Raw genomic sequence first — 55,886 nt, 5'->3', positions numbered from 1 at the left:
GCGCCCGGCGGCGGCTCGTACAGCGACAGGCCGCCGACGTGCATCGGATGCTCACGCGATTCGGCGAAAAGAAACATCGAGTCGGTGGGCATCATCATTTCCATCCGCCCATTAGACGCCTTGGGCGTGTCTATCGTGGGCGGATGGCGCTGTCCAACTGCCCGCGCCTGGTCACCGAGTCGCTCGGTGTCAACAGTGTGAAATTCGCTCATTGCCGGCCGATCGTCGCCGTGATTTTCCCTGGTAGCACCTCGCCCCAGCACAGCGGCCCCACGTCTGGACAGCCGAGCACCGCTTTTTGCCTGACTGGGACACCGCCGTATTTGCTGTAGGCTGTGCCGGACCGAGCGATTGTTTGACTCGTGCACCCGTGGGGTAAGTCTGCGGGGCTTGGCATGGAACCCGCCGTGTCACCGCGGGGGGGCCTTTGGGTCCAGGAAGGCATTGGATTCATGGGTCAGGAGCTGACGCCCCATTTCGGCAATGTGCAGGCACATTACGACTTGTCCGACGATTTTTTTCGCCTATTTCTCGATCCCACGCAGACCTACAGCTGCGCCTACTTCGAGCGCGACGACATGTCGCTGGAAGAGGCCCAGACCGCCAAGATCGACCTGGCGCTGGGCAAGCTGGGCCTGCAGCCGGGGATGACGCTGCTGGACGTCGGCTGCGGTTGGGGCGCCACCATGCGGCGCGCGATCGAGAAGTACGACGTGAACGTCGTCGGCCTGACGCTGTCGGAAAACCAGGCCGCGCACGTACAGCGCTCGTTCGACGAGATGGACAGCCCGCGCCGCAGGCGGGTGTACTTGAACGGCTGGGAGGCGTTCAGCGAACCGGTTGACCGGATCGTCTCGATCGGCGCGTTCGAGCACTTCGGTTTCGACCGCTACGACGACTTCTTCAAGATGGCTTACACCGTCCTGCCCGACGACGGCGTGATGCTGCTGCACACGATCACTGTGCTGTCGGGTGACGAGGTCGCCGAGCGGAAACTACCCATCTCGTTCTCGCATGTCCGCTTCGCCAAGTTCATCCTGACGGAGATCTTCCCGGGCGGCCGGCTACCACCGATCGGCATGGTGGAGCAGCACGCCTCGACGGGAGGTTTCCGACTGACTCGCCGCCAGTCGCTGCAGCTGCACTACGCCAGGACCCTGGATATGTGGGCCGAGGCGCTGCAGGCGCGTCGCGACGAAGCGATCGAGATCCAGTCCGAAGAGGTCTACGACCGGTACATGAAGTACCTGACGGGCTGCGCCGAGTCATTCCGCGACGGCTACATCGACGTCAACCAGTTCACCCTGGAGAAGTAGCTTCGATCACCCGACGGGCGCGACTCCCGCGTTCGACAGGGTGAAGCCGCGACCCGAGGTGACCGTGCAGGTGACCCCAGTGGACTCCGAGCGGCAGTTGAAGGGGCCGAGTGCCGCGTTTTGGCCGTAGGCGAGCGTCGGTGTGCCCTGTCCGGCGTTGCCCAGGCAGGACGTGCCCGTGCAGGGCTTGACGCTGCCGTTGGTGGACAACCGCACGGACTGCGGCGGCGATTCGGACTGGCAGTACGTTTCGTCGGCGATGCCGCTGCCGCGGTGATAGTTCATTTCGCAGCCGATGTTGTGCGACGGGAGATAGAACGAACACCAGGTCGGGGTGCAGACCGGGTTTTCCGCGGTGGCCTGCGGCACCGCCACCCAGCCGCCGGCGGCCATGACGTTGACGATCCCCAATGCTGCGACAAGTGCCCGACGCATAGCGCCCTCCCCAACCGTTGACCGCGACGACTTGACGCCAGTATCCGCCCAATGCCGTCCGCTATCAGACGTTTAGAGCAAGTCGGTGATTGTCTTCAACCCCGCGTCGTAGAGCACGCCGGGCAGCATGCCGCCGTCGCACTCGATGGTCGTCCCGTTGACGAAGTCCGCTTCTCCGCCGGCCAGGAAGACGCAGATGCGGCCGACCTCCGCGGGCTCGCCCGCACGATGCAACGGCACGGCGGCGAAGTATTTCTCGCCGGTCGGGTCGTCCTTCGGCAACACGAACGACCGGAAGTTCTCGGTCATCGTCGGCCCCAGCGCGACGCAGTTGACCCGAACCTTCGGTCCCCATTCCTGCGCGAGCGATCGGGTGAGATGGTTCAACCCGCTCTTGGCCGCGCCGTAGGAGACCAGCGTCGGCGAACCGGCGGGATGCCCGGCACCGCTGGAGATGTTGATGACGCAGCCGGTGCCGTCCTGGGTGCGCATCTGCCGATAGGCGCGGATCGCGAACCACAGCGGACTGATCAGGTTCATCTGCACGGCAAAGGCGTGAAACAGCGCCGTGCGCGCATACTCGTCGTCGTCGCGGGGCGCGCCCTGAATGCGCTGGACGAGCTCGGGAATGCTCTCCGCGTGCGGCGCCGGCACGGTGCCGCCGGCGTTGTTGACCAGGATGTCGATGCGGCCGTGGGTGGCCACGACGTCGTCGACGAACGAGTCGATCGAGCGGTAATCGCCTTGGTCGCAGACCTTTTGCGACGCACGGTCCGCCCAGGCGGCCTCGATGCCGGGCATGGCGTCCAGGGGCGAGCGTGAGCAGCCGACGACCGTGGCGCCGGCGCGCAGCAGTTCGTGGGCGATGCCGACGCCGACGCCGCGGCTGGTTCCGGTGACGATCGCGATCTTGCCGTCAAGGACGCTCATGGGTCGACCCTTCCCCGGGATGTTGACAGTGGCTGCCATTTGGTCATAGCGTGCCAGTACCGCCGAGCAGACGCAAAAGCCCCCGACACGCCGCGCGTGCGGGTGCTTTTGCGTCTGCTCGCCATCCTCGGGAGGTCAAAACATGAGTGAACCGTTGCGCGTCATCCAATGGGCGACCGGCGGCGTCGGCAAGGCCGCGATCGAGTGCGTGCAGAACCACCCGCGGCTGCAGCTGGCCGGCTGCTGGGTACATAGCGCAGACAAGAACGGCCGCGACGTCGGCGAGATACTCGGCACCACCCCGCTGGGCGTGACCGCGACCTCCAACATCGACGAGGTACTGGCGCTGGATGCCGACTGCGTCATGTACAGCCCGCTGATCCCCAACGACGACGAGGTGATTGCGATCTTGCGGTCCGGTAAGAACGTGGTGACCCCCGTCGGCTGGGTGTACCCGGACCTGACCAACCCGAGCGTGCGGGCCATCGCCGACGCCGCCGTCGAGGCCGGCGTGACCCTGCACGGGTCGGGCATCCACCCCGGCGGCATCACGGAACGATTCCCGCTGATGCTGTCGTCGCTGTCGTCGGCGGTCACTCACGTACGGGCCGAAGAGTTTTCCGACATCCGCACCTACAACGCCCCGGACGTCGTCCGGCACATCATGGGGTTCGGCGGCACCCCCGAGGCTGCCGTGCAGGGACCGATGGCCGCGTTGCTCGAAAACGGCTTCAAGATGTCGGTCCGAATGATCGCCGACCGCATGGGTTTTCGTATCGAACCCAACATCAGGACCATCCAGGAGATCGCGGTGGCGACGTCCGACATCGACTACGACCCATTCCCGATCACCGCGGGGACGGTGGCGGCGCGCCGGTTCCGCTGGCAGGCCCTGTCCGATGGGGAACCGGTCATCACGGCGGCGGTCAACTGGCTCATGGGCGAGGAGAACCTGGACCCGGGCTGGAGCTTCGGCGACGCCGGCGAACGCTTCGAAGTCGAGATCACCGGCGACCCGGATGTCAGCCTGACCTTCAAGGGCCTGCAACCCCTGACGATTGCCGAAGGGCTGAAACGGAATCCGGGCATCGTCGTCACCGCCAACCACTGCATCAACGCGATTCCGTACGTGTGCGCCGCCGAGCCCGGCATCAAGACCTACCTCGACCTGCCGTTGTTCGCCGGCACCGCGGCACCGTGACCGGCGTGCTCGACGACGTGTCGTTCTGCCACCTCGTCGTGGGCGTCACCGACATGGACCGCGCGCTGGCGTTCTACCGCGACACGCTTGGCATGGACATCGTCTTCGAAACCCTGATCTCCGGAGAGCCTTTCGACGCGGTGCTGCACGCGAAGCGCAAGCAGGAGGGCCGCGTGGTCGGCGGACTGCTGGGCGGGTTGATGGTCGAACTGCTGTCGCTCGGCGCGGCGCCGCCGGACCCGCGGCCGCGGCGCCCGGGTCCCACGGGAATCCACAACCTGTCGCTGTCGGTGCCCGACCTGGACGACGCGCATCGGCGGATCAGCGAAGCGGGGTACACACCCGACCAGGAACCATTCGAAATCGGCGGGGTGCGAATGTTTTTCGTCAAGGATCCGGACGGGACCGCGGTCGAGTTCATCGAGCTGCCCGGCGGTGTGCGCAGCACGTACGAGATGCACCGCGGCGTGCGGTTGCAACTGGGACCGGTCGAATGAGTTACTCACACCCCGACTCGATGCGCGGGCACGTCGCGATCGTCACCGGCGCCGCCCAGGGCGTAGGCAAGGGCATCGCCGCCGCGCTGTTGGAACGCGGCGGCTCCGTGCTGCTGGTCGACATCCTCGATGACAAGCTGCGTGACACGTGCGCCGAGCTTGGGGCGCTGGCCTCCTCCAACAGAGTGGCGTCGTTGGTCGCCGACCTGCGCGACCCGGACAACGCCCAGCGCATCGTCGCGTCCGCCGTCGACGCCTTCGGCACGGTGCACGGTTTGGTCAACAACGCCATTGCGACCAACGAGCCCAAGGCTTTTGTCGACATCACCCCCGCCGACCTGGCGCTCGGATACCACGTCGGTCCGAGGGCGAGCTTTCTCCTGATGCAGGCCGTGCACCCACTGATGGTCGAGGCGGGCGGCGGGTCGATCGTGAACCTCGGCTCGGGCACGGGCACCGGCGGCGAACCGAAGTGGGGCGGTTACGCCGCCGCGAAGGAAGCCATTCGCGGCCTGTCGAAGGTCGCGGCTTTGGAATGGGGCCGCGACAACATCCGCGTCAATGTCATCTGCCCGTTCGCCGAATCCGACGGCGTCAAGCTGTGGAAGCAGTTCGCCCCAGACGATTACGCGAAGGCGGTCCGCCGCGTGCCGATGAAGCGGATCGGCGACGTCCGCACCGACGTAGGCGCGCTTGTGGCGTTCCTACTCAGCACCGACGCGACGTTCATCACGGGGCAGACCATTCACATCGACGGCGGAATCGGCTGCTTCCGGTGAGCTTTCCGACACGGCCAGAGTCCCTGCGCGACAGGCAGCGCGCGCAGATCCGCGCCGACATCCGGCGCGCGGCCTTCCGGCTCTTCGCCGAACGCGGGTATGACGGGGTGACGACGGAGGAGATTGCCGCTGCCGCAGGGGTTTCCCCGCGCACGTTCTTTCGCCACGTGCCGACCAAGGACGAACTGCTGTTGGCGCCGGTACGCCATGGCGGAGCGGCGATTGTGGCGCTGCTGGAGCAGAGGCCGAGCGATGAGGCACCGGACGTCGCGCTGATCAACGCCATGACCACGCGCACGCGGTCCTTCGACGCGGCCGACACCGAAGAGTGGCGCGCCGCCCTCCTGGTGGCGCCCGGCCTGCTCGACAGGCTCACGTTGCATACCCCCGCCGACCGGGAGCGGGCCACCGGGCTGATCGCCGAACGCATGGGCACCGATCCCGACGTCGACATCCGCCCTGGGCTGCTTGTTCAAATCGCTTTCGCCGCAGCAGATTTCGGGTTCCAACGCTGGGTGCTGCAATCCGCCCGGCGACCGCGCGCGCTGGACAGCTACGTGACCGAGGCCCTCGAAGCCGTCAAGAGTCCGCACTGGAGGAGGTAGCAGGCCGTCAGGCTCCGGCGGCGAGGATCTCGTCGGCCGCACGGCGGCCAGAGGTGATCGCGCCGTCCATGTAGCCGCTCCACACCTGCGCGGTCTCCGCCCCGGCCCAGTGGATGCGGCCGACGGGGGCGGCCAACGCGCTGCCGTAGTACGTCAACGCACCGGCGGTCAGGCGGCCACCGTAGCACCCCCGGGTGAATTCCTCTGTGTTCCAGTCCTGTTCGAGAATGTCGAACGGCTCGGCGGCGCGCGGGCCGAAGTACTTCACCAGCGCGTCGACGACGAGCTTGTGACGTTGCTCGGTGGGCAACTGCGCCGCGTGACGGGCGTGGGCGCCGTCGAGGAATCCGACGAGCACACCGCAGGAGCCGTCGGGCGGGGAGTTGTCCATGACGACGCTGAACGCATCGTCCAGGCTGCTCGCGAACCCGCTGAGACCGTCCTCGCGCCAGAACGGGGTCTGGTATCCGACCTGGATCTTGATCACCGATCCGGCCGGGAACTGCTGGGTGAGGCCGTCGCGACCGGCGGGCAGGGGCGGCAGATACCGGATCCGGCCCGCGAGGGTCGGCGGGATCGCGACGATGACGTGGTCGGCCCGGACGGCACCCGTCTGGGCGGCGGCCGCATCCTCGTAGGCGACGGTGACGCCGTCCGCTTCCTGCGTGATCGTGCGGACCACCGCCCCGAGCTGCACCCGATCGCCGAGTCCCTCGGCCATCCGCTCCGAGATCCGGTGGGTCCCACCGACTACGCGGGTCTCCTGCGCGCCGCCGGTTACCGCCAGCATCGTCGCGAGACTGTTGCCGGAACGGACGTAGAACAGGAAGTGCAGGAAGGACAGCTCGGGGGTCTCCGCGCAGAACAGGGTGGGCACGATCAGCCGGTAGAACCGCAGCGCCAGGCTGTCCGTCGTGTTCGCGGCCAACCACCCGTCTAAGGTCTGCCGGTCCAGTTCGGCAGCGTTCTCGGCGTCCCAGGGCGCCGAGGTGGGCACGGTGGCGGCGAGCGTCTCGATCTCCACCAGCAGGCGTCCGATTTCGGCGAGGCTCTCCAGCGGCAGGCCGAACGTCTCGTCGGCATACCGGACCGCCTTCCCGTCGTAGAACGAGATCGCGTCCCCGGTGTCGTACGTGGGGAAGGTCTCTAGCCCGAGTTCGTCGATCAGCGCGAGCACCGCTTCCTGGCCCGGCCCCACCCACTGGCCGCCCAATTCGACCGGTACTCCGTTGCTCAGAAAACCGCCAAAGTTGCGGCCGCCGACCCGATCCCGGGCCTCGAGGACCCGTACGGCCTTGCCGGCCGCCGCGAGCTTGCGGGCCGCCGACAGCCCGGCCAGCCCGGCGCCGACCACGACCACATCCACGTCGGTCATTCGACCCCCTCTCGGAGTAATACAGTCGTATGACTTAGTTGACAGGTTAAGGCAGTGCCTCCCGGCGCACAAGGGTCAGTTCGAGGCGGGGCGTGCCAGAGTGACGATCATCTCGGCGATCGCTTCGAGATCGACCGTGGCGCGGCCGGTGTCGGGGTCGACCACCTGCTGCACGATCAGACCGTCGACGCTGGCCACAAGCACGCGGCCCAGCCGGTCGAACGGAACCGCGCAGGTCTCCCCCGCCCGGGTGGCCGCCTCCCGACACCAGTCGGCGACGACTTCGGTGTACCGCTCGTACTGCCAGCGCGGAAGATCCTCCAGACCGGGGGTCCGCAGCGCATGGGTGACGAGTTCCAACTGCACCAGCTGCAGGTGGCGATGGTCGACGACCAGCGTTTCCCAGAAGTTGCGGAGCCCGCATCGGATCGCGTGTTCCAGGCCGGCGTCGAGTTCGGCGGAATTCCTCAGCAGGTCAGCGATTTCCTGAACGACGTCTTCGATCACGGCGCGCAACAGGCCCTGCTTGGTCGGGAAGACGTGCTGCAGCGTCCCCAGGGGGATGCCGGCCTCGGTCGCCACCGTGCGCATCGATGTGCCGCCGACGCCGTCGCGCATGAGCACGGCACGCGCGGCAGCCACTGCCTGCTTGCTGCGTACAGCGGACTCGACGTACGGCATCGAACTCCCATCCCTGGATGGGGTAACGGTAGCCGGTGCCGATGCCTTCGAGATTGCTACACCCGTAGCAAATCGCTACGCATGTAGCAGGTCTGATCGAGTGCCTGCGCGCGACCTGCGAAACCGGACCGCAGAGATCCTCCGGCGCGTGGAAGCGGGCGAGGAGATCGAAGTGCTGAAGGGCAATCGGCAACCGTGTTAGCGGTGTCGCTCAGAAACGAGGTCGTCGCGAATAGCGTGAAGGCGACCACGAAGAACCAGTCGTATCGACGTTCACCCAGGGGAATCGACGCGCGTGACATGCGCCAACCCTAGCCAGCCTCCGTTGATCAGCGCGGCACGGGCCAGCGTCTGCTCTGCCATCTTCACGTGCGCGGCGTCGACGAGCACGCCGTTGACTCCCACCGCGCCACGGCCGTTGGCCTCGGCGTCCCGGTATGCGGCGATATTGCTTTCGGCACGGGCGATTTCGTCGTCTGTCGGAGCGTAGACGCCGTTCGCGACGGGAACCTGGCTCGGGTGGATCGCCCACTTGCCGGTGTAGCCCATCAGCGATGCGCGCCGGGCATCGCGCTCATACCCCGTGAGATCGCGGTAGTCGGGATAGGGCGCGTCGATCGCGTCGATGCCCGCGATGCGCGCCGCCACGATCACCTTGTTGCGCGCGTAATGCCAGAAATCACCAGGATATTCGCCCAGCGGCACAAAGTTGGTGTCCACCCGCGCGCCCTGCGACAGCGAGAAATCGCCCACCCCGAAGATCAGCGCGTCCAGGCGGTCGCTGGCCACCGCGATCTCCTCGGCGTTGGCCAGTCCCTCTACCTCCTCGATCAGCACCTCAAGCCGGATCCGTTTGCTCAGACCAAGTTTCGCCTCCAACTGGGTGAGCAGCACGTCCACCCACCAGACGTCACGGGCCCGGCGTGCTTTCGGGATAACGATCGTGTCGAGGTTCTCGCCGGCCTGGGTCACCACGTCGATGATGTCGTCATGGCACCACGGGGTGTCCAGTCCGTTGATGCGCACCGCGCGGGCTGTGCGGCCCCAGTCGATGTCGTTGAGCGCCGCGATCGCCTTGGCGCGCGACTCTTCCTTCAAGGCCACGGGAACCGCGTCCTCGAGGTCGAGGAACACGAGGTCCGCGCCACTGCTGGCGCCCTTTTCGAACATGTTGTCGTTGCACGCGGGCACGGCCAGTTCGGAACGGCGAAGCAATCCAGTCAACGGGAATTTCCTTCTCTCACAACACGCCACGCGTGCGCAGGTCGTCGATTTCGGCGCAGCTCAGCCCGAGCAGCTCGCCGTACACCTCGGTATTGTGCTCGCCCAGACGTGGCCCCAGACTGCCGACGGTCCCAGACGCCGACGAGAACCGCGGGACCGGCGCCTGCACCGTCATCGCCCCGAGCTCGTCGTCGTCGACGGAGACGAACACCTCGCGATGGGCAAGCTGCTCGTCGGCGACCAGGTCGGTGATGTCATAGACGGGCGCGGCGGCCACCTCGTGCGCCTCGAAAACCACCATTGCCTCCGAAAGCGTCTTTGTGGCAACCCAATCCGCGACCACCTCGTCGACCTCGCGGGCGCGTGCCAGGCGCCGCTGCGGATCGGAGAAGTCGGCGTCGGACAGCAGGTCACCACGGCCGATCGCCCGAAACACCCGCAGCGCCAGGGCCGGTGAGCTACCGGACATGGCCAGCCACCGACCGTCGGCGGTGCGATAGGTGTTGCGGGGTGCGGAAATGTCCCACCGGTTGCCGGACCGCTGCGGCACCAGACCCAATTGGTCGTAGCCCAATAGCGTCTGCTCCAGCAGACGCGCCAGTGGGTCGATCAGGTTGACGTCGATCAGCTGTCCCGGCGCGCCGTGCACGTCCCGGTGATACAGCGCCATCATCACCGCGTAGGCGGCGTTCAGCGAGGCGACGCCGTCGGCCAGCATGAACGGCGGCAGGGTGGGCGGGCCACCGGCTTGGCCGGTGATATGCGCGAAGCCGCTCATCGCCTCCCCGAGGGTCCCGAATCCCGGGCGCTCGCTCTTCGGCCCGGTCAACCCGTATCCGGTGATGTGCAGCACCACGATCCGGCCGTTGACGGGACGCAGGCTCTCGTAGTCCAGGCCCCACTTGCGCAGCGTCTGCGGCCGGGTGTTGAAGATCGCGACGTCGGCACGGCGCACCAGGCGGCGCACCAACTCCTGACCCTCGGTGCAGCGCAGGTCCAACGTGACGGACCGCTTGTTGCGTGAAATCGACTTCCACATCAGCCCGACGCCGTCGCGCTGGTTGCCCCAGGAGCGAATCGGATCGCCGTGGCGGGGCTCCTCGACCTTGATGACGTCGGCGCCGAACTCGCCCAGATACGTCGCCACCAGCGGCGCGGCCGCCAGGGTCGCGAGGTCGAGCACCCGAACGCCGTCAAGCATCGACGAGGGCGTTCGAAGGACGTTGCAGCCCAAGGTGTCCGCGCAACGTGGAGGACTCGTAGTGCGTGCGGAACAGCCCCCGTCGTTGCAGTTCCGGAACCACCATCCGCACCACGTCTTCGAACGCGCCAGGCAGATGCGTTGCGGCCAGCACGAAACCATCGCACGCCCCGCTCTCGAACCAGTCCGCCATCTGATCGGCGACCTGCTCGCCGGTGCCGACGAAGCGGGGCCCCTGCAGCAACGTGGCGCGGTGGCCGGCCAGGTCGCGGACCGTCACGGTGTCCCCGCCGATATGGGCACGCAGGTTCTGCACCAGGCCGCGGATGCCGGAGACGGACGCGATCAGCTCGTCGGTCACCGGATCGTCCAGATCATGTTGCGCGAAGTCGTAATTCATCAACTCCGACAGCAGTGTCAGCGACGCCATGGGGTGTACCAGATCGTTGAGGAACAAGGCTTCGCGGTCCTTGGCGTGGGCCTCCGACTCGCCGACCACAGCGTAGGCCATCGGGCAGATCCGAACGGCGGCAGGATCGCGGCCCTCCGCCCCGATGCGCTCCTTCTGGTCGGCGTAGTGACTGCGCGCGACGTCGATGCCCGGGTCGCCGGTGAAGATCAATTCCGCCCAGCGGGAGGCGAATTCACGACCCCGGCCCGACGAACCGGCCTGGATGATGACCGGCCGGCCCTGCGGTGTGCGTGGCACGGTCAGCGGTCCGCGCGCGGAGAAGTACCGGCCGGCATGTCCCAGCTCGCGCACCTTGGCGGGGTCGGCGTACCGGCCGGACGCCCGGTCGTGCACGATCGCGCCGTCCTCCCACGTGTCCCAGAGCCCGGTCACCACGTCCATGAACTCATCGGCGCGGTCGTAGCGTTCGTCGTGGCCGAGGTGCGCATCGACGCCGAAGTTCTGCGCCTCGCTGTCGTTGACGGAGGTAACGACATTCCAGGCGGCCCGCCCGCCGGACAGGTGGTCCAGCGACGCGAATGTGCGCGCGACGTGGAACGGCGCGTAGTAGGTGGTCGAGTAGGTGGCGCCCAGACCGATGCGCGACGTGGCCTGCGCGAGGATGCCGAGTACGACGCCGAGGTCCAGCTTGACCGGGCGCGCGCCGTACGCGACCGCCTCATCCACCGATCCGCCGTAGACGCCCGGCATCGCCAGCCTGTCGTCGAAGAACATCAGATCGAAGCAGCCCTCTTCGAGCTGGCGTCCGATCTTCGCGTAGTAGGACGCGTCGAGGTAGCGGTGTTCGGTCGCTGGATGCCGCCACGAGCCCGCGTACACCGAGGTACTCCCCGCCTGCATGAACGCCACGAGGGCCATCTTGTCGCTTCGCATGTCGCCGAATCTAACATCTGATATATCAGATTTCAAACGCTAGATGCGGTAGTATCCGCGGATGGCAGCCATCGACATCTCCGGCACGGTCCGGGAACGCGCCGCCCGCGAACTGCGCGACCGCATTCTCACCGGCGCGCTGCCGGCCGGGGCGCGCATCGACCTGGACGCGATCACCGAGGAGTTCGCGACCAGCCGGACCCCCGTCCGTGAGGCGCTGCTGGAGCTGTCCTTCGAAGGCCTGGTCCGCGTCGCCCCGCGCAGCGGGGTCACCGTGATCGGCATCAGCCCCGACGACGTGCTCGACAGCTTCACGATTCTGGGCGTGCTGACGGGGCAGGCGGCGGCCTGGGCGGCCGAGCGCGTCGAGCCCGACGAACTCGAGGCACTGCGCGAACTCGCGGCCGACGTTGTCGCACGCTCCGGAGACGACAGCATCGGCGAGGCCAACTGGCACTTTCACCAGCGGATCCACCGCGCCGCGCACTCGCCGCGGCTGATGGCACAGATCAAGCAGGCGGCGCGCGTCGTTCCGACCAACTTCCTCACCCTGTTCCCCGATCACGAGAAGCATTCGCTCGACGAGCACCAGCAGCTGCTCGATGCCCTGGGCGACAAGGACGCCGAGCGCGCCCGCGCCATCGCCGAACGCCACGTCCTGGAAGCCGGACGGTCACTGGCCCACTGGCTGCAGCAAAGCTAGGGTCGCGAATCCGCCGCGCGACTGTGAATTGCCGCAGCTACTCTGACCGCGAATTCAGTTCGACGTGTGCCAGGTCCCGGACCGGGCATAACAAAGCGCAGCTTTGTTCCACACTGCAGCTCAGACCGATGCTTTCGCCGCCAAGTCGGCTGACTATCAATACCATGGCCCGGCGTAATTACCTCCGGGCGCATATGCCAGCGTCGCCCCGGTTCTGTCGCAGACGAATTGATTCGGACTGGGCCGGTCCCCCGCATTGAAGCAGGTAGCGGCGTCGATCTGTTGACTGCCCCCGTTCACCACCAGCACCCAGTTTTTACCTAGCACCTCGGTCGGACGGACCTTCCAGCCGGAGGACACTTTCTGAGCGGTAGTCATATCGATTACTGGACTGTCCGAGTCGTTTTCAATGTACAAGTATTTTCCGGCAATGTACGCATTCTTGATATGAAGCCCTCGCACATCAGAGCCCTCTCGATGAAATATCGCGACATTACTAGTGAGATCGCGTACGTCTAAAACATCGTTCTGCAGCGACAGGAAATTATTGCCCCACACATGACCCGTGAATGAGGGGAATGGTTGCTTAAGCTGATTGTCTGTCAAATTGAAGTAGGAATGGGGTTCGTTGGCGGTGGTGCCCGAACCAGGCTTCCTGTAAGTGAAAACAAACCCGTCCGGGTAGGTGTGCACTGTGTCATTTAGCTCCAGTCCCTCGAGGCGGGCCAAAACCGCACCATCTTTGGTGCTGTAGATGGTTCCGACACCATTGGAGGAAACAGCGATCGCCTTAGTGTTAAACGCCACCAGCCCGTCTTGCGGAACCGTAAAAGTCTTAGCGAGGGTAACTCCGTCGAAGCCTATGTAGTCGATGTGTGAAGGCGGTCCTTGCGTATCACGTCGCAAATAGAAACCAAACGCCGTTGGACCCATATCGAAGATCTTGCCCGTATCGATATCGCTCGGCAGCGGAACGGTCTTTGGCGGCTCGGACCCGGACAGGTCGAACGCGACAATGGACGACGTCCGGGATTCGGGTGTTAATCCGTTGGACGGTGCAGACACTGTGATCACAAAAAACGCGCGGATATGATCGGTATCTCCGCCCACAGTGCAGGCTCCATACAAGAGGCGCTGGCCCGCTGGAACCGACGGCGTCGGCAAAGGAACGTTATGGCCGGTCTTCGGATTGAAGACCTGTCCGGTGCTATCGATCGCGGCATTGATCCCCTGCGCTGCGCAGCCGGTGTAGACGGTGGCTGGAGCCCGCAGCACAGGAGCCCCTGCCGGGAGCGGCGAAGACTTGGCGATGTCGGGCGCTTGAACCGTCGTCGGGGCCGGAGTCGTGGGCCGGGCCGGCGGCGCCGCCGAAGGGCTGCTCGACTTTGTATCGGCGCACCCGCTGAGCGCTGCCGCCAACACAAACACGGTGTGCAGCGCGATCGCGGTGGCGCCTCGCCAACGCGCGCCTGCGCGGCCACGACAGTGACCGATTCGCGGTGTCGCAATTACCTCGCGGTGTGGTGCGGCCGAAGCCGCGAACAAGGTCGGATCTGTGGACCAGCGCCAGATAGCCAATATTTGCCCCTAAACCTTCCCCCGAGCGGCTCATCGACGCTGCAACCGTAACTTGGGGATAAGCAGGATCCGCGAGCGGCCGCGACAACAGATCCGCCGCACCACCGCGTCATCCGCTTTGACCGTGCAGCGATGGCGCTGCAGCGATCTCGGCGCAACATGAGTATTTTCGTAAGGTGCCGGATATCCCACCGCAGTATCTGCTGTCGGCCGACGCGCCGGCCCCGCGCACGCTCATCGACATCATCAACGAGACCGCCGCGCGCTACCCCGACGCTGCCGCGATCGACGACGGCACCGTGCAACTCACCTACAGCGAGCTGATCAGCGACATCGAGGACAGCGTCGTCTGGCTGGCCGCCCGCGGCATCGGCCGCGGCGACCGGATCGGGATCCGGATGCCGTCGGGCAGCTATGCGCTGTACGTCGCGATCCTCGCGACGCTGGCCACCGGGGCGGCCTACGTGCCCGTCGACGCCGACGACCTCGACGAGCGCGCGGACCTGGTCTTCGGCGAGGCCGATGTCGTCGGGATCATCACCGAAAACGGGCTGCTCAGGGGCCCCGGCTCGTCGCGCGGCTGGCGGGCCGCGGCGCCGCTGGCCCGTGACGACGCGTGGATCATCTTCACATCAGGATCGACGGGTACCCCCAAGGGCGTGGCCGTGACACACCGCAGCGCCGCCGCCTTCGTCGACGCCGAGGCGCGGATGTTCCTGCAGGACAGCCCGATTGGACCCGGCGACCGGGTACTGGCCGGGTTGTCGGTGGCCTTCGACGCGTCGTGCGAGGAGATGTGGCTGGCGTGGCGGCACGGCGCCTGCCTGGTGCCCGCGCCGCGGTCGCTGGTGCGCAGCGGGATGGACCTCGGGCCGTGGCTGGTCACCCGCGACGTGACCGTGGTCTCGACGGTGCCCGCGCTGGCGTCGCTGTGGCCCGCGGAGGCGCTGGAGGCGGTGCGGCTGCTGATCTTCGGCGGCGAGGCGTGCCCGCCGGAACTCGCCGAGCGGCTGGCGGTCGAGGGTCGCGAGGTGTGGAACACCTACGGCCCCACCGAGGCCACCGTGGTCGCCTGCGCGGCCAAATTAGACGGAAAAGGGCCCATCAGCATCGGGCTGCCGCTGCCGGGCTGGAACCTCGCCGTCGTCGACGCCGACGGCAACCCGGTCGGCACCGGCGAGGTCGGCGAGCTGGTGATCGGCGGCGTCGGCCTGGCCCGCTACCTGGACAAGGACAAGGACGCCGAGAAGTACGCGCCGATGGAGACGCTGGACTGGCAGCGCGCCTACCGCAGCGGCGACCTGGTCCGGCTGGAAAACGACGGCCTCTATTTCTGCGGCCGCAGCGACGACCAGGTCAAGGTCGGCGGTCGCCGCATCGAGTTGGGCGAGGTCGATTCCGCGCTGGTCAACCTGCCCGGCGTCAGCGGCGCCGCAGCCGCGGTTCGCCAGACCGCCACCGGGACGTCGGTGCTGGTCGGCTACCTGGTGAGCGCGGACCCGTCGTTCGACATCAACGAGGCGCGCAGGCAGCTCGTCGAACGCCTCCCCGCCGCGCTGGTGCCGCGCCTGGTGCGCATTGACGAGCTGCCGACGCGCACGTCGGGCAAGGTCGACCGCGACGCGCTGCCGTGGCCACCGCCCGGCGGCAGCGAAAACGAGGCGGTCAACCTGGGCGGGACGTCGGGCCGGCTGGCGGGGTTGTGGCAGGACCTGCTCGGAACCACGGTCACCGGGCCGGAAGCCGATTTCTTCGCGCTCGGCGGCGGGTCCCTGGCCGCCGCGCAGCTCGTCGTCGCCCTGCGGCGGGACTATCCGCAGATCACCGTCGCGGACCTGTACGACCACCCGCGGCTCGGTTCGCTCGCCGGCTTCCTCGACGAACAGGAACCCCCGCCGCAGGTCACCAAGCGGGTGGTGCGACCGACCCCGCGGCTGACCCAGCTGATCCAGACCGTCGCCGCCGTGCCGCTGGCGACGCTGGCGGCGCTGCAGTGGGTGACGTGGCTGGCGTTGGGCAACAACGTCGCCCACGCGCTGCGCCTGGTGCCGTGGACCGTGGCGGTGAACTGGTGGCTGGTCGCGGTGGCGCTGATCGCATTCGTCACGCCGGTCGGCCGCATGGGCATCGCCGTGCTGTTCGCCCGCGCCCTGTTGTGGAAGGTCCAGCCCGGCACGTATCCGCGCGGCGGGTCGGTGCACCTGCGGGTGTGGTTCGCCGAGCGCCTCGCCGAGGCCAGCGGCGCCGAGAACCTGGCCGGGGCGCCGTGGCTGGTGTACTACGCGCGTGCACTCGGCGCCAACGTCGGCAAGGGCGTCGACCTGCATTCGATGCCGCCGGTCACCGGCCTGCTGACCCTCGGCCACCGCACCGCCGTCGAACCCGAGGTGGACCTGAGCGGGCACTGGATCGACGGCGACGCGTTTCACGTCGGCAAGATCACCATTGGCGACGACGCGACGATCGCCTCGCGGACCACGCTGCTGCCCGGCGCGGTGGTCGGCAAGAACGCGGACGTGGCACCGGGTTCGGGCGTCATCGACAAGATCAAGAACGGGCAGTACTGGAAGGGCTCGCCGGCGGTGAAGTCGGGCAAGGCCCATCACCCGTGGCCCGAGGTTCGACCGGGCCGCCGCAGCTACTGGGTCGCCATCTACGGAGCCACGTCGCCCGTGCTCGGCGCGCTGCCGCTGGCCGCGCTCGCGGCCGGGCTTGCGGTGATCGCGGCGGCCGTGCACCACACCCGCCGCCTGTCGCAGGCGATCCCGCCCGCGCTGCTGTGGACGCCGGTGGCCACGCTGGCGGCGCTGGCCGCATACGCCCTGCTGACGGTGTTGGGGGTGCGGCTGCTGTCGATCGGGCTGCGCGAGGGCTACCACCCGGTACGCAGCCGCGCCGGGTGGCAGCTGTGGGCGACCGAGCGGCTGATGGACGGCGCGCGCAATTACCTGTTCCCGCTGTATGCAAGCCTGCTGACCCCGAGCTGGCTGCGTTTGTTGGGCGCCACGGTCGGCCGCGGCACCGAGATCTCCACGGTGTTGCTGATCCCCAAGTTCACCGTGATCGAGGACGGCGCATTCCTGGCCGACGACACCATGGTCGCGTCCTACGAGCTTGGCGGCGGCTGGATCTACGCGGCCAAGACGACGGTCGGCAAGCGCGCGTTCCTCGGCAACTCCGGCATCACCCAGCCGGGCCGCCGCGTTCCCGACGAGGGCCTGGTCGCGGTGCTCTCCGCCACGCCGCCGAAGGCCAAGCGCGGCTCGTCGTGGCTGGGCAGCCCGCCGATGCGGCTGCGCCGCCGCCCCGCCGAGGCCGACGAGGAAACCACCTATGCCCCGTCGCCGCGGTTGAAGGCGATGCGCGCGGCCGTGGAGACGTGCCGGCTGCTGCCCGTGTTGGTGACGGCCGCGATCGGGCTGGCGACGCTGGGCGCGCTGCAGGCGGTGGCCAGGATTTTCGGCATCTGGTGGGCCGCTTTGTGCGGCGGGCTGGTGCTGCTGGCCGCGGGCGCCCTTGCGGGCACCGTCACGGTCGTCGCGAAATGGCTTGTGGTGGGCCGGATCAGGGCGGGTGAGTTTCCGCTGTGGTCGTCGTTCGTGTGGCGCAACGAGGTCGCCGACACGTTCGTCGAAACCGTGGCGGCGCCGTGGTTCGCCCGCGCGGCCAGCGGGACGCCCGTGATGAATTTGTGGCTGCGCGGGCTGGGCGCACACGTCGGCCGCGGCACCTGGTGTGAAACCTATTGGCTGCCCGAGGCCGATCTCGTCACGCTCGGCGACGGCGCCACCGTCAACCGTGGCTGCGTGGTGCAGACGCATCTGTTCCACGACCGGATCATGCGGATGGACAGCGTCGTGCTGGAACCCGGCGCGACGCTGGGCCCGCATTGCGTCGCGCTGCCGGCGGCACGGGTGGGCGCCGGCGCTACCGTCGGGCCGGCGTCGCTGGTGGTGCGCGGCGACGAGGTTCCGCCGTCGACGCGCTGGCAGGGCAACCCCATCAAGCCCTGGGGCCTGTCCCGCAAGAAGGCCACTGGTCGGCCGCGCGCGGGCGGCGTCGAGGACACCGCAGCGTGAAGGCCAACGGAAGAGCGTCGACCCCGGCGGTCGACGAGTACCTGCCGAAGAACGGCGACCCCGGCTACCGGGTGTCGCGCTACGAGCTGGAGCTGGAATACAAGGTCGCCATCAACCGGCTCTCGGGATCGGCGACGATCACCGCGGTGGCCCTCACCGAGCTGAACCAGCTCAGCCTCGACCTCTCCGATGCACTGTCGGTGTCGAAGGTGTGGGTGAACGGCAAGCGCGCCGACCATTTCGCCAGCCGCGGCGGCAAACTGCGCATCCGGCTGGCGTCGAAGGTGTCGACGGGAACGGCGCTGTCGCTCGTCGTGCACTACCACGGTTCACCCAGGCCGATCCGATCCCTGTGGGGCGACGTCGGTTTCGAGGAACTGACCGATGGCGTGCTGGTCGCCGGGCAGCCCAACGGCGCCGCGTCGTGGTTCCCGTGCAACGACCACCCCAGCGCCAAGGCCGCCTTCCGCATGCAGGTCAGCGCCGAGAGCCGCTACCGGGTGGTCGCCAACGGCAAGCTGGTGTCGCGACGGACCCGGGCCTCGCAGACCGTGTGGACCTACGAGCAACCCGAACCGACGTCGACCTACCTGGCCACGCTGCAGATCGGCGTCTACGACATGGCGCGGCTGGCGACGACGCCCGTGCCGATCAAGGCGGCGTTGCCTGAGCGACTCCGCAACGACTTCGACCACGACTTCGCCCGCCAGCCCGAGATGATGCGGCTGTTCATCGACCTGTTCGGGCCGTACCCCCTGGCGAACGGCTACACCGTCGTCGTCACCGACGATCCGCTGGAGATCCCGCTTGAGGCCCAAGGGATTTCGATCTTCGGTGCCAATCACTGCGACGGCACGGGGGACAGCGAGCGGCTGATCGCACACGAGCTGGCACACCAGTGGTTCGGCAATTCGGTGACCGCGCGGAGGTGGCGTGACATCTGGCTGCACGAGGGATTCGCGTGCTACGCGGAATGGCTGTGGTCCGAGAACAGCGGCGGCCCCAGCGCGGACGACTGGGCCCACCGCTATCACGAGCAGCTCCGGGACAAGCCCCAGGATCTGCTGCTGGCCGATCCTGGGCCGCGCCGGATGTTCGACGATCGCGTGTACAAGCGCGGCGCGTTGACGCTGCACGCGCTGCGCGGGCGCCTGGGCGACGACAAGTTCTTCGCGCTGCTCAAGGATTGGACGACCCGTCATCGCCACGGCAGCGTCGTCACCGACGACTTCACCGGCCTCGCGGCCAACTACGCCGACGACTCGCTGCGGCCCCTGTGGGACGCGTGGCTGTACTCCACGGAAGTGCCGTGATGGCCCTCGGGGCGAAAGCCGGCAACGCGAACCCCCGCGACCGCGAAACTTAAACCACGGCGCCGGTTTTCGGCGTGTCGTGTGCGTGGGTTAAGTGTCGCGACTCACGCCGGGCGCAGCCGGGCGCTACAAGTTGGCCAGGTCGTCGGGCACGTCGACCTTGTGTTCCAGCAGCGCCTCGAGCGGCACCACCTCGAGGGTGCGTTCGTGGGTGGACGCCAACACCACCGGAGCGGCGCAGCCATCATGGTGGGCCCGCAGCCAGTTCAGGGCGGTGACGCACCAGCGGTCACCGGGCAACAACCCCGGAAACCGGTACTCGGGCACCGGCGTCAGCAGGTCATTGCCGATCGAACGCTGGTGCTCCAGGAACTCCGCGCTGACGACGACGCAGATGGTATGCCTGCCAACGTCCTCCGGCCCGCTCGAACAGCAGCCGTCACGATAGAAGCCGGTGAGGGGTTCGGTGCCGCACGGTTCCAGCGGGCCGCCCAGCACGTTGAGATCAGCCACCCGCCTAGTATCGCGCCGACGGCGCCAAGTTTCGAGCAACTTGGGGCAAGTTTGCCAACTGTGGCTGCGGGGCCTATGCCTGAGCCATCCCGTACCGCGACAACGGGTTGTTCAGCACCTCCGCGGCCACACTCGCGTCGACATCGCTGTACATGCGGGCGATCTCGGCGAGCGCCTCGCCGGTCCGCGTCAGTTCCTGTTGGGCGGCCTCGTGCAGGGCCAGCATCTGGACGGCTTCGCGCGCGAACGACGCCGCCGCCTGCATCGAGACCTCTTCCCCGCCGGCGGGCACCAGCGAGGTCAACGGCTGGGCCGAAGCGCCGGCCTCGAGGCCGAAGTTCGCGTTGTCGACGAGGCGGGCAGCAATGTCGCCCACGACGGGGTCGAATGACATGGTCTGCATGGGCGCACCTCTTCCTAGCGCTCGTCCCGCGATTGCTGCTTCGGTGGATAGTAGCAGTAGGTCATAGTATGCGTCTACAAAACATGCATTTCGAAACTATGCGCTTAGGACGGCGCTGTGCTTGGGCCCGAGCGTGCGCAGATGTGATGCCGCGCCGCGCTGATCGGCATTCTGTGCACGCACGCCGCGGCCCGGTCCGCCCGGCCGGCCAGGGCGCTCAAAGTTGCATGATATTGCGGGTCAGGCCGTGAATTTGGGGACTCTGGGGAGTCCCAGGCGTCACGAGAAAGTCGGCATATGGCGTAGTGCCCCACCCCGGCACATGATTGGCGGGGCCCGGCTTCTGCTCGCAGAGCGTGCGCTCAGTTGGGAGGTCCTACGCCGCCTCGGGCAAAGCGTTCCCGAACACGACGCGCGAGACGTTGGCCGGCGACAGCGCGTTGGTCACCTTGCTCGCGAAGTCGTTGGGCAACGACAGCCGGAAGACCTTCTTCCACGCCGAGGCGATCTGTCTCGGCAACGGGCCGCTGGTGTACTTGAGTCCGTAACGCTCGAAGAGGTCCTGCACCTTCGGCGCGATCTCCTGGTAGCGGTTGCTGGGCAGATCGGGGAACAGGTGGTGCTCGATCTGAAAGGACAGGTTTCCGGTCATGAAGTGCATCAGCGGGCTGCCGCTGATGTTGGCCGAGCCGAGCATCTGGCGCAGGTACCACTCGCCGCGCGTCTCGCCGTCGATGGATTCCTTCTCGTAGGTTTCGACGCCGTCGGGGAAGTGACCGCACATGATCACCGAGTGCGTCCACAGGTTGCGCGCCAGGTCGGCGGTCAGGTTGGCGGTGATGGTGGTGAACGCCGACAGACCCGACAGCAGCGGGTACAGCACGTAGTCCTTGCGCACCTGCCGCCCGATCTTGGCGAACGCCGCTCGGGCCTGGCGCCAGAACAGCTCCTTGTCAGCCTCGCCCTTGAGGTAGGGGCCGATTTCCAGGTCGTAGACGGCGATGCCGTACTCGAAGATGCAAGCGTTGACGAAGTTGGTCAGCGGCTGGGCCAGGTACGCCGGGTGCCAGTCCTGATCCTCGTCGACCCGCATGATGCGGAAGCCGAGGTCCTGGTCCTTACCCAGCACGTTCGTGAAGTTGTGATGCAACTCGTTGTGGGAGTGCTTCCACATGTCCGACGGGCACGCATGGTCCCACTCCCAGGTGGTGGAGTGGATCTTGGGATCGCGCATCCAGTCCCATTGACCGTGCATGACGTTGTGGCCGATCTCCATGTTCTCGATGATCTTCGAGATCGACAGCCCCGTGGTGCCCGCGATCCAGGCTGGCGGAAACAGCGAAAACAGCAGCAGGGCACGACTGCTGAGTTCGAGCTTGCGCTGGGTGTCGATGACCTTTCGGATGTAGGCGGCGTCACTCGCACCCCGGCTGGCAATCACGTCAGCGCGGATGGCGTCGAGTTCGACGCCGATGTCCTCGATGTCCCGGGAACTCAGGTGCGCCGTCGGATCGTCATGTTTGCGTTGGATAGCCGTCATCTTGAGTTGTCTTCCCCCCACTACGGTCGTTCAAAGCTTGTGAAGAATCACAATTCGATTTCGCATTCGGCGGCGGCCGCTGAGATGCAGGTCTGAACCTGGACGCCGTCCCCCACGGCGGCGGTGGTGATGTCACCTGTGCGCAGGTCACGGACGCTGCCGCGCCGCAATGGCGCGACGCAGCCGAAGCAAATGCCCATTCGGCAGCCCGAGGGCATCAGCACGCCGGCGGCTTCGCCGGCATCGAGCAGGGTCTGCGAACCTTCGGCGACGACGACGGTCCCGCTCTTGGTGAAACTGACGCTGCCGCCGTCGCCGGTCACGTGGACGGACGGACGGAACCGCTCGGTGTGCAGGCGTTCCGCGATGCCGTCGCCCTGCCAGCGACGCTCGATGGCATCGAGCAGCCCGATCGGTCCGCAGGCCCACGTCTCGCGTTCGGCAATGTCGTCGACGATGTCGTCGAGGCGCGCGACATCCAGCATTCCGTCGACGTCGGTGTGCCGCTCCACCAACCGGATTCGGCCCCGCTGCGCCAGCGCGCGCAGCTCGTCGCCGAAGATCACATCGGCGGCCGTCGGCGCGCTGTGCACCAGAACGACGTCGACATCCCCGTCGTGGTCGGCCAGGTTGCGCAACATGCCCATGACCGGAGTGATGCCGCTGCCGGCGGTGAGGAACAGGATCTTTGCCGGTGGTTGCGCGCCGAAGGTGAACTCGCCGGTGGGCTGGTCGAGGTGAACGAGGGTTCCGATACTGGCCTCGCGGACGAGGTGGTTGCTGACGACGCCGTCCGGGATCGCCTTGACGGTGATCGTGATACACCCGTCGACCCGGCTGTTCTCCGAGGTCAGCGAGTAGGCTCGCCAGCGCCGTATGCCGTCGACGTCGATACCGATGCGGATGTACTGGCCCGGGACATGAGGAAGCCAGCCGCGACCGGTCTTGATGACGACGGTGACGGCGTCGCGGGTTTCGGGGTTGATGTCGACGATGCGACCACGCAGGCTCGAGCGCAGCGGGTCGACAACGTCGAGGTAATCGGCCGGGACCAGCGGAGTGGTGAGCGTTTCGGCCAGCTTCAGAATGCCCTCACGCAGCGCAGCGACGAGCGTCGGACGGGGCGCAGTCGTCGTCATTACTCAACATTGCCGAAGTTGTCGGATAAACTCTTACTCGTACGGCGTGGAAGCCAGACTTCAAATTGTTCGTGGGGGACAAATTTTGCCCGAGCTGGGGGCGCGATTCACAGGACTCGACCTATCCGAGGACGTGGTCGCCGCGTTGCAGGCCGTCCTGCCGGGAATGGCCGAGCGCACGGTCGCCGCGGTGACCCTGGAAGTTCCCAGCTATGCCGACGCGTTCAGCGGGCGGATGGGCCAGACCATCGAGAACGCGGTGCAAATGGCGCTCGGCGCATTCATGCATCTGGCGGTGGGCGCGCACGACTCGGATCCGGCCCCGACGCTGTCGCCCACCCTCGACGGCGCCTACGAGCTGGGGCGCGGCGAGGCCCGCCAGGGCCGGTCGATGGATGCGCTGCTGGCGGCGTACCGGGTGGGGGCGCGCGTCGCGTGGCGGGAATTGTCCGCGACCGCGGTTGCCGCCGAGATGGCCGCCGAGACGGTGGCGCGCTTCGCCGAGCTGGTGTTCGCCTTCATCGACCAACTGTCCGCCGCCAGTGTCGCGGGACACGCGGACGAACTGGCGACCACCGGTCGAGTGCGACAACGCTATCTGGAAAGGCTGGCCAGGCAGTTGCTGGTCGGTGAACCCCCGGAGATGTTGCTGTTCAGCGCGGACCGGGCCGGTTGGCGGACTCCCGAGACCCTGACCGCCGTGCTGCTCGCCGAGACGCAAACCCGCGGCTTGGCGGAACGTTTCGGCCAATCGACGTTGCTGCTCACCGAGGACATCCCGGGGATGGAAATCCCTGAGCCGTTGGCGGTGCTGCTGGTCCCCGACCTGGACGGCCGCCACCGCGGCCAGCTGCGGTCCGCGTTGCTCGGTCGCCGCGCGGTGGTGGGGCCGGCGCGGCCGTGGATGCAGGTCGAGTCGTCCTATCGGCGCGCGCTGCGCGCCCACGAGTTGATGGCCGACGACGTCGAGGTGGTCGATACCGACGAACACCTGGTCCAGCTGGTCCTGACCGCCGACCGCGAAGCCGCCGAGGACCTGCGTCGAAAGGTCCTTGCGCCGCTGACGGGCCTGCGGCCCAACACCGCGGAACGGCTGGCCGAGACGCTGCGCTCTTGGCTTTTGCACCGCGGGCAGCGCGACGCCGTCGCGAACGACCTCTACGTGCACGCGCAAACGGTCCGCTATCGCATGGGCCAGCTGCGTGAGCTGTACGGCGACAGCCTCAACGACCCGCAGACGATCCTCGAACTGACCGTGGCGCTGGGAATCCGGCCCATCACTTCTTGACGGTCGCGCAGCTTTGCTATTAGTTCACCGTGTTCGACCACGCCGACCCGCGGCAGCACGCTAAGTTCTTTGCCGTGATAGTCACCGGAGCCTTTTTGGCCGAAGCAGCTGCGACGGTCGATAACAAACTCAACGTCCAGGGCGGCGTCCTCTCCCGATTCACCGTCGGGCCCGACCGGTGGGCCCGCTTTGTGTTGGTGGTGCTGACGCGTTCCGATACCGAAAATTCAGACCGGCGGGTCGACATCGAGATCATGCCGCCGACGCTCGACGAGGCGCAGCATCTGCGGTTCGAGGTGCCGGAAGCCTCCCTCGGCGAGTTCCCCGGATTCGCCTTCTTCGAGGTCAACGTGAACCTGCCGTTCGACGGCCGCTGGACGCTCGCGGTGAACGGTGGCGGCGACGCGGTTTCGCTTCCGCTGGTGGTCAGCAGTTGGGAAGCCCCACCGTCGTCTCCGACGTCGTTCGGGATCTGAACGCGAGCGGCTACAGGGCCGGCAACACCCTGTCGGTGAGTAGTTGGACCGACTTCCACGCCTCGTCGACGGGCATGCCGCCGACCAGGGGATGCAGCACGATCGGCCCGTAGTCGTCCGCCCCACGGACTTCGGCGACGAGCTGGTCGGGAGTCAGGAAGCGGTATCGCCCCGACACCTTGACCTCGTCCAGCGTCCGCACGCCGGGCAGATGCATCAAAGACCTTTCGTCGCTTGACCATCCGCCGTAGGTGACGGCCTCCCAGAGGATGTGCTCGCCGAGCTCCGCCCATGCCCGATCGGGATCCTCGTGCAGATAGATCATTCCGCGATTGGTCGCGCCGGGCATGATCACCAGCGGCTTGACGCCCGCCTCGGAGCACAGTTCGCGATAGTAGGCGGCGACGTCGGGCAGGTGATCGGCCAGGCTGAGTGGCAGCCCGAACCGGGCCGCGCGGCGCGCCGTGACTCGGGCGCCGCCACCGACGAACAGCGGCGGATGCGGCTTCGACCACGTTCCGGTGCAGACGCCCGACTCGTCGCCTGCCCATACCGCCAGCATCCGCTCGACAAGGCTGTCCATGATGCGGCCCCGCTGGCTGAAATCCGCTCCTAGGGCGTCGTATTCGACCGTGCGGTAGCCCAGGCCGACGGTGGTGAGCAGCCGGCCGCGGCTCATGTTGTCGACGAGGGCGATGTCTTCGGCCAGCCGGACCGGATTCCACAGCGGGCCCAGCGCGCAGTCCAGGCTGGCAATGATTTTTGAGGTGCGGGCCAGGAACATGGCGGCGGCCATGATCGGATTGCAGCTCCAACCATGCCCGGTCGCGTGATGCTCGTCGACGCTCACGGACGTGATGCCGTGGGACTCGCCCCACTCGGCCAGTTCCAGTGCGGCGTTCAGCAACTCGCTCTGCTTACGCGGGTTTCCCTGGGGGGACGCGAAGTTGAACCGCAGCACCGTGATCGGCATGTCACGCCCCGTCGGCCATGGACTGGACGAACGCGGCGAAGTCGGGGAACAGCGCCCGGTCCACTATCTCGATGCGGGTGCCGGATGCGTCGACGAAGTAGGCGAACAGCGAGAACTCGTCTTCGCCGACGGCGGAGGTCATTTCGAAGGTGAAGCCATTGCGCTCCAACAGCTTGGCGGTGGCGGCGAGGTCGTCGGTGAAGTAACCGACGTGGTGGACGGCGTTGCCCGGCGCGGCCGACCACGGTGTGCCGGGCACCTCCTGGACAAGTTCGATGTGCGGGCTCTGCACGGAGTAGACGATGGTGGATGTGAGTTCGCGGACCCCGTCGGTGGTGCGGAACGGCAGCGTATAGCTGAGCGGTTTGATCCACTGGTAGCCAGCGAGGGAGCTCAGCCGCGCCTTCGCGGCGTCCAGGTCGGGCACCACGATGCCCGTGTGGTAGAGGTCCTGGGGTCGCAACGTCATGAGTTCCTCTTTATCTGCTGTGTGAGCCAAGCACTTTCCCAGAAGTTCGCGCTGTCGGCCAACAGGACTTCATGGGCGGCCCTGAGCACCTCGCGCGCGCCCGGGTGATCGTCGGGAACCAGTTCCGCGAGGTGGATGGCGTGCAGTGGGCGGCCCGCCTCAAGGTGAACCCGCGCCCGATCCACCAGTGCGTCGGCGCCCGCCAGTTCGACCACGTCGGCGCCGACGGCATCGAAACCCACCGGATACAGCTCCGTCGTCGACTGATGGTGGAACCAACCGGAATAGTTCTCCCAGATGGCGCGCACGTCCCACGCCACCTTTCCATATCCTTGCCCCACTTCGTATTCCGCGGGCAGGGTGATCTCGCGCATGAGTGTCCGCACGTCCTTGCCGGCGTTCATGCCGTCGACGGTCTGGTCATGGACGTGCTGGATCGCATCGCGTAGCCGGGTCAGCTCGGCGCCGATGCGGTCCGCACCAGCGATGGGTTCGAAGTGTCCGGTGACCAGCAGTTCGGGCCGCAGCTCACGCACCCGCTCGACGGATGCGATGGCGGTCAGCGCATCCCGGTACCGATCGCCGCGCATGGTGACCAGGTTGGGAATATGCCCGAAAACCGGACCGAACGTGTTACCGCACAGACATATTCGTTCATCGGGCAGCCAGATCACCAGTGAGTCGCTGGTCTCCCCGCCGGGCACGGAGATCAGCTCCAGCCGTCGCCCACCGACGTCCAGGGTCAGTGTGTCCTCGAAGTCGAGATCCACGACGGGCACGCTCTGCGCGGGCAGTCTTTTGGTGCCCAACCGGCGTTGGATGGCCCCGATGCCCGACGCCAGGGTGTCCTTGAAGGCGAACGCGCTGCGGTTGGCCCGGTACGGGATGAGGCGCTCGTTGTCGTCGCGCCAGAGGGTCCAGTTCGCCTGCGCGACAACGGTTGTGTCGCGGCCGCGCACACTGTCCAGGCCTCCGACGTGGTCGACGTGGCCCTGGGTGAAGATGATATAGCGCACCGGAGAGGCGTCGACGGCGTCGAAGTTGGCCCGGTGCACCGGGCCCTCGAAGCCCATGCCGGTGTTGACGATGACGCGGCCGTCGGCGGTGGTCAGCAGGTAGGAGTTCGACAGTCCCGGCGAGCACCACAGGCCGGGGGCGATCTGCTCGGCGCGTTCGGCCGACGCGGGTCGCATGGCGTCGGCGCCCGGACGGCTGCGATAGACGGGTTCGGACATCGCTGACATCTCCTTCATTCGGGGCGGACGTCGAACCTGTCGAAATAGAAGCCGAATCGGTCACGGAGTTGGTCGGCCGAGACACCGAAGTGCCGCTGCAGGTCGTAGCGGAGCCGGCCGTGTTTGCCCCGCGGATTACCGTCCAGGTACTGCTGGAATCGGGCACGCAACTTTGGTGTCAGCTCGGCGTCACCGCGCTGGTAAAGCTGTTCAAGCAAGGGGATTTCGTTGCCGTTGAGGTGGTGGAAGCCGATGTCGATGCTGCGTTCGGCCGGCACCAGATCGCGGTCGCGCACGCACGCGCTCAGCAGTCGGTGCACGCGGTCGGTCCAATATTCCAGCAGCCAATCCGGATCGATACTGTTGCGGCGCAGCCGGTCCGAATACGCCATCATGGTGATCGCCGACTGGATCACCGCCGCCGGGTCGCGGTGGGTGAAAGCCACTGTCGCGTCGGGGAAGATTGCCATCAACGGACCGAGCTGCTCGCAGTGCTGCGGGCTCTTGAGCACCCAGGTTCGCGGACCACGCAGGAACGTCAACGCCTGCAGCACTTTTCTCATGTAGGCGTAGTGCCGATGCTGGTCGAGCCCCAAATAGTAGTCCCGCCAGCCAGGCACTCGGGCATGCCATTCCAGGACGTAGCTGGCCAGGCCGAGGTCGAGCAGTTCGACCTCCTCCTCGATCGCCTCGGGGAACCGATCGTGCATGGCGGCGACCAGCGGGGCGCTGGCCATCAGGGCTTCGTGCTCGGCCTTGGCCCGCGCGTAGCGCGGATCCACGCCGAAGATGTCCGGGCCCATCCCGAGCGCCGGGATCGGATCCTGGCTCTCCCAGTAGGGCAGCGCGCGCCGGCCCGGGTCGGCGGCGATGAGGTTCACCAGGTGCGTGGTTCCGGAGCGCGGCATCCCGACGACGATCAGGGGCTTCTCGATCGGGATCGACTCGATCTCGGGATACCGCTTGACGAGGTCGGTCAACGACAACCGGTTGCGCAGCAGGCGAACGACCCGTTGCCGCAACGACGAACGGGTGAGCTCGGTCAGCCCCTCGTCGCCGTCGATGGCTTCCACGTGCGTGGTCAGTCGCTCGCCGAAGCCGTCGGTGTCGTCGAGGTCGGCGACCCCCGCCTGCTCGACGGCCTCGGCGAGCAGCTGTCCGGCGTCGAGGTCGACGTGCCGGGCTTCGGTGTATTTCAGTATCTGGCGTTGGATGTCGGTCAGCCTGGGCGATGTCAGATCGTCGAAGTCGATGTCGCCGATGTCGGGACTCGCTGAACTCACGCGACCTCCTCGACGCGCCGTTGCCAATATGACACCGACGGTAGACGCGGGCGGGACGCGTCGTGAACCCGCCCCGCCCGGCCGGTACCCTGCACCGGGAATAGCCCGCTAACCTCGGCAGAAAGGCGATCCTGTGCTCGTCGTCACCACCAATGACCTTCCCGGTTGGGAGATCCAGCGCGTATGCGGCGAGGTCTTCGGGCTCACCGTCCGATCGCGAAACGCCTTCTCCCAGATGGGTGCCAGCTTCAAGTCCATGTTCGGCGGGGAGTTGCAGGGCATGACGAAGAACCTGGCCGAGAGCCGCAACGAGGCGATGAACCGGCTGTTCGCCGAGGCGCGCGCAAAGGGCGGCAACGCGATCATCGCGATGCGCTTCGACACCACCGAGATCGGCGAGGTGTGGACCGAGATCTGCGCGTACGGCACCGCGGTGATGGCCGTGCCGGTCTCCGACGGCGCGCGCTATACCGCCTCCCAACTGGGCTACGGCGGCGGCGCCCCACAGCAGCCCCCGCAACCACAGCAGCCGCCGCAACCACAGCAGCCGTATGGCGCGCGATGACTTCGGATGACTGCTGCATAGCGGCACCGGCCGTGCCTACCATCGCCGCATAAGCCAGCGGAAGAAGGGACTGCCATGGCCGACGCGACGCGGGTGAACACGGGCAAACTGCAGGCCGGCAGCGAACATGTCTTCGCGGCGATGTCCAACGCCTCGATGAACTTCGCCGGCCACGAGGCGGAGCTGGACTCGGCCGCGACGGGCTGGGTGGGTGCCTCCCGGCAAGCGCTGGGCGAGGTGGCGAACCGCTGGCAGGCCCAGCATTCGACGCACCAGGCCCGGGTCAACGGGCTAGGGAACGGCGTGGTGCACGCGGGACGGTCCTACGACGCCGTCGAGCAGGCGTCGTCGCACTCGCTGCAGACCTAGCGTCGGCTGCCCAGCATGGAACCGCTGACCCCCGACGACGTGCGGGCATGGGACGTCGCGGCGATTCACAGCGCGTTCGACGTCGCCACGGACCGGGGCAAGACCCTGCATCGGCTCGGCGAGAATCTCCGCGCGGTCGAGGACAACCTGTCGGATTGGCACGGCGCGGGCGGTGAGGCGTTCCGTCAGGACCTGGGCAAGGTTCGCGCCGACCTCGACGAGCACGGGCAGGAATCCGCGCGGGTGGCCGCGGCGATCTCGCGGGCCGAGAAGGACATCGGCGCGGTGAAGACGGCGTTGCGCGACATCGACGACACCGCGCGCGCCAACGGCTGGAAGGTGACGTCCGACTGGAAGGTCGACATCGGCAACACCGGCGCCGGACGCGGAAACGACCCCGCTTTCATCAACGCGGTCAAGACCCTGCAGCAGCAACTGGACACCGTCAAGGCTCAGGCTCAAACCGCCGACCAGGAATTGGCCACCGCGCTGCGCGCCGCCGTCGGCGACGTCAAGCTCGATGCCTTCGGATTCCCCGAAGACACTCCGCAGCCGGCCCCCGACACCGTGCCGGGCCCGAAGCCCAACGACCCGCCCTACGAGACCGGTCTGGACCCGACGCTCGCCGGTGACCCGAGCGACCAGCCGCCGATGCGCGTCAGCCCCGGCTCGTCGGACCAAGTGCGGCTCGTCGACAACCCCCCGGGATACGACGGGCCCGCGGGCCCCGAGCGCGACGCCGCGTGGCTGAAGTACCTGACACAGAGCGACGGGACGGCGGCCGGCGCCGTCAATCCCGCGACCCTGGTCCTGCCCAACCCCGAGGCCGTGTCCGACCCTCGGCTGAAGACCGTCGGGGCGGCCGCCAAACAGCAAGGCGTGTCCTACGCATGGGGCGGCGGCCACGACCCGAAGGCGCCGGGGGTGTCGGTCGGTCACCGCAACGACACCGAGGACGAGTCGTGGACCTACAACGACCAGAACCGCACCGGGTTCGACTGCTCGGGTCTGGCCCGGTTCGCCACCGTGGAAGGTAGCGGCGTCAACATCGGCTCGGGCAACACCGTGTCCCAGGAACGAGAGCTGCAAGAGCTCGGCGCGACAATAGTTCCGAACTCGGCGCTGCAGCCTGGGGACCTCATTTACTATGGGCCGCCGGGCGACTCGACCCACGTGGCAGTGTATGCGGGTAATGGATTGATGATCCAGGCCGAGGGCTCGGGCGTGCCCGTCGAGGTCAGCCCGTTGCGTCTGGGCCAAAATCGCAACTATCACGTAGGTGGCTGATGGTCGAGAAATTCGCTGCGGCGGTCGTGGCCTGTTGCGCGGTCCTCATGTCGGCTTGCCTGCCGTTGCGGGTCAACGCGGACCCCGGACCTTCCGCGGACTCGTTGATCGTCAGCCTCGACGAGGTGCGCCGCATCGCCGACGCCCCGGACCTGAACTCGAGGGACCGGCTCGACGTGCGCCAGCCGCGCAGCATGCATCAATACGACTCCCAGTACCCGAGTCAATGCCAGGCCGCCTACAACCAGGACGTCGCCTTCGGCAGCGACTGGAAGCAATTCCGGTCGGTCGGTTACATCGGGGCCAGCAATGCCGGTGTGACCCAGGCCGTCGGCGTCTACGCGGATCCCGAGGCGGCCCGCGCCGCGTTCGACCGCGTCGCGGCAGCCCTGACCGCATGCGCCGCGCAGAACGTACCGAACTACAGATTCACCGTGCGCCAACCGGATCCGACGACGATCCAGCGGTGCGCCGAGAACCAGTGCTTCGACGCCTATCGCGTGAAGTCGTCGGTGCTGATCGACGTATCCGTCGCCCACTTCCCGCGCACGGCCGAGCAGATCGCGAATACCGTCCTGCAGACCATCTCGGATCGGATCTGACGCGCGCTTAGTGCGATCATGTAGGTCCTGCCGCCGACCTGTACGGGGTGACCATGACCGATGCCGAGGGCGCCAACTCCGAGCTGAGCGCGAAGCGAGACCAGTGGCTGCAGTGGGCGCACAAACAGATCGGCGGCGACGAGGCGCGAGTCAAGACCGCCGCCGAGGCGGCTCTGCGCGCGGCGCTGGGCGGCGCCTCCAGCCAGGAAGCCGCGGCGGCGGGCAGAGCCGCCGTCGGCCTCAGCGGCGGCGAACCGGTTGGCCCGCCCGCCACCAGGCCGTCCGGCGGCGCCCCGGCACCATCCGGCGCCGGAACCGCCCCGGCGCCGGCACGCCGACCCTGGTATCGCAAGCCGGCCGTCCTGCTCGCGGTGGCCGTGATCGTCGTCGTCCTGGCTGGGCTGGTGGTTTGGGGCATCACGTCGCACATGTCCGGTCCCGGTGCGCCGGCGACCTCCACCGTCGCGCCGAGCAGCACGACCAAGCAGACGACGAAGCGCACCCGGAAGCCTTCGACCAGCCCCTCGGAGTCGGCGGGCCCGAACGCGATCACCATCCCGGTTCCGCCGCTGTCGCCTTGACGCTGTTGAACTTTCGCGGTTTTGGCGCACGCCGGTACGCCACCACGTAAGCTCCCACTCGTTATTACAAGCGGCCCTAGATAAAGGGCTGTTCGGGGCTGGGGGTCAGGGTGATTCGTGTTGTCTTAGGGGCGCTTGCCGGTGTCGGCGTCGCTGCCGTGGTGAGTGTGGCCGTCGCACCGTCCGCGGTCGCCGGACCGCCGTACCCGAACTGTTCGGCGGCCCACGCCGACGGCCGCTACGACATCCCCAAGGGGGATCCGGCCTACTCGCCAAAGCTTGACCGCGACCACGACGGCATCGCCTGCGAGTCGCACTGAATACGTTAAGTCACAAGGAGATAACAATTTCCGACCTGAAGTGGGTGAGACCTCCGGTAGCGCCGCGGCGCGAAATCATGGAGTTGTGGTGAACCGTCGTACTGCCTTCAAGATTCCGCTGCTGCTGGCGGTCGGCACGGCGCTGGCCCACATGCCTCGGGTCTCGGCGGAAGAAGCGCGCTGGTCGGCGGACCGGGTCAACCGTTGGTATCAGGCGCAGGGCTGGCTCGTCGGCGCCAACTTCGTCACCTCGACCGCGATCAACCAGCTCGAGATGTTCCAGACGGACACCTTCGACGCCCGCCGCATCGACGGCGAGTTGGGCGTGGCCCGCGTGCACGGCGTGAACGCTGTGCGGGTGTTCCTGCACGACCAGCTGTGGGCGCAGGACAGCCAAGGATTCCAGCGCCGCCTGGCGCAGTTCGTCGGCATCGCCGCGCGCCACGGCATCAAACCCCTGTTCGTCCTGTTCGATTCCTGCTGGGACCCGCTGCCCAGGCCAGGGCGGCAGCGCGCCCCGCGGCCGGGGGTGCACAACTCCGGTTGGGTGCAGAGCCCGGGCGCCGAGCACCTGGACGACCGCAACTACCGGGGCGTGCTGCAGCAGTACGTCACTGGGGTACTGGGCCAATTCCGCAACGACGACCGGGTGCTCGGTTGGGACCTGTGGAACGAACCCGACAACCCCGCGAAGGTGTACCGCAGCGTCGAACGGAAAGACAAGATCGAGCGGGTGGCGGAGCTACTGCCGCAGGTGTTCCAGTGGGCGCGTTCGGTCAGTCCGGGCCAACCACTGACGAGCGGCGTCTGGGACGGCCCCTGGGCGGACCCGGGGAGCCGCAGCGAAATCGCGAACATCCAGCTGAACAACTCCGACGTGATCACCTTCCACAGCTATGCCCCGCCGGGCGAGTTCGAGGGCCGGATCGCCGAACTTGCACCGCTGGGACGGCCGATCATGTGCACCGAGTACATGGCCCGGTCGCAGGGCAGCACAGTGGAGGGGATCTTGCCGGTTGCCAAGCGCCACAACGTCGGCGCGTTCAACTGGGGTCTGGTGGCCGGCAAGACACAGACCTACTTTCCGTGGGATTCGTGGGACCACCCGTACCCGGTAGTCCCGAAAGTCTGGTTCCACGACCTGCTGCTGCCCGACGGGCGCCCCTACCGCGACAGCGAAATGCAGGCGATGCGCACGCTGACTGGCAACGCGTTGTTCGCACAGGATCGAGGCGGCGTCCGGTAACGGGCTTTGTCACGCAGCTCTGGCAAGGCCCAGCAGGTCGTCCCAGTCGACGGCGAATTCCGACACGGCTGCGAGCGAGGCGGCCGAAGCCGCGGGCAGGAACGGGTTGAGTACAGGCGGGATGATCTGGTTGCCGGTGACGCCGGTCAGCCGGACGAAGATCTGCGCGGGGATGTTGAGTGACTGGTAGACGCCGGCGCCGACCCAGGAGACCGGTGCCTGCAGGAAGTCGGGCATCGACTCGACGAAGCTGTTGATCGGGTCGTACACCAGGTACGGAATCGTGGCCGCGATCGTGCGGGAGTTGAGGCTCAGCTGGGTCGCGATACTCGGGTAGCCCTGTGCGGCGAAATCGGCGCTGAGCACGCTGAATAGGTTGCCGCCGGGATTGACGTAGGTGGCGTCGAAGACGGGGGCCGTCAGGGGCGCACCCTGCATGTAATTGAACGGCGCAATACCGAACTGATTCATGATCGTCGGCGTCGTATCGACGATTTGCCACGAGTTGTTGATCCACCCGTCATGCGCATCGGTGTAGGCCTGATCCCACATGAAGAATGTCTGTGTCTCGAGCGGGGATTGGAAACCGTGGCCACGGCCGAACTGGTCTGGTCCGATATGACCATGGTCGGTGACCACGAGCACGTCCCATTGCTCGCCGTGGTTGTTGGGATTGGCCTCCCAGTCGGCGACCGCTCCCAACACACCGGGATCGTGTACAACCTGCTTCCCGAGAATGGAGTCCATGGTCCGAAGGGCCTGCGCGTACTGCGGCGAATCGCCGCCGTAGGCGTGACCCATCTCGTCGACGCCCACGTAGTAGGAGAAGATGAGATTCCCTTTGTCCGGGTCGGCGGCCATGATCGCCGTCCGGGTTTGCTCGCCGACCGCGCGTTGCGACGCTTCCCAGTAGGTGTCGTTCGCGGCATGCGGCACGAACTGAATGTGGTCGGCGGGGTGCGACCCGGCGCCGGCGATGTCGGTGATGACGGGCCAGTTGGCGATGACCGTGGTGTTGACGTTATCGCCATAAACGGCCTCGAGCTGGTTGTACACCGTCGGCCAGTTGTCGTACGTCCAGGGCGTGAACACGTTGTTGGTCACGCCGGCCGTCTCGCTCCACACCCCGGTCTGAATGGTCGTCCAGGAGGGGTTGGAGACGGTGGTATGGCCGATGATCGTCGACGCGGAGGTGACGCTCTGGCCCATCAGCAGGTGGAAGTTCGGGGTGCCGTCGGGGTCGGCCAGGATTCTGCTCAGATTCGTGCCGTCGGTTCCGATCAACAGGAAGTTCTCGTCAGGCGCGCCCGCGACCAGCGCGAGGGCCTCTTCCTGGGAACTCACCATCAACAGGTTGCCCTGACCGAATCCGCCAGTGCCGCTAGCACCCGCGACGCCGAACGGGGACAGCGCGCTGCCGCCGACTCCGCCTCTGCCGTACGTGATGGTGCCGGCCCCGCCGTTGCCGCCGGCGCCGCCGTCGCCCAGCAGCAACCCGCCCGTGCCGCCGGCGCCACCGACCCCGCGTCCGAGACCGCCGGCGCCGCCGATACCACCGTTACCGATCAGCCCCGCATTGCCGCCGGCTCCGCCCGCCCGACCGTAGGCGCCCGACCCGCCCGCGCCGCCGTTGCCCCACAGGATCCCGCCGTCCCCACCGGCCTGCCCGGTGCCGGCCGCGCCGTCGGCCCCGTTGCCGATCAACGGGCGCCCCAAGAGCGCGTTCGTGGGCGCGTTGAGTACACCCAGCACGTTGTCGGCGGCGGTTTGCAACGGCGAGACGTTCGCGGCTTCGGTGCTGGCGTAGGACTCCTGCGCGATGCTCAGCAACTCCGCGAACCTGGCCTGCGCCTGCGTCAGCCTCGTGCCTATCGACTGATACGCCTCGCCATAACCCCCGAACAATCTCGCGATCACCACCGACACCTCGTCACCCGCGGCGGCAGACAACCGGGTGGTTGGCAATGCCGCGGCCACATTGGCTCGCGCGAGTGCGGTTTCGATGTTCGACACGTCCGCTACGGCGGTCGCGATCTGCTCAACTCCGGCGATGACAAACGACATGACGAACGTCCCCTCACTCGATGACGGCGTGGGTCAAATGTGGTGCAGACCTTAGAACATCGGCGTGCCGTCCGAGACGGCTTTGGGCAACCTCAAGTCGGATTCATGTAGTCAGGGCGCCGAGCCCGTTGTGGCGCCGAAACTCAACCGTCGCAATCGCTTCCGGACCGCGGTCCGGGAGTCGCGTGGCTCGCGTGGCTCGCGTGGGCCGCGAGCGTAACCGCACTGCGAAATCGGGGAGCCCGAAACGGCAGCCGGGTTACGCTCGCGCGTACAGCTATGGCGGTGGCGGAGGGATTTGAACCCTCGGACGGTTTTAGCCGTCACACGCTTTCGAGGCGTGCTCCTTAGGCCGCTCGGACACGCCACCGCGGAGCAGCTTACCGAACGTCACCGCCCTCAACCCAATCGCTGGCGGGCGAAGAACGCTTCCAGCGGCGCAGCACACTCGGCAGCCAGCACGCCGCCACGCACTTCCGGGCGATGGTTGAGCCGGCGATCACGCACCACGTCCCACAGCGACCCGACCGCGCCGGTCTTGGGTTCCCACGCGCCGAACACCAGCCGCCCGACGCGGGCGAGCACCAGCGCCCCCGCGCACATGGTGCACGGTTCGACGGTGACGGCCAGCGTGGCCCCCTCCAGCCGCCACCCGTCGCCCAGGACCAAAGCCGCCGCCCGCAGCGCCAGGATCTCGGCGTGCGCGGTCGGATCGCTTAGGGCTTCGCGGGCGTTCACGGCCCGGGCCAGCTCGGATCCGTCGGCGCCGAACACCACCGCGCCGATCGGAACGTCGCGCGGGCCAGCTGTCGCGGCAGCCGACAGCGCCGCGCGGATCAGGTCTTCGTCAAAAGCGGTCACCGACCCGGCCTGATGGCGGCGACCCGCTGCGCCCGGCTCCGCCGCGCTTGCGGTCACCGACCGAGGCGGTCGATCACCGCCGACAGCTGGTCGGCAAAGCCCATCTCCCGGGCGATGCGGCCCAGCTGCTCGTCCGCGTACAGGTCGGTCTCGTCGAGGATGACGCCCAGCACGGACTCGGACAGGCCGATGTCCGACAGCAACCCCAGATCGCCTTCCTCGAACGGGTCGACGTCCTCGAGGTCCTCGGGGTCGATGTCGGCGTCCAGGTTGTCCAGGACTTCGGCGGCGATGTCATAGTCCAGCGCGGCGGTGGCGTCCGACAGCAGCAGCCGGGTTCCCGACGGCGCCGGGCGCAGGATGACGAAGAACTCGTCGTCGACATCGAGAAGGCCGAAGACCGCGCCCGAGCTGCGGAGCTCGCGCAGCTCCGTCTCGGCGGCGGCCAGACTCGTCAGTGAATTCGCCGCCATCGCCGAACAGCGCCACTGGCCCTCTTCGCGTACGACGGCAACGCCGTAGCCGTCCGGTGTGTCCGACGACGGGCCTGTTGCTGAAGCCCGTTGTGCTCCCATGGGCGCCTACGCTAGTCGCTGGCCAGGTCCCTGACCAGATGAGCCGCCGCACCTGACAGCGGCGCCGCGGGCCAGCTGTGCCAACCTTGAAGGATGGCTCGCCCCGTTTTCCAGACGCCGGTGTGTGTTCTCGGACTTGGGCTGATCGGCGGTTCGATTATGCGGGCGGCGGCCGCCTCCGGCCGCGACGTGTTCGGCTACAACCGGTCCGTGGAGGGCATGCAGGGCGCCCGCTCCGACGGCTACGACGCCACCACCGAGCTGAGCGAAGCGCTGGGCCGCGCGGCCGAGACCGAGGCGCTGATCGTGCTGGCCGTTCCCATGCCCGCGCTGCCGACCATGCTGTCGCACATCAGCGAATCCGCGCCCGACTGCCCGCTGACCGACGTCACCAGTGTGAAGTGCGCCGTGCTCGACGAGGTCGCCGCGGCCGGGCTGCAGGCGCGGTTCGTCGGCGGTCATCCGATGACGGGCACCGCCCACTCGGGCTGGGCGGCGGGCCACGGCGGGCTGTTCACCAGGGCGCCGTGGGTCCTCAGCGTCGACGACCACGTCGACCCGACGGTGTGGTCGATGGTCATGGCGCTGGCGCTGGACTGCGGCGCGGTGGTGGTGCCGGCAAAGTCCGACGAGCACGACGCGGCGGCGGCCGCGATCTCCCACCTGCCACATTTGCTCGCCGAGGCGCTGGCCGTCACCGCCGCCGAGGTGCCGCTCGCCTTCGCGCTGGCCGCGGGGTCCTTCCGGGATGCCACCCGGGTGGCGGGCACGGCGCCGGACCTGGTGCGGGCGATGTGCGAAGGCAACTCGACCGAGCTGCTGCGGTCGGCGGATCAGGTCATCGAGCGGCTGAGCCGCGCGCGCGACTCGCTGGCCTCGCACAACTCCGTTCAGGAGCTCGTCGAGGCGGGCCACGCCGCACGAACCCGCTACGACAGCTTCCCGCGCTTCGACATCCTTACGACCGCCATCGGCGCCGAGAATTGGCGTCAGGAGCTCGCCGCCGCCGGCCGGGCGGGCGGGGTGATCAGATCCGCTCTGCCAAGCCTGGATAGTCCGCGATGAACCCGTCGGCGTCGACGCGCACGGTGGTGTCGGCGACCGGCGACCGCAGCTTGATGCCATCCAGCCGTCCCTCGCTGGTGTAGCTGACGGTGGCCGCGTCGACGGTCATCTGGGGCACGTTGACGTAGACCATCGGCAACACGAGCGTGTCCGCCCGCTCGTGCAGGCCCAGGCGGCGGATCGGCAGCGCGTTGAAGAAGGGGCTGAACACCACGTCGACGTCCAGCGCCCCGTTGTAGCTGGCCCGCCGCTCACCCTGGTGGTCGGTGATCAACCACATGTTTTCCTCGTCACGCGAGATGGCGAGCTGACGCTCCCGCTCGGACAGGGTGACGGTCAGCCCGAACCGCTTGGTCGCGCCGGTCTCGTCGGTCTGCAGCTCGTAGTAGGCGCCGAACGCCGGGTTGCCGTCGGTGGCGGCCGCCACGATGCGGCCGTTGGCACGGATTCGCTTGCCGGACAACTGCACTCGTACCGATTCCATGCGCGAGACGTCCTGTGCGCGCCAGGTCAACATCGCCGGCCAGACGCGCGGAGTCGAATCAGAAGAGGCTGCGTTCACTCCCCTACCGTAGAGCGTGTCCGCCAACCGCGGCAGAGTTGTCGCGAACTGCTGTTGCGGGTATACGGTCGCGCCGCCCGAGGACCCTGCGCAGCCGGCCGGTGCCGGGGGCCGACAACCACACCGCGAGCGCCAGCAGGCCGTCGAGGATCAGCGCCAACGCCGCCACCATCAGCGCCCCCACCAGCGCGAGATGAAATTGGCGCACCTTGATCCCGTCGATCAGGTAGCCCCCCAGCCCGCCGAGGCTGGCGTAGGCGGCCACCGTGGCCGTGGCGACCACCTGCAGCGTCGCGCTGCGCAGGCCGCCCAGGATCAGCGGCAGCGCGTTCGGCACCTCGACGCGCAGCAGCACCTGGGCCTCGGTCATGCCCATGGCGCGGGCCGCATCGACCACCGTCGGGTCCACGTTGGCGACGCCCGCGTACGTGCCGGCCAGCAGCGACGGGACACCCAGCAGCATCAGCGCCACCAGCGGCGGCCCCAGGCCCAGCCCGAACAGCAGTACCCCGAGCAACAGCACCCCCAGCGTCGGGAGCGCACGCAGGCCGTTCACGGCGCCGACCACCAGCAGCGAGCCGCGTCCGGTGTGGCCGATGATCAGCCCGATCGGGACCGCGATCAGCGCCGACGCGCCCACCGCCAGCGCGGTGTATTCCAGATGCTGTGCGATGCGCGCCGCCAGCCCGACGGGGCCGGACCAGTTGTCGGCGGTGAGCAGGTAGGACACGGCCTGCCCGACGAAGTTCATCGCGCACCGCCGACGATCGGAGCCACCACCGAACGCCGACGGGCGCGCCGCGCGGCGCGCTCCCACGGCGTCGCCAGCCGGCCCGTCACGTCGATCAGCGCGTCGATCACGACGGCAAGCACGAACAACGCCATGATGCCGGCGACGATCTGGTCGCTCTTGTTCGTCTGATAGCCCTCGGTGAACCAGGTGCCCAGGCCGCCGATGCCGATCACCGAACCCACCGAGACCATCGCGATGTTGGTCACGACGACCACCCGCAGGCCGGCGACCAGTACCGGGATCGACAGCGGCAGCTCGACTTTCACCATCCGGGCGATCGGCCCGTAGCCGACGGCGGTGGCGGCGTCACGGACGGGCGCGGGCACCGCGTCCAGCGCCTCGAGCACCGAACGCACCAGCAGCGCGGTGGTGTAGGCCGTCAGCGCGACGATCACGTTGGCCTCGTCGAGGATGCGTGTCCCGATGATCATCGGCAGGGCCACGAACAGGGCCAGCGACGGAATGGTGAACACCACGCTGGCGGTCGCGGTGGTCAGCCGTCGGGCAAGTGGCGCCCGCTGCACCGCCATGCCCAGCGGCACCGCGATAGCCAGCCCGAGCAGCACCGGTACCAACGCCAGCCGCAGGTGCACCACGGTCAGCTTCCAGGCGTCGGGCAGGTGGTTCAGCAGGTAGTGCATGTCAGGCCCGTTCCGCCTGGCGCCGGGCTTCGGCCGCGGCCAGCACGTCGACGGCGACGACGCCGCCGACCACCTTGCCGCCACCATCGACCGTCACACCCACCGACGACGGCGACGACAGCGCCGCGTCCAGCGCCTGGCTGAGGTTGCCGCCCAGCCGAAACACCGAGCCGACCCCGCTCATGCTGTCGGACAGCGGAGCACCGTCGCGGTGCCGGCACAGGCCGTCGGCGTCGATCCAGCCCAGCGGCGCGCCCTCGTCGTCGACCACCAAGGCCCAGCCGTCGGCGGTGGCGCCGGCGAGACCCGCCGCGGGGATGCACGCGATGTCGTGCAGCGGCAGCCCGTCCGCGTCGACGAGCTGCAACCACCGGTAGCCACGGCCCAGGCCGATGAACCTGGCCACAAAGTCGTTGGCGGGCCGCGACAGCAGCCGGGTGGGTTCGTCGTACTGCTGCAACAAGCCGTGCCGGAACACGGCGACCTTGTCGGCGAGCAGCAGCGCCTCGTCGATGTCGTGCGTGACGAACACGATCGTCTTGCGCAATTCGCTTTGCAGACGCAGGATCTCGCGTTGCAGCTCGTGCCGCACCACCGGGTCGACGGCGGAGAACGGCTCGTCCATCAACAGGATCGGCGGATCGGCGGCCAGGGCACGCGCCACCCCGATGCGTTGTTGTTCACCGCCGGACAGCTGGGCCGGATAGCGGGTGGCGAGCCTGGCGTCCAGGCCCACCCGTTCGAGCACCTCGTAGGCGGCCTTGCGGGCGGCCCTGCGGGACTGGCCCTTCAGCACCGGCACCGTCGCGACGTTGTCGATGACGCGTTGGTGGGGCATCAGCCCGGCGTTCTGGATGACGTAGCCGATCCCGAGCCGCAGCCGCACCGGGTCGACGGTGGACACGTCCTTGCCGTTGACGGTGATGGTGCCGCTGGTCGGCTCGATCATCCGATTGATCATCCGCAGCGCCGTGGTCTTGCCGCTGCCGGAGGAGCCGACGAAGACCGTCAACTCACCGTCGGGGACTTGCAGGTTCAGGTGCTCGACGGCGGTCGTTCCGTCGGCGAATTCCTTGCTGACATCGTCGAAAGTGATCAACTGCCAGCCGGTTTCCCGAGGGGGTGGTCGAAGCCGTTGGAACGCACCCAGTTTCGTGCCGCCTGGTCGATGTCGATGCCGGAGTTGCCAGACACCGAGGCGTTGAGCGCGGCCAGGCCCTCGGTGGTCAGCTTCGCCGATACCGCATCCAGCACGTTCTTGAGGCGGTCGGTCTTCTTCTGCGAATTCACCAGCGGCACAATATTTCCGGCGAGGAAGTTGTGCTCGGGATCCTCGAGCGCCACCAAGTGGTTCTGCGGGATGGCCGGCGACGTGCTGAAGATGTTTGCGGCAGTCGCCTTGCCCTCCACCAACGCTCGCACCGTCACCGCCCCGCCGCCGTCGTTGATGGCGGTGAAGTTGCCCGGACTGACGTCGAGTCCGTACTTCTGCCGCAGCCCCGGCAGTCCCGACGGCCTGGTCTGGAACGCCGACGGCGCCGCGAACTTCACGTCCGCCGAATGTGCGGCCAAGTCTCGAATCGTCTTCAGGTTCCACATGGCCGCGGTCCCGCCGGTGACGGTGACGGTGTCGGTGTCGGTGGCCGGCGACGGCGTCAGGATCGACAGATCACCGGGCAGCTGTTTGTAGAGCTCCAGCTCGACGGCGTCCAACATGGTCGCGGTGGCATTCGGGGCGAAGTACAGCAGCAAGTTCCCGATGTACTCCGGCACCAGGTCGATGGAATGGTCCTTCAACGCGGGGATGTAGGTTTCGCGGCTGCCGATGCCCATCCGCCGGCCGACCTCGAATCCGTTGGCCTGCAACGCCTGCGCGTAGATTTCGGCGACGACCTCGGATTCGGGGAAGTCCCCCGACCCGACGACGATGGATTTCGGGCTGCGCGTTTCCGTCCCGAGTGGATCGGAACTGCTGCACGCCGCGACGAGGCACACCGCCACCAGGCACGCCGCGGCGGAAACTGTCGCGCTCAGCGCGCGCCACGGCCTCGTCATAGGGTTGACAGTAATGTCCGTGAGGACGAGTCGCTGCTGCGTCCGGTTCACGCGTCCCGAGGTTTCCGGCGTGGGCGTGTTTCATTTTGTTGCCAATGGGACAAAGATGGTCCTATGAGCAGCGACACCCCTGCCTCGTCCGACAAGTCCACGCCGGCGCCGGTCGCACTTCCCCCGACCGCCGATCCGGCAGCGAAGTTGACCCGGGCCGGCGCCCTGTGGACGTCGTTGATACTCGGTTTCCTCATCCTGATCCTGCTGCTGGTCTTCATCACCCAGAACCCCGAGTCCGCGCCGTTCACCTTCCTTGGCTGGCACTGGAGGCTGCCCCTGGGTGTGGCAATCCTGCTAGCGGCGATCGTCGGCGGCCTGCTCACCGTGGCCGTCGGCACGGCGCGGATCCTGCAGTTGCGGCGCGCCGCCCGAAGGAGCCACGTAGCGGCCCTCAAGGCGGCGAAGCTAGCCAGTTAGCTTGGCGAGTTCGCTGAGACCGCGGGAGATCAGCGGCGCCACGACCTCGGGCCCTTCCGACGCGTCCTCGTTGCCTTGCGCCTGCTCCGACATGCGCCTGCGGAAATCGATCCCGGCGGCGATGATGGCCAGCTTGAAGTAGGCCAGCGCCATATAGAACTCCCAGTGCGCCAGTGACCGCCCGGACACCAGCGAGTAGCGGTCGGCCAGTTCGTCGGCCGTCGGGAGCAGCGGCGACGTCCAGGCGGCCTGGGCGCTCAGGATCAGATCCAGCGCGGGGTCGCGGTAGACGCACATCAGGGCCGCGTCGCTGATCGGGTCGCCCAGCGTCGAGAGTTCCCAGTCCACGACGGCGAGCACCCGGGTCGGGTCATCCGCGGCCAGGATGGTGTTGTCGATCCGGTAGTCGCCGTGCACGATCGACGTGCGGCCCTGCGGTGGAATCGATTGCTGCAGACCGGAATGCAGGCGTTCCACGTCGGCGTCGCGGTAATCGTCGGGCAGGCGCACCAGCTCCCATTGCGAACCCCAGCGGCGTACCTGACGCTCCAGGTAGCCGCTGGGCTTGCCGAAATCGCCGAGCCCGACGGCGTTCGGATCGACGTTGTGCAGGTCGACGAGCACCCGGATCAGGGCGTCGACGCAGCCGTCGATGGCGCGGCGGCCCAGCGCCTCGAGCTCGGCGCGCCGCCGCACCACCTGTCCGGCAACGAATTCGACGATCTGGAACGGCGCGCCCAGCACCGCGTCGTCCTCGCACAGCGCGATCGTGCGCGCCACCGGAACGGGCGTGTCCTGCAGCGCGGCAACGACCCTGTACTCGCGGGCCATGTCGTGCGCCGACGGCGTCAGCCCGTGCAGCGGCGGCCGCCGCACCAGCCAGCTCGACGTGTCGTCGTAAACCCGAAAGGTGAGGTTGGAGCGGCCGCCGGAGATCAGTTGTCCCTGCAGCTCGCCGTCCCGGTCGACGCCGAGGGAACGCAGGTACCGGTCCAGCGCGGCCAGGTCGAGCCCGTCAGGCGAAGTCACCTGACTTGTTTACCACCGCTCCCGGCGTCATCGACTCTGCACCTGTGGCTTCGATCCTGCGGTGCGGGCGCGGGTCCGGCGGTTTGGTTGGCCCTGGATGCAGTCTGACGATGACCGAAAATGGCTACAACCGCTGATTTCGCGGCAGCAAATCCCACACGTGTTCGGTGCCGTTGACGCTCGCGACGGTCGGCTGGCCGCTGCGGGAGAACAGCAATCGGGTCACCGACGCGTAGTCGATCGGAAAAGAGAGCAACCGGGGCGTGCCCAGGATCTCGTGCAGGATCACGTTGATCACTCCGCCGTGGCTGAACGCCGCCACCGTGTCCTCGGGATCAGCCTTGGCGACGACGTCGTCGACCGCCGCGCGGACCCGGGCCCGGAACGCGTCCTCGTCGACCGCGCTGGGCAGATGCCCCTGGGCCATCCGCTCCCATTCCTGCGGGTTCTCTTTCCGGATCTGCTCGACGGGGATGTACATGGGAAGGTCGCGGTCGTATTCGGCGAACCGGTCGTCGATTTCGATCGACAGCTGGCACGCGGCCGCGACGGGCTCGGCCGTCTGGATCGCGCGGCGCTGCGGACTGCTCACCACCCGAGCGATGGGGAACCGCGCCAGCGCCTCGGGCAGGCGCGCGACCTGCGCCAATCCGTCGTCGGACAGGTCCGGGTCGGAGCCCTCGCCGTGTTCGCTGCGCAGCGGCAGGGCGTGCCGGACCAGAAGCAGTTGCATGGCCCAAGCCTCGCACGGGAGATTTCCGGCCTTCTCATGCCGCCGGAGAATGCTATTCTCTGTCGGGAGAGCGGGGCGTGAAGACAATGGTGGCTGCGAGCGGTACCCGACTGGATCCGGGCGTGCTGGGACGTTGGCTCGATGCGAGCGATGCCCCGGGCCACGGCGAGGAACCGGCGCTGGAGCAACTCAGCGGCGGCTCGCAGAACACGCTGTACCTGATCCACCGCGGTTCGGAGCGCATGGTGCTGCGCATGCCCGGCCCGCGCGCCGATGACGCCCGCATCGACGGCCTGTTGCGCGAGATCAGGCTGGTGCGAGCGCTGTCCGGGACCGACGTCCCACACGCCGAGATGATCGCCGCCGACGACACCGGCGCCGTGCTCGGCATGCCGTTCTACGTGATGCGGGCGATCGACGGCTGGAGCCCGATGGACGGCGGGTGGGAGGCACCGTTCGACACCGACTTGCAGGCCCGGCGTGGGCTGGCGTTCCAGCTCGTCGAGGGAGCCGCTCGGCTGGGCCGGGTGGATTGGCGCGCGCAGGGTCTCGACGGCTTCGGCCGGCCCGACGGCTTCCACGACCGGCAGGTCGACCGCTGGCTGGCCTTCCTCGACGCGTACAAGGTGCGCGACCTGCCCGGCCTGGACGTGGCCGCCGAGTGGCTGCGCCGCAACCGGCCCGCGCACTACACGCCGGGCATCATGCACGGCGACTACCAATTCGCCAACGTGATGTTCGCGCACGGCGAGCCGGCACGCCTGGCCGCGATCGTGGACTGGGAAATGACCACGGTCGGCGATCCGCTGCTGGACCTCGCGTGGGCGCTGTTGGGCTACGACGGGGAGGAGCCGAGCACCGACGGCTTCTACCTGGACATGCGTGGCATGCCTTCGCGTAGCGAGCTGCTGTCGCACTACGAGTCGGTGAGCGGGCTTTCCACCGAGAACATCGACTACTACCTGGTTTTGGCGAACTGGAAGCTCGGCATCGTGCTGGAGAAGACGTATGCGGCCGGGATGAAGACCGGGAAGGTTGATCCCAAGATCCAAAGCGCGTTCGGGGCAATGATCCCGCGGCTGATTGCCACCGCCGCGGAACTCGCACGGTCATCGGGGGGGCACTGAAATGGGCTATGCCGACCAGCTTTTCGAGCTCACCGGCCAGGTGGTGCTGATCACCGGCGGCAGCCGCGGACTGGGCCGGGAGATGGCGTTCGGCCTCGCGCGCTGCGGCGCCGACGTGGTGATCGCCAGCCGCAACATGGACAACTGCGTGGCGGCGGCGAAGGAGATCGAGGCCGAGACCGGCCGCACCGCAATGCCGTATCAGGTCCACGTGGGCCGCTGGGATCAGCTCGACGGATTGGTCGACGCGACCTACGAACGGTTCGGCAAGATCGACACGTTGATCAACAACGCCGGCATGTCGCCGCTCTACGGCAAGCTGAGCGACGTGACCGAGAAGCTGTACGACTCGGTGTTCAACCTCAACCTCAAAGGCCCGTTTCGGCTTTCGGCGCTGGTGGGCGAGCGGATGGTGGCCGCCGGCCGCGGTTCGATCATCAACGTGAGTTCGGCGGGTTCGCTGCGCCCGAGCCCCGACATCGTTCCGTACGCCGCGGCCAAGGCGGGTCTCAACGCCATGACCGAGGGCTTCGCGCGCGCGTTCGGGCCCGCGGTGCGGGTGAATACGCTAATGGCCGGGCCGTTTCTGACCGACGTCAGCAAGGCGTGGAACCTCGGCGAGCGGGAGACAGACATGTTCGGTCACCTTTCGCTGAAGCGGCCGGGCTTCCCGCGCGAAATCATCGGCGCCGCGCTGTTTCTGGCCTCCGACGCGTCCAGTTTCACCACCGGTTCGATCCTGCGCGCCGACGGCGGCATCCCCTAACAGTCAGGAGCATCGGAATGTCTTGGGACTTCTCTACCGAACCCGAATTCCAGCAGAAGCTCGATTGGATTCGGGAGTTCGTCCACGACGAGGTCGAGCCGCTCGAGGTGCTGTTTCCGGGCTGCGAGTTCCTCCCGCTGAACGACGAGCGGCGCCGGATCGTCGATCCGCTCAAACAACAGGTCCGCGACCAGGGTTTATGGGCGCCGCACCTGGGTCCCGACCTCGGCGGGCAGGGCTTCGGCGCGGTGAAGCTGGCGTTGATCAACGAGATCCTGGGCCGCAGTCCGTGGGCGCCGATCGTGTTCGGGACGCAGGCACCCGACACCGGCAACGCGGAGATCATCGCCCGCTTCGGCACCCAGGACCAGAAGGGCCGCTACCTGGACGGGCTGCTGTCCGGCGAGATCTTCTCCTGCTTCTCCATGACCGAACCGCAGGGTGGCGCCGACCCGCGGGTGTTCACCACCCGCGCGGTTCGGGACGGCGACGACTGGGTGATCACCGGGCGAAAGTTCTTCTCCTCCAACGCCGCGGTGGCGTCGTTCTTCATCGTCGTCGCGATCACCGACCCCGACGTGCCGGTGCACCGCGGTGCGTCGACGTTCCTGATCCCGGCGGGCACCGACGGGCTGAGCATCGAGGCCAACTACCACCTCGTCGGCGCGTCACCGAACGAGCCGGGCCATTCGCTGGTGCGCTACGACGAGGTTCGGGTGCCTTCCGACGCGCTGCTCGGGGAGCCCGGTCAAGGCTTCCTGATCCTGCAGGCGCGGCTGGCGGGCGGGCGGTTGCATCACGCAATGCGCTCGATCGGCGTCGCGCAGCGGGCCGTCGAGATGATGGCGCGGCGCGCGAAAAGCCGTTTCACCCAGGGCAGCTCGCTGGCGGAAAAGCAGCTGGTGCAGCAGTTCATCGCCGATTCCTACACCGAGCTGATGCCGTTCCGGCTGGCGGTGTTGCACGCGGCGTGGCTGATCGACACCGCTGGCGAGCATGCGGCCCGCGCCGAGATCGGCGCCTGCAAGATCCTGGCGTCGCAGGTACTCAAATCGATTGGGCTGCGGGCGATCCAGGTGCATGGCGCGCTGGGCACCACCGACCAGCTGCCCTTGGTCAACGTGCTGCTGGGCGGGGTGGCGCTCGGGTTGGCCGACGGCCCCACCGAAGCGCACAAGGTCAATCTGGCCAAGCTGTTGCTCAAGGGCTACGAGAGCGAGGACCCGGAGTGGCCCAGCGAGCTACGGGACATCCGCCTGGAGGCCGCCCGCGCCAAGTACGGCATTACAGCGCTGGCCGATTCGCCGTGACCAACCGGGTCACCGCCGCTGTCGAGCGGGCACTCGACGACCGCCAACGCGAGGCCACCGAGGAGGTGGAACGCATCCTGGCGGCGGCCGTCCGGGTGATGGAGCGTGTCGCGCCGGAGCCGCCGCGGGTCAGCGACATCGTCGCCGAGGCCGGCTCGTCGAACAAGGCGTTCTACCGCTATTTCGCCGGCAAGGACGACCTGATCCTGGCCGTAATGGAGCGCGGGGTGGGACTGGTCGCGTCGTACCTTGCGCATCAGATGGCCAAGGAGGCCAGGCCGCAGGACAAGGTTGCGCGGTGGATCGACGGTGCGCTGGCGCAGGTCGCCGACCCGCACCTGATCAGCATGAGTCGCGCGGCGGCCGGGCAGATGTCCGTCGGGACCGGCCGGCACGCGGCCGAACGGGAGATGATGCGTCCGATGCGCGATTTATTGGCCGACCCGATCACGGCGCTGGGTAGCGGCGACGTCGACCGCGACGTCGAAGCGGTGTTCAGCTGCACCGTCGCGACGATGCGGCGCTACGTGGACGCGGCGCAGCGGCCCGATGCCGACGACATCGCCCATCTGGTGCGGTTTTGCCTGCGCGGTCTGGGCGTCGGCTGATGCGCGCGGTCGTCTGTACTTCCTACGGCGCACCGGAGGACCTCGTGCTGGCCGAGGTCCCCGATCCCGTCCCGGGACCGGGCCAGCTGCTGGTGCGGGTACACGCCGCGGCGGTCAATTTTCCGGACGTGCTGCTAATCGCGGGCAAGTATCAGATACGGATTCCGCCGCCGTTCACGCCCGGCAACGAGCTGGCCGGCGAGGTGGTGGCCGCGGGTCCTGGCGCGCGGTTCCAGCCCGGGCAGCGGGTGTTCGGGACGACCGCGATCGGCGCCCTTGCCGAACTGGCGCTGCTTGATTCGGCGATGGCGTCGGCAGTGCCGGACGACGCGGACTTCGCCTCGGCCGCGGCGTTCGGGGTGACCTACCGGACGTCGTATCACGCGCTGCGCTCGGTGGCCGCTGTCACGCAGGGTGATTGGGTGGTGGTGCTGGGTGCCGCCGGTGGTGTCGGCCTCGCGGCCGTCGACCTTGCGGTGGCCATGAAGGCGCGGGTGCTGGCCGCGGCGTCGGGAGCGTCGAAGCTACAGCTGTGCCTGCAGCGCGGCGCCGAGGCCGCGGTCGACTACGACCTGGAGGACTTGAAGGCGCGCATCCGGGAACTCACCGGCGATGCGGCGCGGGTGGTGCTCGACCCGGTCGGCGGACCGTACGCGGAGCCGGCGCTGCGGGCGCTGGCCCGCGGAGGGACGTTCGTGACCCTGGGTTATGCCGCCGGCGTGATCCCGGCGATACCGCTGAACCTCGTGCTGCTCAAGGGAATCACCATCCAGGGTATGGAGATCCGCACCTTCATGAGCGACCACCCCGCAGAGACCGAACGCGACCTGGCCGAGCTGTCGCAGTTGTTCGCCAGCGGGGCGATCCGGCCGTATATCGGTGCGCGATTCCCGCTTGCCGAGACCGCGGCGGCGTTGCGGCACGTCGCCGAACGCAGGGCGCTCGGCAAGGTTGTCGTGGACGTGATCTGACGCCGAGCAGACGCAAAAGCCCCCAATCCGGGCCGGATTTGGGGGCTTTTGCGTCTGCTCGCCAGGGGGAGGTTACGGCGTGACGATGTTGAAGCTCGGGTTCGGTCGATCGAGTGCACCCAGCAGTGCCTGCAGCACGCCGGGATCGCCGGACACTTCCAGCCCCGGTGAGCTGAAGTCCCCCGCCGCCACGGTCAGCAGCCGAGACTTGCTGGCCAGCTTGACCGTAACGCCTGCCGTCTCGGGGTCGGCCGGCACCCTGCGGTAGACCAGCACACCGTTGCGCAGCGCGAGCCGGTAGTTGACGTCCATATCGGAGAACGTGAGATCGACGGCGACATCAACGTCCCAGCTGCGCGGCCCGTTCACCGAGATGGCCAGGCTGTCGAAGATCTGTTCCGGCGTCAGCTGGGCAAGCAGCGTCGGCGCCGCCGGCGTCGTGGCGGTACCGAAGTTGCCGTCGCGCAATTCAACCGCGCCGGAGAGGAAGAAGTTGCGCCACGTCGCGTTCTCGGCGCCGTAGGCCAGCTGCTCGAGCGTGTCGGCGTAGAGCGCGCGGGCCGCGGGATGCCCGGATTCGGTGAACACCGCGTGGTCGAGCAGCGTAGCGGCCCAACGGAAGTCACCGTCATCGAATGCAGCCTGCGCCAACTCGACCACGCGGTCGATGCCGCCTAACGCCTCGACATAGCGTGGGCCCAGGGCCTCCGGCGGGTGGGGCCACAGCCGGCCGGGGTTGCCGTCGAACCACCCCATGTACCGCTGGTACACGGCCTTCACGTTGTGGCTGACCGAGCCGTAATAGCCCCGGGTGTGCCAGGCCTGCTCCAATGCCGGTGGCATCTGGAACATCTCGGCGATCTCCACACCCGTGTACCCCTGGTTCAGCAGGCGCAACGTCTGGTCGTGCAGGTAGCCGTACAAGTCCCGTTGCAGGGAAACGAATTCGACGATGCGCTCCCTACCCCAGGTGGGCCAATGGTGCGATGCGAACACCACATCCGAGCGGTCGGCGAACGTGTCGATCGCCTCGGTGAGGTAGCCGGACCAGGCGTGCGGGTCACGCACCAACGCACCCCGCAGGGTCAGCAGGTTGTGCAGGTTGTGGGTGGCGTTCTCAGCCATGCACAGCGCGCGGAAACGTGGGAAATAGAAATGCATTTCGGCGGGCGCCTCGGTGCCCGGCGCCATCTGGAACTCTATCTCCACCCCGTCGATGGTGTGCCGCTCTCCGGTTTCGCGGATGTCGACGGTGGGGACGATGAGGGCCACCTCGCCGGTCGACGGGGTCTGGCCGAGCCCGCAACCCACCTGGCCCTGCGGCCCGCGGTCCAGCAGCGTGCCGTACATGTAGGTCGCCCGGCGCGCCATCGCCGTCCCCGCGTACACGTTCTCCTGGATCGCGTGTGCGGTAAACCCTTCGGGCGCCAACACCGCCACCGCGCCCGAATCCACGTCGGCCTGCGAGGTGACGCCCAGCACCCCGCCGAAATGGTCGACGTGGCTGTGGGTGTAGATGACCGCGACTACCGGACGGTCACCGCCGCGGTGCGTCCGATACAGGTCGAGTGCAGCGGCGGCCACCTCGGTGGACACCAGGGGATCGATGACGATGATTCCACTGTCGCCCTCGACGAACGAGATGTTCGACAGGTCCAGGCCGCGCACCTGATAGATGCCCGGCACCACCTCGTAGAGACCCTGCTTGGCGGCCAGCGTCGATTGCCGCCACAGGCTCGGGTGCACCGATGTCGGCGCGGGACCGCCGAGAAACGCGTAGACGTCGTTGTCCCACACCACGCGTCCGTCGGCGGCCTTGACGACGCACGGGGACAGGGCAGCAACGAAGCCGCGGTCCGCATCGTCGAAATCCCGTGTGTCGTGGAATGGCAACGCATGTTCGCTATGGGCCGACTCGATAACTGCGGCAGGGGGTTTGTGTTCCACCGTGAATACCTTGCCATTACTGCCGCCCGCCGAGAAGGACCTGTTCAGCGCCGACGGGCTTAGGAACACGCAGATAATTTCCCGCTGCCCCTAGAACTTGCGTGCAGTTAACCCGCATACTGCCGGGACGGTCCTCAACGTCGACGGACCGCAACGATCGGGCAAAGGAGAACGGGTGAAGCGTGGGCTGACGGTCGCGGTAGCTGGAGCGGCAATCCTGGCTGCGGGTATTTCCGGGTGTTCGAGCAACAAGTCGAGTTCGGGCGGAGGTTCGTCGGCCGCGTCCGGTAACACCTCGGTAGCCTCCGGCGGCACCGCAGGCACGAAGGTCACCATCGACGGCAAGGACCAGAACGTCAGCGGCGGCGCGGTCGTGTGCGCGAAGGTCGGCGCCGACGTCAGCATCACCGTCGGTGGCGCAGGCAGCGGCATCAACGCCTTGGTCACCGACGCCAACCCGCCCGAGGTGAAGTCGGTTGGGCTCGGCAGCGTCGGCGGGGTGGTGTTGGGCTACACGCCGGGTACCAACTCGGGCAAGGCCTCGGCAACCAAGAACGGCAACAGCTACAAGATCACCGGGACGGCCACCGGCGCTGACGTGGCCAACCCGACGGCGCTGGTCAGCAAGCCGTTCGAAATCAACGTCACCTGCCCCTAGACTCGATCAGCCTGACAGGGGGGCGCAAACAGCCCGCCTGTCAGGACGCGAGGTGGTCTGTCCGCACGGTGGAGGTGGCAATTGTTGGAAGGGACACCGTTCGGTCGGTACCAGTTGATCGAGTTGCTCGGTCGTGGCGGCATGGGCGAGGTGTGGCGGGCCCGCGACACCGCAGCCAATAACCGCACCGTCGCGATCAAGGTGCTTCCACCGCACCTCGCCGGCGACAACTCGTTCGTCCGGCGATTCCGCCGCGAGGCCGATGCGGCCGCGCAGCTGAACAATCCGCACATCATCCCGATCCACAACTACGGGGAAATCGACGGCCGGCTGTATGTGGACATGCGGCTGGTCGAGGGCCGCGATCTGCAGCATGTGCTGGACGACGGGCCATTGGAGCCGGCGCGGGCCGTGCGGATCATCGAGCAGGTCGCCCGCGCGTTGCAGGCCGCCCACAAGGTGGGCCTGATCCACCGCGACGTCAAGCCGTCGAACATTCTGGTCGACGACGACGATTTCGCCTACCTGATCGACTTCGGCATCGCCCGCGGCGCCGACCAAACCGGCATCACCAGCGCCGGGGACGTCATCGGCAGCCTGCACTACATGGCACCGGAGCGATTGCGCGCCCAAGAGGCCGACGCCCGCGCCGACATCTATGCGCTGGCGTGTGTGCTCTACGAATGCCTGACCGGAAGCCGCCCCTTCCCGGGCGACTCGATGGAAAGCCAGATGGCGGCGCACCTGACGAATCCGCCACCCCAACCCTCGACCCGGCAGGACGTGCCCGCGCTGTTGGACGTGGTGATCGCGAAGGGGATGGCCAAAGACCCGGACCAGCGCTATCCGAGCACCATCGAATTGGCCAGTGCCGCACGCGATGCGATCACGGTTCCCACTCAACGACCGGCGTCGGGCCCGTCGACTCCCGCGTCGCAGGAGACGGCGCAGTCGCGGCCCGTCGAACAGGCTCACCTCTCCGGCACGGCCATGCCGGGCCCCGCGCAGGCGGAGGTGCCGCCCCCGGCTTACTCACCGCCGCCCGTGCCCCCGCCCGCGCCGGCGTGGCCGGGGCAGCAATGGCCCCCGCCGCCGCAGTGGTCGCCGCCGCCCAAGAGCAATCGGCGCACCATGGTCGTGCTGCTCCTCGGCGCGGCGGTCGTCGTCGCCGTGGTCGTGGCGGCGGTGGTCGTCGGCATCTCCTACCTGAACAGCTTCAAGCCGCCCCAACTGGCCGGCCCGACGTTCAACCCCCAGCTGCCCGGGGGCTTGCAGACCGCGCTGCCGTCGTGGAGCATCCCGTCGGGCGCCCCGGGCGGCGCCGGCATTGCCTCCGGCGCAAAGGTTCTCATCGACGGCCACGACCAGAACGTGTCGGGCACGGCCGTGTGCATGAAGTCGGGCGGCAACGTCACCATCTCGATCGGCGGGGCAGGAACCGGTGTCGCCGCCGTCCTCACCGACACCGACCCGCCCGAGGTGAAATCCGTTGGCCTGGGCAACGTCAACGGCGTGACGCTCGGCTATTCGCCGGGCACCGGCCAGGGCAGCGCGACGGCGACAAAGAGCGGCAGCACCTACAAGGTCACCGGGACCGCGACCGGAGTCGACATGTCCAACCCGACGGAGCAGGTGAGCAAGTCGTTCGAAATCGACGTGACCTGCTAGGCCGCTCGGCACTACGTCGGTGTCACGAGTCCCAGGCGTCACAAGAAAGTCGGCGTATGGCCTTTTGCCCGCTCCGAGCGACAGCCTGTCGCGCGCAGGCGGGCAAACTTGCGCATGCCTGCCGACCGGAAACGGAGTGACAGGCGAGAACCCGGCTTCTGCCCGCCAAGCGTGGGCACGGGACTAGGCCGCTTGCGACCCGTTGCGGGGCAGCCGCACCGTGAACTCGGTATGACCGGGTGAACTCTGCACCCCGATTGTTCCGTTGTGCGCCTTGACAACCGCCGAGGCGATCGCCAGACCGAGCCCGGTGCTGCCGCCCTTACGGGAGCGCGACGAATCGCCGCGCGCGAACCGCTCGAACACTTCGGACTGAAGGGCCGGCGGAATTCCGGGCCCGTTGTCGACCACCTGCAGCACGGTGTGCGTCGGCTCGGCGGACAGCCGCGTGGTCACGACGGTGCCGGCGCCGGTGTGCACGCGCGCGTTGGCAAGCAGGTTCGTGAGCACCTGATGCAGCCGGGCCGCGTCGCCGGGCACAACCACCGGCTCCTCGGGCAGGTCGAGCTCCCATTGGTGATCGGGTCCGGCGACATGCGCGTCGCTGACGGCGTCGACCGCCAGACGCGACAGGTCCACCTGCTCGCGTTCCAGCGGCCGGCCGGAATCCAGGCGGGCCAGCAGCAGCAGGTCCTCCACCAGGCGGGTGATCCGCTCGGTTTCCGACGCCACCCGGCTCATTGCGTGCGCGACGGCCTCGGGATCATCGCCCATCCGTTGGGTCAGTTCCGTGTAACCACGGATCGCCGCCAGCGGCGTGCGCAGCTCGTGGCTGGCGTCGGCCACAAACTGACGAACCCGGGTCTCGCTGGCCTGGCGCGCCGACAGCGCCGACGCAATGTGGTCGAGCATCCGGTTCAGCGCCGACCCGAGCTGCCCCACCTCGGTGTAGGGGTTGGCGTCCGTCTCGGACACCCGCACCGGCAGCTCGACTTCACCGCGCGCCAACGGCAGATCGGCGACCCTGCTCGCGGTCTGGGCGACCCGCCGCAGCGGCTCCAGCGCCCGCCTGATGATGACGATGCCGGCGGTGGTCGCGGCCAACAGCGCGATCAAGGTGACGATCGAGAAGATCACCAGCATCTGGATCATGGTCGCGTCGACGTTGGACATCGACAGTCCGGTGACGATGACGTCGTCCCCGCTGCGGCTGGGCGCGGCGACCACGCGGTAGCGGCCGAGGCCATCCAGATTCACGGTGACCGGGCTGCGCCGGTCGGCGATCTGCTGCAGCTGGGACTGCGCCGTCGAGCTCATCGCCGCGCGCGAGCCGCTGCTGGTCAGGTATCCGGCGTCGACGGTCTTGCCCTTGCTGACCACCGCCGCCACCATGCCCGCCGGCTGACCCGGCGCATCGAGGAACCTGGGACCGGGTCCCGGCCTGGGGTAACTGCGCGGCTCGTGGCGCCAGCCCTGGTGTTTCGGTTCGGGGTACAGCAGCGCCGACCGGCTCGAGGTGCCGCCGAGCTGCTGATCCAGCTGCTTGAGCAGATGGTGACGCAACGCCAGCTCGGTGACCGCGGTGATTCCGACGCACACGATGGCCAGTACGACGACCTGGCCGACCAACAGCCGGAAACGCAGCGACCAGACCCGCGGGGTTCTAGCGGGCCGGCTTGAGGACATAGCCCGCGCCACGCAGCGTGTGGATCATCGGTTCGCGACCGCTGTCGATCTTCTTGCGCAGGTAGGAGATATACAACTCGACGATGTTCGACCTGCCGCCGAAGTCGTAGCTCCACACCCGGTCCAGGATCTGGGCCTTGCTCAGCACCCGCTTGGAGTTGCGCATCATGAACCGCAGCAGCTCAAACTCGGTGGAGGTCAACGAGATCGGTTCGCCGGCGCGGCGCACCTCGTGACTGTCCTCGTCCAGCACCAGGTCGCCGACCACCAATTGCGCGCCGCTGTCCACCGTGGTCACGCCCGTGCGCCGCAGCAATGCCCGCAACCGCAGCACGACCTCCTCGATGCTGAACGGTTTGGTGACATAGTCGTCACCACCGGCGGTCAACCCGGCGATGCGGTCCTCCACCGCATCCTTGGCGGTCAGCAGCAGCACCGGCAGCTGCGGAACCTCCTCGCGCAGTTTGTGCAGCACCTCGAGGCCACTCATGTCGGGCAGCATGACGTCGAGGACGACGACGTCGGGCCGCTGCGCGCGGGCGGCCGCCACCGCGGACGAGCCGTCACCCGCCGTGGCGATGTTCCAGCCCTCGTACCGCAGCGCCATCGACACCATCTCGGCGAGGACCGGTTCGTCATCGACTACCAACACGTTGATCGGATTGCCGTCTGCGCGGCACATGACTACGCGCTCAACGGCGGTTCGGGGATACGACACAACCTCAAGTATCCGCATTCGACTGGG

Annotated in this window: 56 protein-coding genes, 1 tRNA gene and 1 pseudogene (1 of these 58 running past the window's edge); 27 read left to right on the top strand and 31 right to left on the bottom strand. The window is 67.7% G+C overall.

Annotated features, from left to right (window positions below; all coding sequences use genetic code 11):
• A protein-coding gene (locus tag AC5Y5V_RS16220) for a WS/DGAT/MGAT family O-acyltransferase (RefSeq protein WP_499937128.1) crosses the window boundary here: on the bottom strand, positions 1-104 show its 5' portion. 1,261 nt of this gene lie to the left of the window's left edge; only the first 104 of its 1,365 coding nucleotides appear in the window; it begins with the start codon at positions 102-104; the stop codon falls past the left edge of the window.
• A gap of 348 nt (positions 105-452) precedes the next feature.
• Here AC5Y5V_RS16220 and AC5Y5V_RS16215 point away from each other — a divergent pair, with 348 nt between their 5' ends.
• A complete protein-coding gene (locus AC5Y5V_RS16215) occupies positions 453-1,316 on the top strand; it encodes a cyclopropane mycolic acid synthase family methyltransferase (protein WP_499937126.1) in 864 nt (287 codons plus the stop codon).
• Between the two features lie 6 nt (positions 1,317-1,322).
• On the opposite strand, the gene AC5Y5V_RS16210 is transcribed toward AC5Y5V_RS16215, so the two are convergent.
• Positions 1,323-1,751, bottom strand: coding sequence for a hypothetical protein (locus AC5Y5V_RS16210; RefSeq protein ID WP_499937124.1), 429 nt, complete (start codon positions 1,749-1,751; stop codon positions 1,323-1,325).
• 72 nt (positions 1,752-1,823) lie between these two features.
• Positions 1,824-2,681 carry an SDR family NAD(P)-dependent oxidoreductase gene (locus tag AC5Y5V_RS16205; RefSeq protein WP_499937122.1) on the bottom strand — a complete coding sequence of 286 codons (858 nt, stop codon included), beginning with the start codon at positions 2,679-2,681 and terminating at the stop codon, positions 1,824-1,826.
• A 142-nt stretch (positions 2,682-2,823) separates the two neighbouring features.
• Here AC5Y5V_RS16205 and AC5Y5V_RS16200 point away from each other — a divergent pair, with 142 nt between their 5' ends.
• From AC5Y5V_RS16200 to AC5Y5V_RS16185, 4 genes are read left to right on the top strand one after another with little or no spacing between them, the layout of a single operon-like run.
• Positions 2,824-3,882, top strand: a complete 1,059-nt coding sequence (locus tag AC5Y5V_RS16200; protein WP_499937120.1) for an NAD(P)H-dependent amine dehydrogenase family protein — start codon at positions 2,824-2,826, stop codon at positions 3,880-3,882.
• The gene (locus AC5Y5V_RS16195; RefSeq protein ID WP_499937118.1) at positions 3,879-4,379 is read left to right on the top strand and encodes a VOC family protein; all 501 of its coding nucleotides are present in this window, start codon (positions 3,879-3,881) and stop codon (positions 4,377-4,379) included. Before AC5Y5V_RS16200 ends, AC5Y5V_RS16195 begins: the two co-directional genes overlap by 4 nt.
• Complete coding sequence (locus AC5Y5V_RS16190) at positions 4,376-5,158, top strand: SDR family NAD(P)-dependent oxidoreductase (protein WP_499937116.1); 783 nt, start codon at positions 4,376-4,378, stop codon at positions 5,156-5,158. Before AC5Y5V_RS16195 ends, AC5Y5V_RS16190 begins: the two co-directional genes overlap by 4 nt.
• The gene (locus AC5Y5V_RS16185; RefSeq protein WP_499937114.1) at positions 5,155-5,763 is read left to right on the top strand and encodes a TetR/AcrR family transcriptional regulator; all 609 of its coding nucleotides are present in this window, start codon (positions 5,155-5,157) and stop codon (positions 5,761-5,763) included. The genes AC5Y5V_RS16190 and AC5Y5V_RS16185 overlap by 4 nt, the downstream gene beginning before the upstream one ends.
• 7 nt (positions 5,764-5,770) lie before the next feature.
• Here AC5Y5V_RS16185 and AC5Y5V_RS16180 read toward each other — a convergent pair whose 3' ends face one another.
• Positions 5,771-7,138, bottom strand: a complete 1,368-nt coding sequence (locus tag AC5Y5V_RS16180) for a flavin monoamine oxidase family protein (protein ID WP_499937112.1) — start codon at positions 7,136-7,138, stop codon at positions 5,771-5,773.
• 75 nt (positions 7,139-7,213) lie between these two features.
• Positions 7,214-7,819 (bottom strand): TetR/AcrR family transcriptional regulator, encoded by a 606-nt coding sequence (locus AC5Y5V_RS16175; RefSeq protein WP_499937110.1) that lies wholly within the window; start codon positions 7,817-7,819, stop codon positions 7,214-7,216.
• A 52-nt stretch (positions 7,820-7,871) separates the two neighbouring features.
• Between AC5Y5V_RS16175 and AC5Y5V_RS16170 the strand changes: the two are divergent.
• A pseudogene (locus AC5Y5V_RS16170) lies at positions 7,872-8,009 on the top strand (type II toxin-antitoxin system Phd/YefM family antitoxin); the annotation flags it as partial.
• A gap of 83 nt (positions 8,010-8,092) precedes the next feature.
• Here AC5Y5V_RS16170 and AC5Y5V_RS16165 read toward each other — a convergent pair.
• Genes AC5Y5V_RS16165 through AC5Y5V_RS16155 form a run of 3 tightly spaced genes read right to left on the bottom strand, consistent with a single transcriptional unit; the run spans position 8,093 to position 11,589 of the window.
• Positions 8,093-9,043, bottom strand: coding sequence for an HpcH/HpaI aldolase/citrate lyase family protein (locus AC5Y5V_RS16165; RefSeq protein WP_499937107.1), 951 nt, complete (start codon positions 9,041-9,043; stop codon positions 8,093-8,095).
• A 16-nt stretch (positions 9,044-9,059) separates the two neighbouring features.
• A complete protein-coding gene (locus AC5Y5V_RS16160; protein WP_499937102.1) occupies positions 9,060-10,244 on the bottom strand; it encodes a CaiB/BaiF CoA transferase family protein in 1,185 nt (394 codons plus the stop codon).
• On the bottom strand, positions 10,237-11,589 hold the full coding sequence (locus AC5Y5V_RS16155) for an LLM class flavin-dependent oxidoreductase (protein ID WP_499937099.1): 1,353 nt from the start codon (positions 11,587-11,589) through the stop codon (positions 10,237-10,239). Before AC5Y5V_RS16155 ends, AC5Y5V_RS16160 begins: the two co-directional genes overlap by 8 nt.
• Positions 11,590-11,650: 61 nt before the next feature.
• Here AC5Y5V_RS16155 and AC5Y5V_RS16150 point away from each other — a divergent pair, with 61 nt between their 5' ends.
• Positions 11,651-12,292, top strand: coding sequence for a GntR family transcriptional regulator (locus tag AC5Y5V_RS16150; RefSeq protein ID WP_499937094.1), 642 nt, complete (start codon positions 11,651-11,653; stop codon positions 12,290-12,292).
• A 156-nt stretch (positions 12,293-12,448) separates the two neighbouring features.
• On the opposite strand, the gene AC5Y5V_RS16145 is transcribed toward AC5Y5V_RS16150, so the two are convergent.
• A complete protein-coding gene (locus AC5Y5V_RS16145) occupies positions 12,449-13,567 on the bottom strand; it encodes a hypothetical protein (RefSeq protein WP_499937090.1) in 1,119 nt (372 codons plus the stop codon).
• A gap of 479 nt (positions 13,568-14,046) precedes the next feature.
• On the opposite strand from AC5Y5V_RS16145, the gene AC5Y5V_RS16140 reads away from it, so the two are divergent.
• A complete protein-coding gene (locus AC5Y5V_RS16140; protein WP_499937086.1) occupies positions 14,047-17,949 on the top strand; it encodes a Pls/PosA family non-ribosomal peptide synthetase in 3,903 nt (1,300 codons plus the stop codon).
• Positions 17,946-19,262, top strand: a complete 1,317-nt coding sequence (locus AC5Y5V_RS16135; RefSeq protein ID WP_499937082.1) for a M1 family metallopeptidase — start codon at positions 17,946-17,948, stop codon at positions 19,260-19,262. Before AC5Y5V_RS16140 ends, AC5Y5V_RS16135 begins: the two co-directional genes overlap by 4 nt.
• Positions 19,263-19,388: 126 nt before the next feature.
• Here the strand turns inward: AC5Y5V_RS16135 and AC5Y5V_RS16130 are convergent, their stop codons facing one another.
• The 4 genes from AC5Y5V_RS16130 to AC5Y5V_RS16115 all read right to left on the bottom strand — a co-directional run bounded on the left by AC5Y5V_RS16130 (position 19,389) and on the right by AC5Y5V_RS16115 (position 22,857).
• A complete protein-coding gene (locus AC5Y5V_RS16130; RefSeq protein ID WP_499937079.1) occupies positions 19,389-19,775 on the bottom strand; it encodes a DUF2237 family protein in 387 nt (128 codons plus the stop codon).
• A gap of 73 nt (positions 19,776-19,848) precedes the next feature.
• Positions 19,849-20,178: a PE family protein gene (locus AC5Y5V_RS16125; RefSeq protein WP_499937077.1), complete on the bottom strand. Its 330-nt coding sequence runs from the start codon at positions 20,176-20,178 to the stop codon at positions 19,849-19,851.
• A gap of 376 nt (positions 20,179-20,554) precedes the next feature.
• The gene (locus AC5Y5V_RS16120; protein WP_499937073.1) at positions 20,555-21,718 is read right to left on the bottom strand and encodes a fatty acid desaturase family protein; all 1,164 of its coding nucleotides are present in this window, start codon (positions 21,716-21,718) and stop codon (positions 20,555-20,557) included.
• A 47-nt stretch (positions 21,719-21,765) separates the two neighbouring features.
• A complete protein-coding gene (locus AC5Y5V_RS16115; RefSeq protein ID WP_499937070.1) occupies positions 21,766-22,857 on the bottom strand; it encodes a ferredoxin reductase in 1,092 nt (363 codons plus the stop codon).
• 85 nt (positions 22,858-22,942) lie between these two features.
• On the opposite strand from AC5Y5V_RS16115, the gene AC5Y5V_RS16110 reads away from it, so the two are divergent.
• Together AC5Y5V_RS16110 and AC5Y5V_RS16105 are read left to right on the top strand one after the other, a co-directional pair.
• On the top strand, positions 22,943-24,145 hold the full coding sequence (locus AC5Y5V_RS16110) for a PucR family transcriptional regulator (protein WP_499937065.1): 1,203 nt from the start codon (positions 22,943-22,945) through the stop codon (positions 24,143-24,145).
• A 74-nt stretch (positions 24,146-24,219) separates the two neighbouring features.
• Entirely contained in the window at positions 24,220-24,621 is a 402-nt protein-coding gene (locus tag AC5Y5V_RS16105) for a hypothetical protein (protein WP_499937062.1), read from the top strand.
• Between the two features lie 10 nt (positions 24,622-24,631).
• Here AC5Y5V_RS16105 and AC5Y5V_RS16100 read toward each other — a convergent pair whose 3' ends face one another.
• The 4 genes from AC5Y5V_RS16100 to AC5Y5V_RS16085 are packed head-to-tail and all read right to left on the bottom strand — an operon-like array spanning position 24,632 to position 28,581.
• The gene (locus AC5Y5V_RS16100) at positions 24,632-25,594 is read right to left on the bottom strand and encodes an LLM class flavin-dependent oxidoreductase (protein ID WP_499937057.1); all 963 of its coding nucleotides are present in this window, start codon (positions 25,592-25,594) and stop codon (positions 24,632-24,634) included.
• Position 25,595: 1 nt separating this feature from the next.
• Complete coding sequence (locus AC5Y5V_RS16095) at positions 25,596-26,063, bottom strand: VOC family protein (protein WP_499937055.1); 468 nt, start codon at positions 26,061-26,063, stop codon at positions 25,596-25,598.
• Complete coding sequence (locus tag AC5Y5V_RS16090) at positions 26,060-27,298, bottom strand: MBL fold metallo-hydrolase (protein WP_499937052.1); 1,239 nt, start codon at positions 27,296-27,298, stop codon at positions 26,060-26,062. Before AC5Y5V_RS16090 ends, AC5Y5V_RS16095 begins: the two co-directional genes overlap by 4 nt.
• A 14-nt stretch (positions 27,299-27,312) precedes the next feature.
• Positions 27,313-28,581, bottom strand: coding sequence for a sulfotransferase family protein (locus AC5Y5V_RS16085; protein WP_499937049.1), 1,269 nt, complete (start codon positions 28,579-28,581; stop codon positions 27,313-27,315).
• 133 nt (positions 28,582-28,714) lie between these two features.
• Between AC5Y5V_RS16085 and AC5Y5V_RS16080 the strand changes: the two genes are divergently transcribed.
• The 7 genes from AC5Y5V_RS16080 (at position 28,715) to AC5Y5V_RS16050 (ending at position 33,551) form a co-directional block, all read left to right on the top strand.
• Positions 28,715-29,146 carry a YbjQ family protein gene (locus tag AC5Y5V_RS16080; RefSeq protein ID WP_499937044.1) on the top strand — a complete coding sequence of 144 codons (432 nt, stop codon included), beginning with the start codon at positions 28,715-28,717 and terminating at the stop codon, positions 29,144-29,146.
• Positions 29,147-29,221: 75 nt separating this feature from the next.
• Positions 29,222-29,515 (top strand): WXG100 family type VII secretion target, encoded by a 294-nt coding sequence (locus tag AC5Y5V_RS16075; RefSeq protein WP_499937040.1) that lies wholly within the window; start codon positions 29,222-29,224, stop codon positions 29,513-29,515.
• Between the two features lie 15 nt (positions 29,516-29,530).
• Positions 29,531-30,802, top strand: a complete 1,272-nt coding sequence (locus tag AC5Y5V_RS16070) for a C40 family peptidase (RefSeq protein ID WP_499937037.1) — start codon at positions 29,531-29,533, stop codon at positions 30,800-30,802.
• Positions 30,802-31,404, top strand: coding sequence for a sensor domain-containing protein (locus AC5Y5V_RS16065; protein ID WP_499937035.1), 603 nt, complete (start codon positions 30,802-30,804; stop codon positions 31,402-31,404). The genes AC5Y5V_RS16070 and AC5Y5V_RS16065 overlap by 1 nt, the downstream gene beginning before the upstream one ends.
• A 53-nt stretch (positions 31,405-31,457) precedes the next feature.
• Positions 31,458-31,985 (top strand): hypothetical protein, encoded by a 528-nt coding sequence (locus AC5Y5V_RS16060; protein WP_499937033.1) that lies wholly within the window; start codon positions 31,458-31,460, stop codon positions 31,983-31,985.
• A gap of 98 nt (positions 31,986-32,083) precedes the next feature.
• Entirely contained in the window at positions 32,084-32,305 is a 222-nt protein-coding gene (locus AC5Y5V_RS16055) for an excalibur calcium-binding domain-containing protein (protein ID WP_499937376.1), read from the top strand.
• 88 nt (positions 32,306-32,393) lie between these two features.
• Entirely contained in the window at positions 32,394-33,551 is a 1,158-nt protein-coding gene (locus tag AC5Y5V_RS16050) for a glycoside hydrolase 5 family protein (RefSeq protein WP_499937030.1), read from the top strand.
• A 9-nt stretch (positions 33,552-33,560) separates the two neighbouring features.
• On the opposite strand, the gene AC5Y5V_RS16045 is transcribed toward AC5Y5V_RS16050, so the two are convergent.
• The 4 genes from AC5Y5V_RS16045 to AC5Y5V_RS16030 form a co-directional block, all read right to left on the bottom strand.
• Entirely contained in the window at positions 33,561-35,615 is a 2,055-nt protein-coding gene (locus AC5Y5V_RS16045) for a PE domain-containing protein (protein WP_499937028.1), read from the bottom strand.
• A 280-nt stretch (positions 35,616-35,895) separates the two neighbouring features.
• Positions 35,896-35,985 (bottom strand) — tRNA-Ser (locus AC5Y5V_RS16040).
• Between the two features lie 29 nt (positions 35,986-36,014).
• Positions 36,015-36,476, bottom strand: coding sequence for a nucleoside deaminase (locus AC5Y5V_RS16035; protein WP_499937025.1), 462 nt, complete (start codon positions 36,474-36,476; stop codon positions 36,015-36,017).
• Positions 36,477-36,529: 53 nt separating this feature from the next.
• Entirely contained in the window at positions 36,530-37,051 is a 522-nt protein-coding gene (locus tag AC5Y5V_RS16030) for a tRNA adenosine deaminase-associated protein (protein WP_499937022.1), read from the bottom strand.
• Positions 37,052-37,171: 120 nt separating this feature from the next.
• On the opposite strand from AC5Y5V_RS16030, the gene AC5Y5V_RS16025 reads away from it, so the two are divergent.
• Positions 37,172-38,116: a prephenate dehydrogenase gene (locus AC5Y5V_RS16025; RefSeq protein ID WP_499937374.1), complete on the top strand. Its 945-nt coding sequence runs from the start codon at positions 37,172-37,174 to the stop codon at positions 38,114-38,116.
• Here AC5Y5V_RS16025 and AC5Y5V_RS16020 read toward each other — a convergent pair.
• The 5 genes from AC5Y5V_RS16020 to AC5Y5V_RS16000 are packed head-to-tail and all read right to left on the bottom strand — an operon-like array spanning position 38,079 to position 42,167.
• Entirely contained in the window at positions 38,079-38,678 is a 600-nt protein-coding gene (locus AC5Y5V_RS16020) for a putative glycolipid-binding domain-containing protein (RefSeq protein WP_499937020.1), read from the bottom strand. The genes AC5Y5V_RS16025 and AC5Y5V_RS16020 overlap by 38 nt on opposite strands.
• A gap of 4 nt (positions 38,679-38,682) precedes the next feature.
• Positions 38,683-39,429 carry an ABC transporter permease gene (locus AC5Y5V_RS16015; RefSeq protein ID WP_499937018.1) on the bottom strand — a complete coding sequence of 249 codons (747 nt, stop codon included), beginning with the start codon at positions 39,427-39,429 and terminating at the stop codon, positions 38,683-38,685.
• The gene (locus tag AC5Y5V_RS16010) at positions 39,426-40,112 is read right to left on the bottom strand and encodes an ABC transporter permease (RefSeq protein WP_499937016.1); all 687 of its coding nucleotides are present in this window, start codon (positions 40,110-40,112) and stop codon (positions 39,426-39,428) included. Before AC5Y5V_RS16010 ends, AC5Y5V_RS16015 begins: the two co-directional genes overlap by 4 nt.
• A gap of 1 nt (position 40,113) precedes the next feature.
• The gene (locus AC5Y5V_RS16005) at positions 40,114-41,211 is read right to left on the bottom strand and encodes an ABC transporter ATP-binding protein (protein WP_499937014.1); all 1,098 of its coding nucleotides are present in this window, start codon (positions 41,209-41,211) and stop codon (positions 40,114-40,116) included.
• Positions 41,208-42,167, bottom strand: a complete 960-nt coding sequence (locus tag AC5Y5V_RS16000; protein ID WP_499937012.1) for an ABC transporter substrate-binding protein — start codon at positions 42,165-42,167, stop codon at positions 41,208-41,210. The genes AC5Y5V_RS16005 and AC5Y5V_RS16000 overlap by 4 nt, the downstream gene beginning before the upstream one ends.
• A 114-nt stretch (positions 42,168-42,281) precedes the next feature.
• On the opposite strand from AC5Y5V_RS16000, the gene AC5Y5V_RS15995 reads away from it, so the two are divergent.
• Positions 42,282-42,638, top strand: a complete 357-nt coding sequence (locus AC5Y5V_RS15995) for a LapA family protein (RefSeq protein WP_499937010.1) — start codon at positions 42,282-42,284, stop codon at positions 42,636-42,638.
• Here the strand turns inward: AC5Y5V_RS15995 and AC5Y5V_RS15990 are convergent.
• Both AC5Y5V_RS15990 and AC5Y5V_RS15985 read right to left on the bottom strand, forming a co-directional pair.
• A complete protein-coding gene (locus AC5Y5V_RS15990) occupies positions 42,627-43,667 on the bottom strand; it encodes a phosphotransferase family protein (RefSeq protein WP_499937007.1) in 1,041 nt (346 codons plus the stop codon). The two genes, AC5Y5V_RS15995 and AC5Y5V_RS15990, sit on opposite strands and share 12 nt — an antisense overlap.
• Positions 43,668-43,791: 124 nt before the next feature.
• Positions 43,792-44,400 (bottom strand): histidine phosphatase family protein, encoded by a 609-nt coding sequence (locus AC5Y5V_RS15985; RefSeq protein WP_499937005.1) that lies wholly within the window; start codon positions 44,398-44,400, stop codon positions 43,792-43,794.
• An 86-nt stretch (positions 44,401-44,486) separates the two neighbouring features.
• Between AC5Y5V_RS15985 and AC5Y5V_RS15980 the strand changes: the two genes are divergently transcribed.
• Genes AC5Y5V_RS15980 through AC5Y5V_RS15960 form a run of 5 tightly spaced genes read left to right on the top strand, consistent with a single transcriptional unit; the run spans position 44,487 to position 49,182 of the window.
• Positions 44,487-45,527, top strand: a complete 1,041-nt coding sequence (locus AC5Y5V_RS15980) for a phosphotransferase family protein (protein ID WP_499937372.1) — start codon at positions 44,487-44,489, stop codon at positions 45,525-45,527.
• A 1-nt stretch (position 45,528) separates the two neighbouring features.
• Complete coding sequence (locus tag AC5Y5V_RS15975; RefSeq protein ID WP_499937003.1) at positions 45,529-46,293, top strand: SDR family NAD(P)-dependent oxidoreductase; 765 nt, start codon at positions 45,529-45,531, stop codon at positions 46,291-46,293.
• Positions 46,294-46,310: 17 nt separating this feature from the next.
• Positions 46,311-47,603, top strand: coding sequence for an acyl-CoA dehydrogenase family protein (locus AC5Y5V_RS15970; RefSeq protein ID WP_499936999.1), 1,293 nt, complete (start codon positions 46,311-46,313; stop codon positions 47,601-47,603).
• Positions 47,600-48,211 (top strand): TetR/AcrR family transcriptional regulator, encoded by a 612-nt coding sequence (locus tag AC5Y5V_RS15965; RefSeq protein ID WP_499936995.1) that lies wholly within the window; start codon positions 47,600-47,602, stop codon positions 48,209-48,211. Before AC5Y5V_RS15970 ends, AC5Y5V_RS15965 begins: the two co-directional genes overlap by 4 nt.
• Positions 48,211-49,182, top strand: a complete 972-nt coding sequence (locus tag AC5Y5V_RS15960) for an NADPH:quinone oxidoreductase family protein (RefSeq protein WP_499936992.1) — start codon at positions 48,211-48,213, stop codon at positions 49,180-49,182. The genes AC5Y5V_RS15965 and AC5Y5V_RS15960 overlap by 1 nt, the downstream gene beginning before the upstream one ends.
• A 72-nt stretch (positions 49,183-49,254) precedes the next feature.
• On the opposite strand, the gene AC5Y5V_RS15955 is transcribed toward AC5Y5V_RS15960, so the two are convergent.
• Positions 49,255-51,129: an alkyl/aryl-sulfatase gene (locus AC5Y5V_RS15955; protein ID WP_499936988.1), complete on the bottom strand. Its 1,875-nt coding sequence runs from the start codon at positions 51,127-51,129 to the stop codon at positions 49,255-49,257.
• Between the two features lie 175 nt (positions 51,130-51,304).
• Between AC5Y5V_RS15955 and AC5Y5V_RS15950 the strand changes: the two genes are divergently transcribed.
• Together AC5Y5V_RS15950 and AC5Y5V_RS15945 are read left to right on the top strand one after the other, a co-directional pair.
• The gene (locus AC5Y5V_RS15950) at positions 51,305-51,787 is read left to right on the top strand and encodes a lipoprotein LpqH (protein ID WP_499936984.1); all 483 of its coding nucleotides are present in this window, start codon (positions 51,305-51,307) and stop codon (positions 51,785-51,787) included.
• An 84-nt stretch (positions 51,788-51,871) separates the two neighbouring features.
• Complete coding sequence (locus AC5Y5V_RS15945) at positions 51,872-53,455, top strand: protein kinase domain-containing protein (protein ID WP_499936981.1); 1,584 nt, start codon at positions 51,872-51,874, stop codon at positions 53,453-53,455.
• A gap of 183 nt (positions 53,456-53,638) precedes the next feature.
• On the opposite strand, the gene AC5Y5V_RS15940 is transcribed toward AC5Y5V_RS15945, so the two are convergent.
• Complete coding sequence (locus tag AC5Y5V_RS15940; RefSeq protein WP_499936979.1) at positions 53,639-55,141, bottom strand: sensor histidine kinase; 1,503 nt, start codon at positions 55,139-55,141, stop codon at positions 53,639-53,641.
• Positions 55,119-55,823, bottom strand: a complete 705-nt coding sequence (locus AC5Y5V_RS15935) for a response regulator transcription factor (RefSeq protein WP_499937370.1) — start codon at positions 55,821-55,823, stop codon at positions 55,119-55,121. The genes AC5Y5V_RS15940 and AC5Y5V_RS15935 overlap by 23 nt, the downstream gene beginning before the upstream one ends.
• Positions 55,824-55,886: the final 63 nt, after the last annotated feature.

Source organism: Mycobacterium sp. NGS68, assembly GCF_059812195.1.
The sequence above is the reverse complement of the archived record's forward strand: the minus strand, read 5'-3'. Positions and strand labels throughout refer to the sequence as shown.

Coding starts and splice junctions, on each gene's coding strand:
- AC5Y5V_RS16215 (WP_499937126.1), top strand. CDS start 453: ATGGGTCAGGAGCTGACGCCCCATTTCGGCAATGTGCAGGCACATTAC.
- AC5Y5V_RS16030 (WP_499937022.1), bottom strand. CDS start 37,051: ATGGGAGCACAACGGGCTTCAGCAACAGGCCCGTCGTCGGACACACCG.
- AC5Y5V_RS16045 (WP_499937028.1), bottom strand. CDS start 35,615: ATGTCGTTTGTCATCGCCGGAGTTGAGCAGATCGCGACCGCCGTAGCG.
- AC5Y5V_RS15960 (WP_499936992.1), top strand. CDS start 48,211: ATGCGCGCGGTCGTCTGTACTTCCTACGGCGCACCGGAGGACCTCGTG.
- AC5Y5V_RS15980 (WP_499937372.1), top strand. CDS start 44,487: ATGGTGGCTGCGAGCGGTACCCGACTGGATCCGGGCGTGCTGGGACGT.
- AC5Y5V_RS16065 (WP_499937035.1), top strand. CDS start 30,802: ATGGTCGAGAAATTCGCTGCGGCGGTCGTGGCCTGTTGCGCGGTCCTC.
- AC5Y5V_RS16115 (WP_499937070.1), bottom strand. CDS start 22,857: ATGACGACGACTGCGCCCCGTCCGACGCTCGTCGCTGCGCTGCGTGAG.
- AC5Y5V_RS16190 (WP_499937116.1), top strand. CDS start 4,376: ATGAGTTACTCACACCCCGACTCGATGCGCGGGCACGTCGCGATCGTC.
- AC5Y5V_RS16205 (WP_499937122.1), bottom strand. CDS start 2,681: ATGAGCGTCCTTGACGGCAAGATCGCGATCGTCACCGGAACCAGCCGC.
- AC5Y5V_RS16010 (WP_499937016.1), bottom strand. CDS start 40,112: ATGCACTACCTGCTGAACCACCTGCCCGACGCCTGGAAGCTGACCGTG.
- AC5Y5V_RS16090 (WP_499937052.1), bottom strand. CDS start 27,298: ATGTCCGAACCCGTCTATCGCAGCCGTCCGGGCGCCGACGCCATGCGA.
- AC5Y5V_RS16180 (WP_499937112.1), bottom strand. CDS start 7,138: ATGACCGACGTGGATGTGGTCGTGGTCGGCGCCGGGCTGGCCGGGCTG.
- AC5Y5V_RS16155 (WP_499937099.1), bottom strand. CDS start 11,589: ATGCGAAGCGACAAGATGGCCCTCGTGGCGTTCATGCAGGCGGGGAGT.
- AC5Y5V_RS16015 (WP_499937018.1), bottom strand. CDS start 39,429: ATGAACTTCGTCGGGCAGGCCGTGTCCTACCTGCTCACCGCCGACAAC.
- AC5Y5V_RS15940 (WP_499936979.1), bottom strand. CDS start 55,141: ATGTCCTCAAGCCGGCCCGCTAGAACCCCGCGGGTCTGGTCGCTGCGT.
- AC5Y5V_RS16100 (WP_499937057.1), bottom strand. CDS start 25,594: ATGCCGATCACGGTGCTGCGGTTCAACTTCGCGTCCCCCCAGGGAAAC.
- AC5Y5V_RS16095 (WP_499937055.1), bottom strand. CDS start 26,063: ATGACGTTGCGACCCCAGGACCTCTACCACACGGGCATCGTGGTGCCC.
- AC5Y5V_RS15935 (WP_499937370.1), bottom strand. CDS start 55,823: ATGTGCCGCGCAGACGGCAATCCGATCAACGTGTTGGTAGTCGATGAC.
- AC5Y5V_RS15985 (WP_499937005.1), bottom strand. CDS start 44,400: ATGCAACTGCTTCTGGTCCGGCACGCCCTGCCGCTGCGCAGCGAACAC.
- AC5Y5V_RS16200 (WP_499937120.1), top strand. CDS start 2,824: ATGAGTGAACCGTTGCGCGTCATCCAATGGGCGACCGGCGGCGTCGGC.
- AC5Y5V_RS16120 (WP_499937073.1), bottom strand. CDS start 21,718: ATGACGGCTATCCAACGCAAACATGACGATCCGACGGCGCACCTGAGT.
- AC5Y5V_RS16000 (WP_499937012.1), bottom strand. CDS start 42,167: ATGACGAGGCCGTGGCGCGCGCTGAGCGCGACAGTTTCCGCCGCGGCG.
- AC5Y5V_RS15970 (WP_499936999.1), top strand. CDS start 46,311: ATGTCTTGGGACTTCTCTACCGAACCCGAATTCCAGCAGAAGCTCGAT.
- AC5Y5V_RS16150 (WP_499937094.1), top strand. CDS start 11,651: ATGGCAGCCATCGACATCTCCGGCACGGTCCGGGAACGCGCCGCCCGC.
- AC5Y5V_RS16125 (WP_499937077.1), bottom strand. CDS start 20,178: ATGCAGACCATGTCATTCGACCCCGTCGTGGGCGACATTGCTGCCCGC.
- AC5Y5V_RS15995 (WP_499937010.1), top strand. CDS start 42,282: ATGAGCAGCGACACCCCTGCCTCGTCCGACAAGTCCACGCCGGCGCCG.
- AC5Y5V_RS16070 (WP_499937037.1), top strand. CDS start 29,531: ATGGAACCGCTGACCCCCGACGACGTGCGGGCATGGGACGTCGCGGCG.
- AC5Y5V_RS16160 (WP_499937102.1), bottom strand. CDS start 10,244: ATGCTTGACGGCGTTCGGGTGCTCGACCTCGCGACCCTGGCGGCCGCG.
- AC5Y5V_RS16210 (WP_499937124.1), bottom strand. CDS start 1,751: ATGCGTCGGGCACTTGTCGCAGCATTGGGGATCGTCAACGTCATGGCC.
- AC5Y5V_RS16075 (WP_499937040.1), top strand. CDS start 29,222: ATGGCCGACGCGACGCGGGTGAACACGGGCAAACTGCAGGCCGGCAGC.
- AC5Y5V_RS15975 (WP_499937003.1), top strand. CDS start 45,529: ATGGGCTATGCCGACCAGCTTTTCGAGCTCACCGGCCAGGTGGTGCTG.
- AC5Y5V_RS16175 (WP_499937110.1), bottom strand. CDS start 7,819: ATGCCGTACGTCGAGTCCGCTGTACGCAGCAAGCAGGCAGTGGCTGCC.
- AC5Y5V_RS16060 (WP_499937033.1), top strand. CDS start 31,458: ATGACCGATGCCGAGGGCGCCAACTCCGAGCTGAGCGCGAAGCGAGAC.